Below are 57,282 nucleotides of genomic sequence, written 5' to 3'. Positions count from 1 at the left end.
CGATGTTGGTCTTGTTGTTCTCAATGGCAGGCGTGCCGCCAATGCTGGGCTTCTTTGGTAAGTTCTATGTGTTGCAAGCGGCTTATGACGCTGGCCTTGCTTGGTTGGCCGTTGCTGGTGTGATCGCTTCTGTGATTTCAGCGTTCTACTACCTGCGCATCGTGTTCTACATGTACTTCGGCTCCGATAAGGATGACGCATTGGACGCGAATAAATCGCCTGTTTTGTGGGGCTTCTTGATGGCCTCCGCTGCGATCATGGTCTTGGGTGTTATCAACCTCTTCGGGATTGAACCTTTGGCCGAAGCTGCGTCACTCGCTCTTGTCAACTGATCTACCATCGGGCTTTGGTCACATTCATTTCGATGAAGTGACGTCGACCTTGGATGTGGCCCGCGAGCAAGCGGGCCATTTCCCATCTCCCACATGGTTTACCGCCACAGAGCAAACTGCCAGCCGCGGTCGTCGTGGCCGTCCGTGGGTTGCGCCAGTCGGTAACTTTTACGGAACGCTGGCCCTGCCTTGCACTGATCCAAATGCGGCGTCTTTGCGCAGCTTTGTTGCGGCACTCGCATTGCATGATGCGTTGCGTGCCGTGATGGGCGAGGGGCCGACCCTTGCACTGAAATGGCCAAACGATGTCTTGCTTAATAGCGGCAAGGTTGCGGGGATCCTTCTTGAAAGCCTGCAAGTGAATGGCCAGATGTGGGGTGTCGCTGTTGGGATCGGCGTGAACCTGATCGCGTCACCCGAAATGGATCAGGTCGAAAAAGGCGCGGTCTATCCAGTGAACGTGAAGTCCGAAAGCGGTGCTGATGTGTCCCCGACCGTTTTTTTGCACCACCTTGCGACGGCGTTTGCCCACTATGATGAACAGCTCACCACTTATGGGTTTGCCCCGATCCGAACCGCGTGGCTTGCGAAAGCAGCGCGCTTGGGGGAAACGATCACAGCGCGGCTCCCCGCCGAAGCCGTGACAGGACGCTTTGAAACAATCGACGAAAACGGTTATCTGGTGTTGAACACCGCCAAAGGCCCACGAGCGATTGCGGCGGCGGACGTCTTCTTCTAAGGAACTTGCATGCTTCTTTGCATCGACACAGGCAACACGAACACTGTCTTCGCCCTTTGGGACGGGGATGAGTTCCTGTGCACATTCCGAACCGCGACAGAGTGGCAGCGCACAGCGGATCAGTATTTCGTTTGGTGGAGCACGCTTTTGGCCCATCACAAGATTGATGCGGATGTGACCGAGGTGATCATCTCATCAACCGTTCCGCGTGTTGTGTTTAACCTGCGGGTCATGGCGGATCGCTACTTTGACACGCGGCCCTATGTGGTCGCCAAACCGGATTGCTTGCTGCCTGTGCCACCACGTGTGGACGAAGGGACGGCCGTCGGTCCAGACCGACTGGTGAATACTGCTGGGGCGTTTGATCGCCATGGCGGTGATTTGATCGTTGTCGATTTTGGCACCGCGACAACATTTGATGTGGTCGCAGAAGATGGAGCCTATGTAGGTGGCGTCATCGCACCCGGTGTGAACCTCAGCCTTGAGGCCTTGCACCAAGCGGCGGCAGCCTTGCCGCATGTAGATATTACCAAACCACAGTCCGTTATCGGTACGAACACCGTGGACTGTATGCAATCGGGCGTTTTTTGGGGCTATGTCGGCCTTATCAATGGCGTCAGTGAGAGAATTAAGGGTGAGTACGACCGCCCCATGACTGTCGTAGGAACTGGAGGGCTCGCACCATTGTTTTCAAGTGGTTACGCCCTTTTTGATACAATTGAAGATGACCTGACGATGCACGGGCTGACCGTGATCCACAGGTTCAATAAGGACCAAAATAACTAAAATGACTAAAGCTAGATTGATGTATCTCCCCCTCGGCGGAGCGGGCGAGATCGGTATGAATTGTTACGTCTATGGCTACGGGCCAGAAGGCGCAGAGCGGCTGATCGTGGTCGACTTGGGCGTGGCGTTTCCAGACATGGACAGCACCCCTGGCGTGGATCTGATCTTTGCGGATATCGCATGGTTGGAAGAACGCAAAAACCAGATTGAAGCGATCTTTATCACGCACGCCCACGAAGACCACGTCGGCGCGGTCGGCCATCTTTATGAACGTCTCGGCGCGCCAATTTACGCCCGTGCGTTTACGGCCAACATCGCGCGGCGCAAAATGACCGAGCATGGCTATTCCGAAAAATCGGTCACCACGGTCGGCAAATGGCCTGAGACCGTAAAGAAGGGCCCGTTCGAAGTTGGCTTCGTGCCGATCAGCCACTCGATCCCAGAAAGCAGCGGCTTGGTGATTGATACCAAGGGCGGGCGCATCATCCACACGGGTGATTTCAAGATTGATGTCGAACCGGGCATTGGTGAACCGTTTGATCACGACCTCTGGGCCTCGCTTGGCAAGGACGGGGTGAAGGCGATGGTCATCGATTCGACCAACGTGTTCTCCACAGAAGAAGGCCGTAGCGAATCCACGGTCGGCCCAGAGATCGAAAACTTCCTCAAAGATGCCAAGGGCATGGTCGCAGCAACGACCTTTGCATCCAACGTCAGCCGCGTGCGCACGATTGCGCTGGCCGCACAGCGGGCAGGGCGGTCTGTCTGCCTGTTGGGCCGCTCCATGCGCCGCATGGTCGAAGCCGCGACAGACGTGGGCATCTTGGAAGACTTCCCACCTGTCATCAGCGCCGAAGACGTCTCCAGCATGCCACGCGAAAACGTACTGCTGCTGGTAACGGGGTCACAGGGCGAACGCCGTGCCGCATCTGCGCAATTGGCGCGGGGCAAGTATATGGGCATCACGATGAAAGAGGGCGATACGTTCTTGTTCTCATCCAAGACTATTCCCGGCAATGAAAAGGGAGTGATCTACATCATCAACCAATTCAGTGAGCTCGGTGTGGATGTCGTGGACGACCGAAGTGGCCTTTACCACGTGTCTGGGCACGCCAACCGTCCTGATTTGGACGTCATGCGTGATCTGGTTAAACCACAGACGGTTATCCCGATGCACGGCGAACACCGCCACCTCCGTGAACACGCGAAGATTGCGGAAGAAGCCGGTGTTCAAAGCGTTCTTGCGGTGAATGGCATGATGATTGATCTGTCTGGCAACCAGCCGAAGGTCGCGGAATACATCGAAACGGGCCGCACCTATTTGGACGGCACTGTGAAAGTAGGCCAGTTTGACGGAGTGGTGCGGGACCGTATCCGCATGGCCCTGAACGGCCATGTGATTGTGACGCTTATCATTGATGAGGATGGTGATCCGTTGGGCGATCCGTGGTGCGAAGTGATGGGGCTGCCAGAAACGGGCCGCAACAACGCGCCATTGGTTGATGTGCTGGAGGAAGACCTCAGCCAGTTCATGGGCCGCGCCAAACCTCAGACAATCGCCGATGACACGAAGCTCGAGAAAGAACTCCGCACACTCGCGCGCAAGACGTCTCAGGCTGAAATCGGCAAAAAGCCCGAAGTTTCTGTGATTATTTCACGGCTTGGCTAAATCAGTGGCGCGCCCTAAGCGGGGCGCGTCAACTTACCGACCAGGCGTCGCGCGATAGGGGCGACGACCAAGACCGTTGGAAACGCAACAAGCCAACTGGTCCCCCATGAGCCGATCCAGTTACCGAAGAACGTCATATCGGTGTCCAAAACGCGCCAAGTCGCGATCGCGGAAATGATGCCGGACATCAATCCAGACAAAATGAATCCAAAGAGGATCGGTGCAAATCTTGCGGGTATCATGTGCAAACTCCTAAACTGATCGGTTTCGGTATGAAGCGATTGCGTAGGAAAGTGTATAGGGGGCGCACCCGTAAAGGTGCGACAAAAACCACAATTTTTGGCTTAGTTACCCCTGGCGCTCGTCAAAGCTTTTCATAATGAAATCAGGGGCATCGTCGCCCATGCCGACGATCGCAGGACCGTGGTCTTGATTGTTGCGGCTACGTCCTCGGCCGCCACGGGTGCGTTTTGGTTTGTCAGACTTTGGCTGTTCTTGCTCAGGCTTTGGGGCCTCGGCATGTGCGACATCCTTGGGTGCTTCGACAGTTGAAGCGTCAGCTTTGGGCGCGTCTTCCTTCACCACTTCGGACGTTTCGACCTTGTCGGCGGCAGGTTTGCGTCCGCGTCCACCACGTGAACGGGTGCGCTTTGGCTTGTCTTCTGACTTAGCCTCTTCGGTTGCAGCAGCAGGAGCGTCCTTGGGCGCCTCCGCCTTTTTAGCGGTCTCCGCCTTTGCAGCACCTTTGAGGTCAATGCGAGGGATTTCCATCTCAACGAGGCGTTCGATGTCGTCGAAGTTCTTTTCGTCGCGGGCCACGCAGATCATGATCGCGGTGCCTTTTTTGCCAGCGCGACCAGTACGTCCAATACGGTGCACATAGTCTTCGGCATGGCTTGGAACGTCATAGTTAAAGACGTGCGATACGTTTGGAATGTCCAAACCGCGGGCCGCAACGTCAGACGCTACGAGGAATCGCAAAGATCCATCGCGGAACCCATCCAGCGTGCGCATGCGGTGTGATTGATCCAGATCGCCGTGAATAGGGGAGGCGTTATAGCCATTTTTCTTCAAGTACTTAGCGACGGCATCGACATCGATCTTGCGGTTACAGAAGATGATACCGTTGCGGCACTCCTCGCCTTCGGACTCGATCAGATCACGCAAAAGGCGCTGTTTATCAGCGGCCGATTTGGTGGACTTCGCCATCACCACACCTTGTGTGATGTTTTCAGACGTCGTTGCCGCGCGGGCGACTTCGATCTTGACCGGGTTGGACAAGAACGTGTTTGTAATCCGCTCAATCTCTGGCGCCATCGTCGCCGAGAAGAACAGCGTCTGGCGGGTGAATGGCGTCAGCCCGAAGATGCGTTCGATATCAGGGATGAACCCCATGTCGAGCATACGATCGGCCTCATCGACCACCATGATCTTAACGTCAGACAGGATCAGTTTACCGCGTTCGAAATGGTCGAGAAGACGGCCAGGAGTTGCGATCAAAACGTCTACACCGCGATCGATCAGGGCGTCTTGTTCTTTGAACGATACGCCACCAATCAACAGGGCCTTCGTCAGTTTCGTGTGTTTGGCATAGGCGTCGAAGTTTTCGGCAACCTGTGCGGCCAGCTCGCGGGTCGGGGCCAGCACCAAGGAACGCGGCATACGCGCCCGTGCGCGGCCGCGCTTGAGCATGGAGATCATCGGCAGCGTGAAGCTGGCGGTTTTACCTGTACCTGTTTGGGCGATGCCAAGAACGTCCTTGCCTTCGAGGGCAGGGGGAATCGCTCCGGCTTGAATAGGGGTCGGCGTTTCGTAGCCGGTTTCTTCGACGGCCTTGAGGACCTTCTTGTCGAGATTTAAGTCACTGAATTTGGTCAATTTCTTCCTTTCGCGGAGTTTGCAGCTAGATGCCGCAATCGTCACGCGGCTGGGTTGGCCGTATTGCCACCCTTTGGGTGCGGTTGGGATACGCCCGAAGTTGTTTAAGGTCAAGTAAACAAAGGGCTTTGCGCAGAGGGGTGGAGAACTGGCACATATCCGTTGCGCAAAACATCCACCATTGGCGGCGCCGTAAGCAGTGTGACCATTCCAGACGGACGCGGTTGGGGGGCGCCATATCCATCTGTCATGTAGGGTAGGGCGGCGTCACCGGTTAACAGGAGGACGCGGTCAGTTTTGATAAATGTTCCAGCAGGCAGGCTATCTGCATCGGCCGTATGGGTTTGAAGGCGGCGCGCGCCATGGACTGCGCGTGCGCGGTGCAAATCGTCGTCCATGTGTGGCGCACTTGGTGTGCCACCCCATGCATCTTTAAACGCGTTGTAGCTTTTCCGGCGGCAGTAGGCGCATGGGCGATGCCCCGCAGCCAGTGCGACCGCTTCGTCCAGAAAGAACAACTCGGTCCAGTTGCGGCCCGTCATAACGTCACGGCGGCGGCCTTGCCAATCAAGCGTGCAACAAATCCAAGCACGGTGTTTCCACAGTGCATCGCCCATGACCTTGTCAGAGGTGTGTAATATTCCGCGATTGCCTGTGAACAATCCCCGTGACGCGTGGTCCGTGATCTGTCCATCCGGTTGAACGCGATTGTGTAGGGGCATTAGCCGTCGATCAAACTCGCGTCGCGCATGATCGTTGTCTGGAAGGTTTCTGGGTCCGTCACGGCTTCGAGTGCGCCGCGCAAAGTGACCCGTGTGCCATCTTCATAGCCGATCGGGTCGGCCATAGAGACCTGCAATGATGTGCCGTGTTCGGGTGACCCACAGAACGGGCAAAACCCGATGTCTGAAATCAGAATAAAGTCCGTGATTTCGGCACCCTCGGCCAAGGGAACCAAATAGCCAGTGATATCAAATTGTTCGATGCCGTTTTCAACGGCTGTTGGGAACACTTTGCGCACTTCATAGCTTGTGCCTGTGATGACCTCATCGACTTCAATCGCGGCCAGCAAATCCCAAGCGTCGCTTGTTTGTTCTGCGGTTGCCCCCGTTGCGAGAGCGAATGGCGCGCTTAGTGCGATCAATGAAACAGTGCGAGTGGTCATGTTCGGGCTCCTTGGTCTGCCGATAAGCTAACCGCTCATTCCCACGTCTGCCAGTGTCCAATCAAACGATCGGCAACTTGTTGCGGATCAGACTCAACCAGCCATCATTTCCTTGGTCGAGGTGAGAGAAACATCTGGGTAATCGCGGGCGACGCGGTCGATATCCCACTGCAAGCGGGTCAGGTAAACGGTGTCGCCGTCGCTGTCGGTGCCGATGTGCTGCTTGTTGGCTGCGACGAACTTATCCACCGCGTCTTTGTCACCCGAAACCCAACGTGCGGACGTGAACTGGGATTGCTCAAACCGCACAGGCAACCCGTATTCCATCTCAATACGGCTCGCGAGGACTTCGAATTGCAGCGGGCCAACGACGCCAACAATAAAGCCGGAGCCAAAGCTCGGCTTAAAGATTTTGGCCGCGCCTTCTTCGGCGAACTGCGTCAGTGCCTTTTCCAGGTGCTTTGCCTTGAGAGGATCACCCGCGCGCACGCCTTGCAGCAATTCCGGTGCAAAGGACGGGATGCCTTTGACTTGCAACGCTTCGCCTTCGGTCAGCGTGTCGCCGATGCGCAATTGACCGTGGTTGGGGATGCCGATGATATCGCCAGCCCATGCTTCTTCTGCCAATTCGCGATCAGACGCGAGGAACAACACAGGGTTTGAGATCGCCATAGGCTTTTTGGTGCGCACATGGGTCAGCTTCATGCCGCGTTTGAAATGGCCCGACGCCATGCGCACGAACGCCACGCGGTCGCGGTGTTTTGGATCCATATTGGCCTGCACCTTGAAAACGAAACCCGTCACTTTGGTTTCGTCAGGGTGAATGACGCGCGGTTGGGCGGATTGCGGCTGTGGCTCGGGGCCGAATGCGCCGATCCCTTCCATTAATTCACGCACCCCGAACGAGTTGATCGCGGAGCCAAACCAGATGGGTGTCATGGTGCCTTCAAGGACGGCTTCGGGGTCGAGTGTGGGCAGCAATTCCTTGGCCATCTCGATCTCTTCGCGGAACTGTTCCAGCAGCGCCGCAGGAACATGTTCTTCCCACTTTGGGTCGTCTAGCCCGTTGATTTCGATGCTTTCGGCAACGGTGTTACGGTCGGCGCGGTCCATAATGTCCAGACGATCGCGCAGGATGTCATAGCAGCCGATAAAATCACGACCAACGCCAATAGGCCAAGACGCAGGTGTCACGTCAATCGCAAGGTTTTCTTGGATTTCGTCAATAATCTCAAACGTATCGCGGCTTTCGCGGTCCATCTTGTTACAGAACGTCAGGATCGGTAGGTCACGCAGGCGGCAGACTTCGAATAGCTTTTGCGTTTGGGATTCAACACCCTTGGCGCCATCAATCACCATCACGGCGGCATCAACGGCGGTCAGTGTTCTGTAGGTGTCCTCGGAAAAGTCCGAGTGGCCCGGCGTGTCGACAAGGTTGTAACGCAGCGACCCTTTGGCACTGGCGAAATCAAACGACATCGCGGAGGCCGAGACCGAAATCCCGCGATCCTTTTCCATCTGCATAAAGTCGGACCGCGTGCGGCGCGCCTCACCTTTGGCGCGCACTTGGCCGGCCATCTGAATAGCCCCACCAAACAACAGGAACTTTTCCGTCAGGGTCGTCTTACCGGCATCTGGGTGCGAAATGATCGCAAAGGTGCGGCGGCGGGCAATTTCAGCGGGAAGGGGGGCACGATCTGTCATGCCCCGCGCTATAGCGGTGTGGCCGCACAAGGGCAATCGCGACGACGTATTCGGGGCTAGTTCGTGGTGGCGACCACGATTCCACCCGGCACCTCCTCACCATTTAGGGTGAATGTGCTTTGGGATGTGGTCGTATCCCCCAATACGCCAACGATTGGCGTACCGATTAAGTGACCTTCCCAGAGTGCATCGACACCGATGACATAACCGCCGCCTGTCAACGTTCCCGTTAGCGCGGCATCAACGTCATTTGGGTTTTCCGAGCCGAGTGCACCATTGGAAAACACCAAGGAGCCATTGAAGTCACTGAAGTCTTCTTCGCGATCAACTCCGGTAAACCCGCCGATCCGCCCTGTGACCTCAGCGTTTTCAAAATCCACTGTGATTTCTGCATCCCCAACCAAGGCGACGCCGACACTGGTGTCGCCCACGCCCATTGACGCTTCGCCGCGATAGGTCGACGCGCCTGTATCAGGAACCGCAGCATAGGCGGTGTTGGAGCGGGACTGAAGGCTGCTCAGGCTTGCTTCGTAGGTGCTGCGTTCATCGGCAAAATCAAGCGCGTCTTGAATGCCACCACAGGCGGACAAGGAACCACAAGCGGCAACAAGGATGAGGGCGGGGGGGGTGCGATAAATATCCATGTCGCATCGCTAGTCAAACGAGGTTAACGTGCGATTGAACTTACAATTTGAACTAAAACAATTGTTTCTTAAGTGAGGACAATCACCCGTTTGGCAGGATCAACTTGACGAGGCGCGTTTCAGCAACGAGACGATATCTGGCCTGTTGGCAAGGCTTTCGGTGACCTCAAAGTCGTGATGGGGTGCTGCCGCGTGATCGGGGATGAATTCGCCGTCGGCGACGTCTTCGGGGAGGGCCTTGCGGGTTCTGGAATCTACCAATAGCGTTTCGGCAGCGATCCCTTCTGCGTAGATGATTTGGTGATCATCAAACAAAATCTGGAAGTAATCCACGAAACCGCCGTCGAGCTGATACACGCTATCCCCATTGATCAGGTGTCTGACTTTGACCAAAACTTCGGAGCGGCCCGCGCCAAGGCGGTCTTCGCGTTGGTAAATGAACAAGCGGTGGTCGGGTGACAGGATCAGATCGCGGGAGTTAAACAGCGCGCCTGCAGATATAACGACAGGGGCAAAATCACCGACGGCCCGAAGCGTTGTTTCGCCGATCCAGCGAATTGCTTGCGGTCCGGCGTCGCGCGTCAGAACGCGGTCACCGATTTTCAGCTCTTCGATCGGAACCTGGGCGCCGGACGCCAATGTGATGTGGGTGCCACGGGCAAATCGCACGCAGGCGACATCCCCAAATTTCGCGGCTGCTGAATCGCGGTCAGCCCCAACAAGGCGATAATTGCTTTCAGGTTCGAAGGTCGCCAGTGGCATCAAATACACCTCGGCGGCCTCGTCCCCTTCGACTTCGACCAAAACCAAAGCTTCATAGGTGGTGCTGTCACGCGCCATGAGCGTGATCGTACAATCCAGATAAAGCGGGTTCCCCGGCGTTCCGACTTCCGTCTCGGGGGCAATGATGAACGCGGACCCGTCGCCTTTTTCATAGATCAACGCTTTGCGCTGCGACCCTTCTACCAACTGATAAACGTCATCGAGAACAAGTTCGTCCATGAACGACATCACGTCGCCTTCGGCCACACCGTCCGTAACCACAAAAGCGTCAGACGGGTAGACAGCTATGGTGTTCTGGTTCGACTTGGACATAGATGGAAACTCAATTCAACAGGGGTGGTCAACTGCGTTAGACCTAACTTAGAAATTGGGCCAAACGACGACAAAGTTCCGTCGGGTCAGAGGCAATTGACGCCTAGGTAACCTATGTGACTTTGTAGGCCAAGAGCATGAAACGATAACGGAGGTAGTGACATGGATATGGGAATTAAGGGTAAACGGGCGTTGGTTTGTGCGTCGTCAAAAGGATTGGGCCGCGGTTGCGCCGAGGCTTTGGCGGCTGAAGGGGTCGATTTGGTCCTGAATGCACGCGGCGCGGATGCGTTGGAAACTACTGCGCAAGCGATCCGCGATGAACACGGTGTCGATGTGGTTACTGTCGCAGCCGATGTCACGACCCAAGATGGCCAAGTCGCTGTCATTAAGGCCGCGCAAGGCGTTGATATCTTGGTGACAAACGCGGGTGGTCCACCTCCGGGGTCTTGGGCTGACTGGGGTCGGGATGATTTCATCGCCGCACTCGACGCAAACATGCTGACGCCCATTGCTCTTATCCAAGCACTGGTGCCAACGATGATGGATCGCGGCTGGGGCCGTGTGGTCAACATCACATCTGGATCGGTTAAGGCACCAATTCCTGTGCTTGGGCTGTCCAACACCGCCCGCACAGGATTGACGGGCTTTGTTGCAGGAACATCGCGTCAGATTGCTGGATCTGGTGTCACGATAAACAACTTGTTACCGGGTATTCATGCCACGGATCGTGCGCAGTCCTTGGACAAAGGCGTCAGCGACGCACAAGGCATTTCCATGGAACAAGCCAAGACAAACCGCGAAGCAACGATTCCTGCAGGGCGTTATGGCACCCGAGAAGAATTCGGCGCGGCCTGTGCGTTCCTGTGTTCTGATAAGGCCGGCTTTATCGTCGGACAGAACCTGTTGTTGGATGGCGGGGCGGTGAACGCAACGATCTAGCGTGGTGGCGGGTCATCTCTTGCTCTGGGGCGTCTGCATTGCTATCTGCCTTAATTATCCGATATTTTCGGTAAGGATTAAGGCCGTATCCACGTGACAGACGCTCCTCGCTTAGAAATCAAGTCGTTATGCCGCTCTTTTGCGGGCCGTAAGGTCGTGGACGATGTCTCGCTGTCGGTGATGGCGGGGCAGGTGACCTGCCTGCTTGGCCCGTCCGGTTGCGGTAAATCAACGACGTTGCGGATGATTGCCGGTATCGAGATGCAGGATTCTGGTTCGATATTGTCGGACGGTGAATTGCTCTGCGACACGGTCTTTCGCGTCCCGCCAGAGGGGCGCGGCATTGGGCTGATGTTTCAGGACTTTGCTTTATTTCCGCACCTAAGCGTTGCGGGCAACGTGGCCTACGGGCTGTCAGGCAGCACGCGCAGCAACCGCGCACGTGTCGAAGAATTGCTCGAACGGGTCGGGATGTCTGCCCATATCGATAACTACCCGCATGAGCTTTCTGGTGGTGAACAGCAGCGGGTCGCGCTTGCGCGGGCCTTGGCACCACGTCCACGGATCATGTTGATGGATGAACCGTTTTCAGGCCTTGATGATCGCCTGCGCGATGAAATCCGTGATGAGACTTTGGACGTTCTGAAATCTGAGGGTGCGGCTGTTTTACTGGTCACCCATGAACCGGGCGAAGCAATGCGCATGGCCGACGAGATTGCGCTGATGAGGGATGGCAAGATCGTCCAAAGAGGCGCGCCCTATAACATCTATAATACGCCCGTTGATAAAGACGCGGCTGGTTTCTTTAGTGATATCAACGTTGTGCCGTCCGAAGTGAATGGCGCGTTGGCCCATACCGCGTTCGGACGTTTCCTTGTTCCGGGCGTGGGGGATGGCACTGCCGTCGATATTGTTGTGCGGCCTCAGCATATCAAGATCGACTTTGACCGATCCGGCAAAGGCCCCAATCCGACGATTGCGGATGGCACACCCGCACGCGGTGTTGTGAAACGCGCGCGTTTTATGGGTAATGAAAGTCTGGTTGAATTTGTGCTGGATGATCGGTCTTTGATGAAAGCCATTGTTCCGTCCGTCTTCCTGCCCAAAGTCGGCACGGTGTTATGGCTGATGATCCGGCGCGACAAATGCTTCATCTTCCCGCGCAGCTAAACGTTCATAATCGATCAACCGCTTGCCGTCTTCTTCGACAAACAGGGATGGCAGCACACGCATCCCCGTAATCTGGTCAATACGCAGGTCATCGAATTTTCGTGTTGTATCGCACCAGACAACGCAGGTCCAAAGCCGTCCCCAATAATCCAGCTGAAGAGGGCGGACCGTGCGATCGCGGCCCGCAATACTAAGCGATAGTTTCTGACGTGCCCGAATGGCGGCGCGAATTTTAGGTAAATGTTGGAACCCACGGGCGGCATCCGCAAAAGGGTAAACCGCCAAGGTGTTAGGCGCATTCATTTCGGGTAGAACCCCGTCCAACTTTGCTGCAAGGCTGGACGCAGCGGCGGCTAGATCAGGGTCCTGCGCCTGTCCCATAGCCGCAAGACTAACATGCAGCGCCTCAAGTTCGGCCATGCTCAGGTTCAGCGGCGGCAGCGTGATGGCGGCGGTGACGCGGTATCCCGTGCCGCGCTCCCCCTCAATCGGGACGCCGGACGCGGCCAGCGTATCCATATCGCGATAGATCGTGCGCAAAGAGACCTCCATCGCGCGGGCCAGATCGGCGGCGCGGTGCAAATCACCATCCCGCAGGTGGCGAATCAAATTCATCAGTCTGTCAGCGCGTCTCATGAGCCCTCTCTGGTGGTTAGTTTTGTCAAAAAACTGTCAGTTGTCAATTTAGTGACACAAGAAAGCTAAAACCCTTACAAATATGGGGGTATTTTTGCAGTTTCCCCCTTTCATATCCGCCCAAGCCCCCCTAAGTCTGTTTCCTGCAATGCCAACGCGGGCCAAATGCCCGCCCCTCGTGGAGAGAACACATGCTCAACAATATCGGCCTTCCTGGCCTTCTTCTGATCGCCGTCGTGGTGCTGGTCCTGTTTGGCCGCGGCAAAATTTCGTCCCTGATGGGTGAGGTCGGCAAAGGCATCACTGCGTTCAAAAAGGGCGTTGATGACAGCAAGACCGAAATCGAAGACGCAATGGCTGATGAAGCCAAAGACGTCACGCCGTCTGAAGACGAGACCAAGGTTTAATAACCTGCTCTTTTCTCACTTAATTACCGGAGGCGTGTCTTGCCCAATCTAAGCTGGATGGAAATGTTGGTCGTCGGGATCGTGGCACTGGTTGTCATTGGTCCTAAGGATTTGCCGGGTATGTTCCGGCAAGTTGGCCAATTCGTGGGTAAGGCCAAAGGCATGGCGCGGGAGTTTTCCAGCGCCATGAATGCCGCCGCTGATGAGGCGGGCGTCAAAGACATCAACAAGACGCTTAAAGCGGCTGCTAATCCGCAGAAGTTCGGTGTCGACAAAATCCGCGAAGCAACGAAGATGCAGGGCGGATCGATGCCTGAACCTGATGCTAAGCCGGAAAACGAGACTGACAAGCTGCGTGCAACCATGACGGACGAACGCAAGGCGACCGCCAAAAAGATGAGCGATGCCATGGCCAAAGCGGCCAACGATCGTGTGGCGGCTGAAAAGGCTGCCGAAGCGGCAACCAAAGCACCAGCGGGCGCCGCGAAAGCCGCACCAAAGGCTGCAAAGGCAGCGCCAAAGACTGCGAAAGCCGCAAAACCGGCCGCCAAGCCTAAAGCCCCGCCTAAAGCCGGCGCTAAGAAAGCACCTGCCAAGAAGGCCGCGCCAAAGGCGAAGGCCAAGCCAGCAACATCTGCAAAAACAGCTAAGCCCAAGGCCGCTAAGGCCTCGAAGGACGCGAAATGAGCCAGACTGATACGTCCGAAGACGGGCTGAATACCGATGAAATGGAAGACAGTTCAGCGCCGCTGATTGAACATCTGGCGGAACTGCGCACTCGCCTAATCCGCGCCGTTCTCGCGTTCATTGTTGGCATTGTAATCGCCTTTACGGTCGCAGAACCGATCCTTCAGTTCTTGCTTGAGCCGATTGAAGCCACGCTGCGCGAACTCGGCGATCCGTCCCCGACGATGCAATATACGTCGCCACAGGAATACCTGTTCACCCTGTTCCGCATTTCGATGGTGTTCGGCTTTGCCTTGGCGTTTCCTGTGATTGGTTACCAGCTTTGGCGGTTTGTCGCCCCTGGGCTTTACAGCAAAGAGAAGGGCGCGTTCCTGCCGTTCCTGATCGCGTCTCCGGTGATGTTCCTGCTGGGTGCCTCGTTTGCGCACTTCGTTGTGACACCTTTGGCGATGGCGTTCTTCTTGGGCTTTGCTGACGTGCCGTCCCTTATCGCGGATCTTATGTCATCTTTCGTGGGCGACGCGCCTGCTGCTGCGGCTTCGACTGCGAACGAAGGCATCCGTATTACCTTCTTTGGTAAGGTGAACGAGAGCCTCGATATAACATTGAAATTCATCATGGCCTTTGGGCTTTGTTTCCAGCTTCCAGTTCTCTTGACCCTTATGGGGAAGGCGGGGCTGGTCAGCGCCGAAGGTCTGCGCAATGTACGTAAATACGCGGTTGTCGGTATTTTGCTGCTGGCTGCATTGGTGACGCCACCGGATATCATCACGCAGGTTATCCTGTTTGTCGTTGTCTACGGTCTTTATGAGATTTCCATCCAGTTGGTAAAACGCGTCGAAAAGACCCGCGAAGCCAAGCTGCGCGCCGAAGGCCTGTGGTTTGAGGATGATGAAGAAGACGAAGACCCCGCCAATGACGAAGAGTCCACGTCGTGAATGATGAAACCTTAGGCCGGATCGCAGATGCGCTGGAACGATTGTCACCAGCACCTGCGACCGCGCCTGACTTCAGCGCGGCGGCCTACGTTTGGCACGCCAATCCGGATCGTCTGGAACCTGTGCAAACCGTTAACCGCGTTGATTTGTCTTTGCTGATCGGGATCAATCGGTCGCGCGATACGCTGCACGCAAATACGGTCCAGTTTGCCAAAGGCTTGCCCGCCAACAACGCACTGCTTTGGGGCGCGCGTGGGATGGGTAAATCCAGCCTTGTCAAAGCCATCCACGGCGATGTTCAAGCCAAACATAACAAACTGAAAATCGTTGAAGTACAGCGCGAAGACTTGCCCAGCATCGGGCGCTGTCTGGCGCTTCTGCGGGGACGTCCTGAGCGGTTTATCATGTTCTGTGACGACCTGAGCTTTGGTCACGACGATGCCCACTACAAGTCGCTTAAGGCGGTTTTGGATGGTGGTATCGAAGGGCGGCCGGAAAACGTCGTGCTTTATGCCACGTCAAATCGCCGTCACTTGATGCCGCGTGACATGATCGAAAACGAACGTTCAACCGCAATCTCCCCGTCCGAAGCGGTCGAGGAAAAGGTGTCGTTGTCGGATCGGTTCGGGCTGTGGCTTGGATTTCATCCGTGCGATCAAGACCAGTATTTGGACATGATCCGTGGGTATTGCGATGCGCATGGTGTGCAGATCGACGATGACACGATGCGCGCCGAAGCCATTGAATGGCAAGCAACGCGCGGATCCCGTTCGGGGCGCGTTGCTTGGCAATATTTCGTAGACCTTGCTGGCCGCAAGGGCGTTACGGTTTAGGGCAGGTAGTCTGCGGGATCGACACTTTCGAGCCCGTCACGCACTTCAAAATGCAAGAAGGCTGGTGATCCAGCGGCCACATCCGCAATTGATTGACCTTGGGATACGCTGTCGTCTTTCTCAACGCTCAGGTTCTCCACGTTCACATAGACCGTCAGGATATTGCCTGTGTGGCGTACGACGATGATCTGTGCACCATTGGTGTTCTGCGTGATCGCAGCGATTGTCCCGGCTGCCGCGGCCTTAACCGACGTGCCAGCGGATGCGTTGATGTCGATGCCTTCATTGCGGCCCGGGTTGTATTCACGAATGATGCTGCCTTGCACCGGATAGATAAACGGTGCGCTTGTGGCGGGCGCTGGCGTTGTGATTTCGCCAATATCAGGGGCAGGAGTCGTGACCTCTGGTGTTTGTGGTGTAACGTCCACTTCTGGCAGAGGCACAACAGCGCTTGGCGGTGTCGGGGTTTGTGTCCCTTCGCCGGGTGTCGATACCGCGGCGGCTGGTTGTGCGGGTGGGGTGGCACCTGCAACAGGGATCAGCAATTGCTGGCCTTCGCGCACGGTTAGATCGGACCCGAGGCCGTTCCATTCAGACAAGGCTGCAACAGGGACATCATAAAGACGCGCGATCTGGAACGCTGTCTCGCCACGGGCGACACGGTGCAGGCCTGGTTCGATGCCAGTTTGCGCGGCCGTTGCCGGTGTTGTGGCTGTAGGTGTTGTCGTCTGCTCGCCTGCGCGCTCAATCGCGTCAGAGGCAAGTGTTGTGACGTTCACGCTCGGCGCTTGGATCGGGCCTGTGGTCAGCGCACCCGTTGCGGGTGACGGTTCGGCGACACGTGCAGGCAGGGCGACGACTTCATCGCGACGAAGCGCGATATCGGCGTCCACGCCATTGTAGGCCGCCAAAGCATTGGCATCGATGTTCAAGCGGGTTGCGATCTGGCGAACAGTTTCGCCGCGTTCAGCGACCACCACTTGGTAATTTGGGTAAGAGATCACACCACGATCATCTGGGCGTGGCCTGTTTGCAAGGTTGCGCGCCGCATCGGTTGTGTCAAATCCACCACCTAAGTTACGGATATCCCAGTCAAAATCTTGTTTGATGATGTTGCCTTCGCCATCGCAGGCCGCCAGCGTCGCTAATGCGACAGACGCCAAAAGTGCGGTGCGGAATCGTGAATAAACGGGCGTGCCCATGCCTTGCTCCTCGTATGTGCGGGGTCTTTTGCCCTGCTTTTCCTGCGTTATAGCTGTGTTTTAGTCTTTTCCCAAGCCCTCAAGCAGGGGGACAAAGCGCACTGGGCGAATTTCCTCGTACTCGAAACCTGTCTCGTTTCGGGTGACCCGAATGAGCGTTTGCACAGAATCTGACTGCCCAACCGGCAAAACCATAATACCACCCACCTTAAGCTGCGCCAAAAGAGGCCCCGGAGGGTCTTCAGCGGCTGCGGTGACAAGGATGCGATCAAACGGGGCCTGATCGGGCAACCCGTGGGACCCATCTGCGGTGAATGCTGTCAAATTGGTGATGTCCAGCGATTGAAAAATCGCGCGGGCATCGTTCATCAGGGTTTTGTGGCGATCGACGGTGTAAACGCGTCGTGCAAGGTGGCTCAGGATTGCGGCCTGATAGCCTGATCCTGTGCCGACTTCCAAGACCTTGTCGCGCGGTTGAATTTGCAACGCCTGCGTCATCAAACCAACAACGGACGGCTGGCTGATTGTTTGCCCGCACGCGATTGGCAGGGGCATGTCTTCATAGGCGCGGTCCGAAAAGTGGCCTTTGACGAATAAGGCGCGGTCGGTTTTTTCCATCGCGGTCAGGACACGTGCATCCGTAACGCCCTTGGATCTAAGGGCGAACAGGAATTGCATCTGAAGTTCGGCGCGTGTGTTCATGACATTCATTTCAAACGCTCAGTTAGGTCATCAAGGACATCGTGGGCGGTTAGATCGGCGCGCATCGGTGTGATTGAAATATAGCCGTCTAGGTTGGCCGTTACGTCCGTGCCTGCGCCGGTCTTTTGATCTTGGCGGCCACCTGTAACCCACAAGAAACGGCGCCCGTTCGGGGCGGTCATCGGTTCCATTCCGAAATTCGTCTGATCGCGGAAGCCTTGGCGCGCGACTTGCAGGCCTTTGACATCTTTAGCGGCAACGGGCGGGAAGTTGATGTTGTAGAAGGTGCGGTAGCTGTCGCTGGTCCAAATGCCCTTGTTCAATAAAGCCCGAACGGTTTCAGCGCCATGCTGCGCGGCCGCCTCGAACGGATCGTCGAGGTCTCTGTTATCTGCACCGAAAAACTGGCTCATGGCGATGCCGGGGACACCTTGCAAGGCGGCTTCAATGATGGCGCCAATGGTGCCTGAATAAAGCGCGTTGTCGGCGGCATTGTTGCCGCGGTTGATGCCAGACAAAACCAGATCAGGTTTGGCGTCTTTCATCACGTCGTAAAGGGCGGCCAATACGCAATCAGCAGGGGAGCCTTCGGCGGCGTAGCGGCGGTCCTCCAGTTTGGCAATCATTGTGGGGCTGGAATAGCTGATGCAGTGACCAACGCCCGATTGCTCAAACGCTGGGGCCACGGTCCAGACTTCGCCGCTCGGCCCAGCCACATCATGGGCAATCGCGGTCAACGTCGCCAGTCCGGGCGCGTTGATGCCGTCATCATTGGTTATTAGAATTCGCATGATCGCCTGCTTGTTTTCTATGTTGTTAAGTCAGCAGCGGCAGTGCGGCAATGGAAGAGACAGGGAAAACGCAACGCCGACCCTCAGGCGTTGCATCAAAGACTCTAGCCTGTGATCAGTGGGAGCAGGCGGGCGGCTTCACTGTGGATGTCGGCCAGTGGATCGCGGTCTTCGCCCGGAAAGAAACGCGCCCGGGTGGCTGTTGGCATCGGGTTTGGCGTGACGATCTGAACGTTTGGTCCTGTTTTTGCCGTCTCGATAGCCCATGATTTGGCCAGTGCAATTTGCGCGGCCTTGCTGGCACCGTATGATCCAAAGAATGCAGCGCCTTCACGCGGATCATCAAAGAACACGGCTTTGCCGTCCGCACCCAGCAGGGGAGCAACGTAAGAGATCAGCCGCGACGTCGCTGTGATGTTGATATCCGTCGACTTGGTGAAATCTTTGGGATTGATGTGGTGGGCAGGGGTCAGCGGTGCTGCGTGGATGGCCGTATGAAGCCACATATCAACACCGCCCCAACGATCATGAATGGATCGGCACAACTGCTGCATGGCAGCATCGACGGTAATGTCCATCGGGGCCAATGTGGCATCTCCGCCAGCGGCTTTGATACGGTCATCAAGGTCTTCAAGCGCACCAGTCGTGCGGCCAACGGCGATGATGTGATGTGTCGGGGCGAGGGCTTCTGCCAGTGCGGCGCCAAGCCCGCGTGACGCGCCAGTGATAAGAGCTGTTTTCATAGGGCCTGATTAGGACGCCCGTCGCCAAATGGCAATGTGACTTATCCAATCACGAGACGGTGGATTGTCGCGCCCTCTTGCACCATCGCCCAGCCGTCACCGATCCCAATGAGGGTTAAGTCACCCAAGAGAGTGTCCGTCTCTAAGCGTACGATGGCACCTGATCGGTCACGTAAGAGGATGTGGTTGTTATCGGGGTCTTGAAAAACGCCAATAAGTGTCATTGGGCGTAGCGGGGCTCGGACCGTTTGCGTTGCGGCTTCTGCGGTGACGGCATTGGTCGTGGCGAAAGATTCGGTTGTCATTGTCTCGGCCTATGAGGGGATCAGGCGGGGCAGGTATGCCTTCATTGCCTATCCGTCGAGTCCCATAGGTAAGAAATGCTGCAGTGCGGCGTGAATCCGCCGAGAAAGCGGAAGATCGTTCGTTTAAGCCCTGATCTGGGCCTATTCGGCGGCCGCTTTCATCTCAAACCCTTGTTCGAGCATGTCCGAAGGTTTCACCGGATATTCACCGCTAAAGCACGCATCGCAGTATTTCGGCGCAGACGGATCGCGGCCCGATGCTTCGCCGACGGCGCGGTAAAGGCCATCCAGAGAGATGAATTTCAAACTATCAACGCCCAAATGGGTGCGCATTTCTTCCTCAGACATCGTCGCGGCCAGCAGCTTTTCACGTTGTGGCGTGTCAACGCCGTAGAAGCACGGCCAAGCGGTTGGCGGGGATGCGATCCGGAAGTGAACTTCAGCCGCGCCGGCCTCAAGGATCATTTCCTTGATCTTGCGAGAGGTGGTGCCGCGGACAACGGAATCATCAACCAGAATGATGCGTTTGCCTTTGACCAAGGCACGGTTGACGTTGAGTTTCAGTCGCACACCCATGTTACGGATGGATTCAGACGGTTCGATGAACGTCCTGCCCATGTATTGGTTACGGATGATGCCCATCGCATAAGGGATGCCGGATTCCAGCGAAAACCCGATCGCCGCTGGCGTGCCGGAATCAGGTACGGGGCAAACGAGATCTGCATCAACAGGGTTTTCCTTAGCCAGTTCACGGCCAATGTTTTCACGGGTTTCATACACGCTGCGCCCACCAAGGATACTGTCGGGGCGGCTGAAATAGACATGTTCGAAAATGCAGAAACGGGATGGCGCACGGCGGAACGGGAAGTGGCTTTCAACGCCTTTTGTTGTGGCAACAACCATTTCACCGGGTTCGATTTCACGAATGAAGGTGGCGTTGATGATATCGAGCGCACAGGTTTCAGACGCGAGAACCCAACCATCACCAAGCTGTCCCAGTACCAAGGGGCGCACGCCCAGTGGGTCGCGACAGCCAATCAGCTTTGTGCGGGTCATTGCGACGACGGAAAAAGCGCCCTCAACCTTACGAAGGGCTTCTTCCATGCGGTCGGGAATGCTTTTGCCCATAGAACGGGCCATCAAATGGACAATACATTCACTGTCGCTTGAGGATTGAAAGATGGAACCGCGTTCGACCAGTTCTTTGCGAAGGGCCAGTGCGTTTGTGATGTTCCCGTTGTGGGCAATTGCTGCCCCGCCCATGGAGAATTCCCCGAAGAACGGTTGAACGTCGCGGATCTGCGTGGCCCCTTTGGACCCCGACGTGGAATAGCGAACATGACCAATGCCGATAGGGCCGGGCAGGGTGGCCATCGTTTCGGCGTCGGTAAAGTTGTCGCGGACATACCCAAATCGGCGGGCAGAGCTAAATCCTTGGCCGAATTCGTGGGTGACAATGCCACCCGCTTCTTGGCCGCGGTGTTGCAGGGCATGAAGGCCGAGAGCTGTGACGGAGGCTGCGTTTTCAACGCCAACGACGCCAAAGACGCCGCATTCCTCTTTTAGTTTATCGTCATCAAAGGGATGCGCAGGTGGCATACGGTCGCGAAGGGTACGAGACGCTGAATTGGACAAGAGGAAGCTCCGAATCCGAGGGGTATGAGATGTGAAGGGGTGTAGCGGTTTGTCACAGAGGTGTCACGAACAGATAGATCACATCTTGCCTGCCTTTTCAGGCAGCCAAGTTCGGGGGCCGTTTCGGTAGATATTTAAAGCGGACGTGGGCGCCCCGAGGAGTTAGTTCTCGGGCGTTACGGGCTCTTCAGGGGCGCTACACTGACCAACCAGCTGTTCGTACTGGGTTGTGATCCAACCAAGCGCGGCCTCTGGGTCGCGTTCTTCGATGTTGCCAGTCATGTTGGAGAACACGGCAATCGCACGAGAGTTTTCAACCATTTCAATGTCTTGGGATTCGAGAACCGTTTGGTACACGAAGAAGGCAACAGCCACCAACAAGATGCCGCGCAGAGCGCCAAAGAGGAAACCCAGACCCTGATCAAGACCGCCCAAGGCGGATCGCTGGATCAATGAGGAAAAGAGCGGCGTGAAAATCGACACGATGACAAGCACGATCGCGAAGACGGCTGCAAAGGCTGCAATCACCGACAATTCGCAGCTGTCGCCAATAAAATCACCAACAACAGGGATCTGTTTGACCAGCGGCTGAACTTTGTCGGCAAAGATAAAGGCCATAATGGTCGCGATGACCCAGCCTGCGATGGCAAGTGCTTCGCGCACCAAACCGCGGCTATAGGCGAGCAACGCCGAGAGAACGATGACAACAGCGACTACGCCGTCAATAATTGTAAAGTCTGCCATGGTCCGCCTCGCTTGGGGTTATCGCGCCCCGAATACCTGTTCAACAAATGCGTGCAGATCCCGCATCTCGCGCAAATCCACCCCGCTGTCCCCACCACGTTTCGCACGCACCGGAGTAATTGCCGAGGTAAAACCAAGTTTTGACGCTTCTTTCAACCGATTTTCCGTCTGAGGGGCAGGACGAAGGGCCCCAGACAGGCTGATTTCGCCAAAAACAACACAGTCTTTGGGCAAAGCGGCGTCTTCACGGGCGGAAACCAGCGCAGCGGCAACGGCCAAATCTGCGGCGGGTTCGGTCACGCGCAGCCCGCCAGCGACGTTCAGGTACACATCCAACCCCGTAAACGGCACCCCCGCACGAGATTCGAGCACCGCTAGGATCATCGCCAAACGGCTGCCATCCCAACCCACAACTGTGCGGCGGGGTTGGCTATGGGGGGAGGGCGCAACGAGGGCCTGAAATTCGCACAACACGGGCCGCGACCCTTCGATGCCCGCAAACACCGCAGACCCGGGTGCGGGCTGTCGTTCAGAGAGGAACAACGCGGAGGGGTTTTTGACCTCGGCCAAGCCTTTGCCTGTCATTTCGAAGACGCCAATCTCATCGGCGGGACCAAAACGGTTCTTAACACTGCGCAAGATACGGAACTGGTGGCCGCGCTCGCCCTCAAAGTAGAGAACCGTATCAACCATATGTTCCACCACACGCGGCCCAGCGATGGCGCCTTCTTTGGTGACATGGCCGACCAATACGACAGCAATGCCGTTGAGTTTGGCGAAAGTCGTCAGCTCATGGGCAGCAGATCGCACTTGGCTGACAGAGCCGGGTGCGGCCTCAACGGTATCGAGCCACATCGTTTGGATGGAATCGATGATAACGAAGTCGGGTTTTTCGGCTTCCAGCGTCGTCAGTATGTCGCGCAGGTTGGTTTCGGACGCGAGTTTTACAGGGCTTTCAGTAAGCCCCAAACGCCGTGCGCGCATTTGCACTTGGCTGCGAGATTCCTCGCCCGAGATATAAAGAACCTTCAGCCCATTGCGCGCGAAACGTGCGGCGGCTTGCAACAGTAAGGTCGATTTGCCGATGCCAGGGTCGCCGCCCACAAGAATAGCCGAGGCTTTGACCAAGCCACCACCCAACGTGCGATCCAATTCGCCAACGCCAGACAGGGTGCGTGGTGGTTCGGCTTCTTCTGTCGCGAGGTCGGTAAGGGGGATGGTTTTGCCCCGTGCTGCGCCCATCGCTTTTTTGCTGCGGGGCCCCGCGGAGAGGGGCTTCACCTCTTCAATGGTGTTCCATGCGCCGCAGCCGTCACATTTGCCGGACCATTTGCTGGTTGCGGCGTTGCAGGCGGTGCAGGTGAAGGTAAGATCTTTAGCCATGTTCACGTTTTATTCTAATGCGTGCGCAATGCAAGAGTCCCGTAGATATAGACTTTGGAATCAGACGGGGAAATCAGGCCGCGTTCGATATGCGCATGAATTCGAGAACCGTGGGGGATGTCAGCGCGACAAGGTGGTTATCTCCTGCATCGTCGACCTCTGTGAGGTCGACCACGCGGAAACCTTGGTCTTCGTATTTTTCGATCTGGTCGACGTCGGTTCCGACCCGATTGCTGGTTTGGGCCAAACGGGCCGAAACAAACAGGGCCGGATCGCGACCGGATATGACTAAAAGGGAGCTTTTGGGGAGAGGAGAGATATCGGACACTTGCGAGTCAAAGACCTCGGGGGCGATATCGGGCTGTAAAAGGACCAAACTATCGAGAACGACAGCGCGGTTTTGGAGACGCATCCGAACCAGCGCCTCCATCGCTAACATGCACCCCAAAGAATGGGCAACGACGGTGATCTGCCCGTTCCAAACGCGGCCCAGCCTGATGAAGAGGTCTTCCAATGCTGACCTTGATTGCAGGGCGCTGTCGCGGTCGAACAGATACCCGCTGGCGGATGCCCGTGACGGCCACACGAACGACAATTGCGGCCCCTTAAGGTTTGTATCGGTTACCATTTGTGCGTGGCGATAGACGGCCTCGGCTGAGGTGTTGTTGAACCCGTGCACCCAAACGACCAAAGGATCGCCTTGCGATGAGCCCAAGGCGCGGCGCAATTCTGTGTCAGAGGAAATTTGGGTCTGCTCAGACAATGCAAAGGCATTTGGGCCTTCAACAGGCACTTCGCCGGGCGCGCGATTGCGTGGCACTGCGATGCCCAGATCAAAGAAATTCAGGCCATCAATGCGATCGGTCGAATCGAACGTCGCCCGATTGGTTGCCATCAGGATGTTTTGTGTATCAGTCACAGCCCCAATGATCGGCGCTGTAAACAGCCCTCGCGGTGCGCAGCCCGCCATCACGGCAGCCGTACTGCTGCCCAGAAAGGCCCGTCGACTAAGGGGGATAGCGCGGCTCACGCTTTGGCTTTTTTGATGTGGCGCATAGTCAGGACCGATACCAGAATTGACGCAAGGACGCAGCCTGTAAAGAGATACAACCCCCATCCGCCCTCAACCGTTACACGACCCGCCCCTTTGACGACAACAACATACAAGGCGATCAGGAAAATGTCGGCCATTGCCAGCTTACCAAGATAGCCAAGGACGGGCAGAACCTGCGGTTTAAGCAAATCAAAATGCACCAAAGCAAGCCCGATGGTTTTTAGGTAGGGTGCAAAGATTGCAAAGGCCGTGACAATCAACGCCAGAAAGACGTCGCTGCCCCAAAGGCTTTGCAGGCCCGAAATAACCGAAATTTCGTCCATACCAAAGATCGGCAAAAGGGCAGCCCGCAAGAGGGGGGCGAACCATGCAATCGGGAAAAGGATAAGAAGCGATAGGTTCGCAATGCGAAGTGCGTTGATCATCAAGAAGTCCTCGTTTTATGAGGACTATGTGGCGACCAAGGCGGGTCGCCACAAGGTGTTACTTTAGGGGAAAAAGGTCGGATTATTCGGCAGCCGGCTTTTGTGGCATTTTGACGATCTCGGCGCTTTCCTTGCCCAAGGTGTAACCAAGGGATGGTAACGTTGCCTCAAGCTGTTCTTCCAACTGGCTCAACTGGCTGGCAACAACGCTTTCTTCCAGTTCCACCTGTTGGGACCACTTGCGGATGTCGCGCAGCGCGTGGTGCGCTTCGACGATCAGGGTTTGCTGGCGCTCTGCCTCTTCTTGGCGTTGGGTCAGGAACGTCTTCGCCCGCATAACCTTTTCATCGCTGTAGATATCAGACAATTCACGGGACTGCTGGGACATCTGTGCGGCCAATTCCAGAACGGCCGGTTCAAGACGATCCAGATCAGGATGATCGCGCAGGTAGGACAGGCGTTCGCGCACAGCGTCAAATTCGCTGCTCATGGTGAACACACCAGAACGGTCAGCCGTGTGACACAGGTGATAGGCGCGTGCGACATCTTCCATGCTGAGTTTGAAGTTCCGGTGGGAGCGTTCAAGCGACATAATACGGCCTGCGCTGGGCATGAAAAAGAACAGCGATGCGAGGATGACTGTCAATACGATCTGAGTGACCAAACCAGCATTCGGAACGGTGTACTCACCAAAGACTGCCGTGAAGGTCAGCCAAGGGGCCAAACCAAACGCGCAGGCCAAAGTATACGCGACCGCAGCCAGACCGATCAGAGCGATCAAAGTCATTGAAACAAAATGAAGACCACGGTGGCTACGTGCCACCAAAGACAGATCGGACACATTCACCCCCAAGTTGTGATGCACTAATTAAACGTTAACCCATCTTAGGCGGTTTCCTGCCGAGGTCCCAAGGGGAAATTACCCAAAAAAGCAGCATGGTCAGGAAAACCGGAACAATAACAGGCGATTGGCCGGATTGTTGGAGGATTTGGCGGTAAACTGATGATGTGCTCTGGTTTTTCCACCTCCTTTATCTGGGGTAGAAGCTTCGTATCGGGCCGATATCAAGCCTGACCTTCAAAATGTAGTGTTTGTTCGGGAGCAGCACACAGTGTTGCGATTCGAATGGGCGCCTACAGGCTAAAATTGGTTTGCGATAAGGCCGAATACATAGAGGCGGCAGCGATCAGCAGAAGGACACCAATTATCATCAAAATGGCTGGCCAGATGCGCGGTTTCTTTGAGGGATTCCAGAACTGCCCCACAAGCCCAATGAGCAAAAGTAACCCGCCAAGAGGGGCACCACCGACGGCTAAAACGACTGCAATCACGAGATCCATAATTCCACCCTTTGATCAGCGAACCGCTTCGATCGGGCCTTCTGCGCGTCCATGGATAAATTGATCCACATAAGGGTCATTGGATGCATCCATGTCGCCCACTGGGCCGCTCCAACGGATTTTACCAGCGTGGAGCATGGCGACCTTATCTGCAATCGCACGAACGGATGTCATGTCGTGGGTAATGGTGATGGCCGTCGCGCCCATTTCGGTCACGATTTCACGGATCAGATCATTGATGACGCCAGACATGATTGGATCAAGCCCGGTCGTCGGTTCATCGAAAAAGATAATCTCGGGCTCGGCCGCGATTGCGCGGGCCAGACCGACACGTTTTTGCATACCGCCAGACAGTTCGGCTGGGAGGCGGTCGGCCACGTCTTCCGTCAGCCCGACGCGACGCAGTTTTTCAATGGCGATTGCGCGGGCTTCGTCTTTGGGTTTCTTTAGGGATCCACGCAAAAGGCGGAAGGCGACGTTTTGCCAGACAGGAAGACTGTCAAATAGCGCAGCACCTTGAAACAGCATTCCAAAGCGCGCCAAGAACGCATCACGATCGCCCTTGTTCACATCCTTACCGTCCACAGTAATAGAACCACTGTCCTGTTGAATAAGACCTAGTACGGATTTGATAAGAACAGATTTTCCCGTGCCGGAGCCGCCGATCACAACCATGCTTTCGCCCTTGGGGACGTGCAAATTGGCCCCGCGCAGAACGGCATTGCTGCCAAAAGACTTATGGAGGTTTTCAATCGTAATCATGCTGAGAAAAACGCCTCCGTGAGGAGGAAGTTTGCGGCCAAGATCAGGATCGCAGCCGCGACAACGGACGACTTTGTTGCGCGCCCAACACCCATGGCTCCGCGTTCAGAATTCATGCCGTAGTAGCAGCCCATGAGAGCAGCGATAAACCCAAACACAGCGCCTTTCGCCAAAGATGAGATGACATCTAAAGGCTCTAGGAAATCCGCGGTGTTTTGCAGGTAAGCGGCTGCGTTAAAGCCAAGTCGGCCCGTACCGACAAGATACCCGCCATAAATGCCCACGATATCGCCGACACCAACAAGCAGCGGCATCACCAGCGTCGCCGCCAGCACGCGGGGCAGGGTCAGGTATTTCATCGGGTGGGTCGAGAGCGTCACCAAAGCGTCAATCTGTTCGGTTACTTTCATCGTCGCAATCTCAGCGGCGATGGACGACGTCACGCGGGCCGCGATCATCAGTCCGACCAAGACAGGGCCAAGTTCGCGCACCATGCCGATGGCGACGATCTGCGGAACCACGGCTTCGGCACTAAAACGGGCGCTGCCAGCGTAGATTTGCAAAGCAAGCGCACCACCGGTGAACAGGGCGGTCAGTCCGACGACGGGCAAGGAGAAAAAACCGATCTGCAAGAGAGCATGGGCAAATTCGCGGCCGTAAAATGGTGGACGAACCAAGTGGCTGATGGTCTGGCCCGTAAAAACGCCCAACCGTCCGACGGATGCCAAGACCCCAAGAAATGCTGCTCCGAGAGATGCCAGAAATGAGGACACAGCAGCGATCATCCGCCAGCATACCGACGCGCATAACGCGCCCCGAGCGAGGTCAGGATTTCATAGCCAATTGTGCCCGCTTTGGCGGCCAAGGCATCGACTGTTTGATCGGGGCCCAAAACAGACAGCGAACCCGGCAATTCGGGTAGGTCCGTCACATCAACGGTGATCAAATCCATGGACACGCGCCCGACAACGGGCACCGATTGGCTGCCGTGCCACAGGTCAACACCTGCGGATAATGCGCGGTGCAATCCGTCAGCGTAACCCCCTGAAACGGTTGCAATTTTGGATGGGCGTTTTGCTGTCCATGCATTGCCGTAGCCAACGGTTTCACCCACTTCGAGCTCACGAATCTGGATGACGGGCAAGTCGAGGAAGGCCACGGGCTGCGCATCCGCAAAGGGCATGCCGCCATAAAGACCAACGCCCGGGCGGGTGAGATCGAAATGGTATTCAGGCCCAAGCAGGATACCTCCCGTCGCCGCCAAAGATCGCGGAACCGAAATTCCATCTGTCATCAAATGGAACTGTTCAAGTTGCTGGCGGTTCATCGGGTGGTCCGGCTCATCGGCGCAGGCCAGATGGGACATCACAAGGCGGCAGTTCTGCGCCAAAGCAATCTCTGCGACGCTCGCCCATTCGCCAATCTCAAGGCCAAGGCGGTTCATGCCCGTATCGAGCTGAACGCCAAAGGGGTGTTCGGGCAGGGCTTCTAGGTGGCGGGTCAACTGGCCGACGGTATTGCACATCGGTGTCAGGACCATATCAGCGATCATGTCGGTATCACCGCGCATGTGGCCGGAAAATACACAGATTTCCACATTCGGACCAAGGGCTTGGCGCAATTCTACGCCTTCTTCGGCGACGGCAACGAAGAACCGTTTCACGCCTGCCTTAGCCAGCGCACGGGCGACTTTACCCGCGCCGAGACCGTAGCCGTCGGCCTTTACGACGGCGCATGTTTCAGCGTCTGTCATTGCGTCCAGCGCGCGCCAATTTGTGGCGAGCGCATCTAAATCAACTGATAAGAAACCTGTACTCATTGCGGTGTTGTGCCAGCCTGTGCGTTGAGGGGCAAGCCGCCTTTAGAATTCTTGATCGCCGTTCTGCTGCCAAGGTTTCACAAGGTTGCCAAAGCGGGTGAATTCGGGCGTGAACGACAATTCCACGGTGCCAATCGGGCCGTGACGCTGCTTGCCGATGATGACTTCGGCTTTGCCGAACAGATCGGACATCTTTTGTTGCCACGTGGCCATCGCCTCGAGGTTGGAATCCTCAGGCTTTTCGCGCTCGGTGTAATATTCACCACGATATACGAACATAACAACGTCGGCATCTTGCTCGATCGAACCAGATTCACGAAGGTCAGACAATTGTGGGCGTTTATCTTCGCGGCTTTCAACCTGACGCGACAGCTGGGACAGGGCGATAACAGGGATATTGAGTTCCTTGGCAATCGCCTTGAGACCCATGGAAATTTCACCGATCTCCTGAACACGGTTGTCGGACGTCCCGCGCACAAGCTGCAGGTAGTCCACGATCAACAGATCAAGGCCATGGGTCCGTTTCAGGCGGCGCGCACGGGCGGACAGTTGGCTGATCGGGATCGCAGCCGTGTCATCAATATAAAGAGGGCAGGCCTCAAGGGATTTAGCGGCATCTACGAAACGGCGAAATTCGCCTTCGGTCATGTCACCTTGGCGAATCTTGTGGGACGAAATTTCGGATGCTTCCGCAAGAATACGACCAGCAAGCTGTTCTGCCGACATCTCGAGGGAAAAGAACCCGACGACACCGCCATCAACCGCGCCTTCGCTTCCGTCCGTCAGAAGACCCTTTTTATAGGCCTTGGCGACGTTATAGGCGATGTTGGTCGCAAGCGAGGTTTTCCCCATCGATGGGCGACCCGCAAGGATCAACAAGTCAGACTTGTGCAAACCACCAAGTTTGTTGTCCAGGTCGATAAGGTCCGTTGCGACACCTGCCAAACCGCCTTCGCGCTGGTAGGCGGAGTTGGCGACGTTAACGGCTTCCGTGACGGCCTTCAGGAAGGATTGAAACCCGCCCTCGGAACTGCCTTGTTCTGCCAGCTTATAAAGGGCTTGTTCGGCCTCGACGATTTGTTCTTTCGGCTCGCTTGCCACATCGACCTTTTTGGCCTTGGACGCGATGTCGTTGCCGACGGTGATCAATTCACGACGTACGGCAAGGTCATAGATCATCTGTGCGTAGTCGCGGGCGGCAAAGGCGGAAATCGCCGCACCGGCAAGGCGCGCAAGGTAGGCCGGACCGCCGAGTTCTTTTAGGCCTTCGTCGTCTTCAAGAAAGGCTTTCAACGTCACAGGGGACGCGAGGTTGTTTTTGGCGATACGTGCGGCAGCGGTCTCAAAGATACGGGCATGCACGGGATCATAAAAATGATCAGGGCCAACGATAGACGCAACGCGGTCAAAGATATCGTTGTTGGTCAGGATCGCGCCCAAAAGCTGCTGTTCGGCTTCGATAGAATGAGGGGCAGTATCAACGTTCGCTTCTGCGACGCCTGTTGCGTTGAATGTTGATACTTCGTTCATCTGAGTGCCCCTTGATCGCGCGTCCCACCGCTGCGCTGTCATACAAAACCAGCCTCAACGAGGCAAATTGTATAACCTGTGGATAGGTCGCTGTGCGAAACTGTGCCACAACATACTGCAATTTAATAGGGTATGACTGCTGTATGTTGTGGCGAATGGGCTGAAACCCATTCAAATTATTTTATATGTTTACGCGTGGGCCGCTGACCAACCTGCTGGATCGCGCAGGTAGGCTTCGACTTCGGTCAGTGTGTCCGCGTCAAAGGATTCGGATGCCTTGGCTTCTGCCAGAACGTCCCACCATGTGCACAAGCTGATGAGCTGAACGCCATGATCGCCCAAGGTTTGTTCGACGCCTTCAAAAATACCGTAGTAAAAGATCACAGCGGTCGCGTTGCAGGTCGCACCAGTTTCACGGATCGCGTCTACGAAGGACAGTTTGCTGCCGCCGTCGGTTGTAAGGTCTTCGACCAACAAAACACGCTGGCCTTCGGTCATCACGCCTTCGATACGCGCGTTGCGGCCGTAGCCCTTGGGCTTTTTGCGCACATAAGTCATTGGCAATGCAAGACGTTCCGCCATCAAAGCACTAAACGGAATACCCGCGGTTTCCCCGCCTGCGATATTGTCAAAGGCCTCAAAACCCACTTCGCGCATGGTGGTCACGGCCAGAAAATCCATCAAGGTGCTGCGGATGCGCGGGAAGGAAATCAGCTTACGGCAATCCACATAAGTCGGAGCCTTCTTGCCGGACGCATGTGTAAAGGGCTCGGCTGCGTTGAAATCGATCGCGCCGATTTCAATCAGCATACGTGCGGACAGGCGGGCGATTTCGGCTTTGTCAGGAAAAGACGTAGGGATCATGGTTCTCTTTCGGTTTAGGTTATTCAACGCGCCAATGAAGCGGGAAGCCTGGGTCAAACACTGTGACAGGGCCATCGCCGGTATCGACTGTAGCAGGGTAGTTGACGGGTTCGCCCTTGGTCAGGGTCATCGTGGCCTCATTGGGTGGCAGGTTGTAATAGCGCGGGCCCGCTAGCGAGGTGAAGTTTTCCAGCTTGTCGATGGCACCTGCGGCGTCAAACACTTCTGCGAGGCAAGACATGGTGTTGATGGCGGTGAAACACCCGGCACAGCCACAGGGCAGCAATTTATTGGCATCCGTGTGCGGCGCGGAATCCGTTCCAAGGAAGAACCGTTTGTCACCGGAAATCGCAGCCTGCACCAAAGCAATGCGGTGCTTTTCACGCTTGGCGACGGGCAAGCAGTAGTAATGGGGTTTGATCCCACCGGCGAGGATGTGGTTGCGATTGATGATCAAATGGTGGGTCGTAATGGTCGCGGCAAGGTTTGAGCGGCTATCACGGACGTAATCAACGGCGTTCTCTGTTGTGACGTGTTCCATGATGACCCGAAGGTCTGGCGTCTTTTTACGGATAGGTTTTAAGACCTTATCGATAAAGACGGCCTCGCGGTCAAAGATGTCGATCGACGGGTCAGTGACTTCGCCATGCACACACAGCGGCAGGCCGATTTCGGCCATTTTTTCCAGCACGGGTCGGACTTTGTCGAAATCCGAAACACCAGAGGCGGAGTTCGTTGTCGCGCCCGCTGGATACAGTTTGACTGCGGTGATGATGCCGTCAGCGTGGGCCTTTGCGATGTCTTCTGGGTCAGTATCTTCGGTCAGATAGCATGTCATCAACGGGCGAAAGTTGGACCCTTCGGGGACGTATGCCATGATGCGGTCGCGGTAGGCGGCGGCTTGCTCCCCTGTCACAACGGGTGGCACCAAGTTGGGCATTACAATCGCGCGTTCAAAATGAGCGGCTGTGTGAGGCGTCACGGCGGCCATCATTGCACCATCGCGGAGGTGAAGGTGCCAGTCATCTGGGCGGCGGATCGTCAGGCTATCTGGGCTTTGTTTGGGCATACCCGCCCTTTACACCGCCCGCCGCCGTCTGACCAGAGGGATCGGTTTGACAATTCCCCCCAAACCGCCCCTTGTCTAAAGCGTGCGAGTTTGCGAAATCCTGTTAAACACGCCATGAATTGTTCCCGAAAGGACATGTCTATGTTTGGATTTCTGATTGCACTAATTGCCGGTGGCGTCACGCCAATGCTCGAAGGCCCGATCGCGCGTCCCATCGCTGGAATGCTGAGCGACTCGATTGAGCTTGCCGAAGGTGAACTGCGCACGTTGGCCTTTATGGTCGCCATGATCATTGCGGGCGTCCTTTGTGCTGTGTTCAGCACGGGCACGCCGCTAAGCCTCGCGATTGGGGGCACGTTGGGTTATTTCGGTATGCGTCTTTTGCGCTGGGGGCAGCGCGCCCTTGAAAATCGCAAAGGCTAATTGCCAGCCGTAATGTTGACGCCGCTGGCTTGCAATTGAGCGAGCTTCTCGGCGAACAGCGGACGGTCGCCAGTGCCGCTGATTTGGCGGCAATACCGCGCCAACATGCGCTCGTGACCTTCCGCGGCTTCGGTGCGATGCATAAGCGTGCGCAGATAGGGCATATGGGTGCGACGCGCCCGCCAAAGCTGCGCAAAGCTGTCGCGCGTCAGGTTGTCGTCCATCGCTTGTTCAATCAATTCAGGTAGCACATCCATCCCGAGTAACCCGCGCTGGGCATTGGGGCCAAGATAGGTGCAACTGTAGTGGTTGGTGTTTTCGCCGTTAAACAAAGATGCGTGCATCGCATCCTCAATAACTGATGGATCATGAACCACTGAAACGGTTTGGGCGGTTTCGACCATTTGGGGCGCGTAGCCAAAACGGCTGGTGAAATCGAGGCGGCGTGCTTCGGGGTAGCGGTGATCCCAACGGGCAAGGCCTGGATCAAGTGTCGCCTGTGGTTGGATCACCAAGACCTTAGCCTCAGGTGCAGCAACAGAAAAAGCAGCCGCCGCATAGCCCGCAGCACCCGCCCCGTAAAACAAAACCTGATCGAAGTCGTCAAAGAACCCGTCGTCAATCAGACGATCAAAGTATCCAAACATCGCAGGATGACGGAACCAATCGGTATCTGATGACGCCATAAGGGTCAGGCTGGACCAGCCATGAGTCTGAACAAAGCCCCAGCCGATCGGGGCTGTTTCATCATTGGCCTTTCGGACCGATGCGATGCTTTCAAAGGTCACAAACAAAGTGCGGCCAGCATCAATGAGGTAGGCGAAATGGTCGGGACCCACGGGTTCTGCGTGACCGTGTTCGTCGGTGATGTCTTCGACCCGCTCGATCCAGTCAGCGCGACTCAGGCTGCCAAGATCGTAGGCAAAGGACGTCATAATATCTTTCATCGTACATACTCGGTCAAAATGTGATCCCACTCACAGGCGGCTTTGCTAGGGGCACAATAGGGCGCAATTGCGAGGCCGATGCGGCGATTGTGCGTTTGACTGGGGCGTTTTGTGGACATTAGAAAAACGCCTGTAGGCCGGTTTGTGCCCGCCCCAAAATCAAGGCGTGAACGTCATGGGTGCCTTCATAGGTGTTCACTGTTTCAAGGTTCACCATATGACGCATAATGTGGAATTCGTCCGAAATACCGTTACCGCCATGCATGTCCCGCGCCGCCCGCGCCACATCAAGTGCTTTGCCGCAGTTGTTGCGTTTCATCATGCTGATCATTTCCGGCGCGGCTTTGCCCGCATCCATCAATCGGCCAAGTTGCAGGGCAGATTGCAATCCAAGTGTGATCTCGGTCTGCATATCCGCGAGCTTTTTCTGGAACAGCTGTGTCTGGGCAAGCGGACGGTTGAATTGTTTGCGGTCCAACCCGTATTGCAAAGCAGCGTGCCAGCAGAATTCCGCAGCGCCCAAAACGCCCCAAGAAATGCCATAGCGCGCGCGGTTCAAGCAGCCGAACGGACCCTTGAGGCCCTGAACGTCGGGCAACAACGCGTCTTCGCCAACTTCGACACTGTCCATAACGATCTCACCTGTCACAGAGGCCCGCAATGACAGCTTGCCGCCAATCTTGGGGGCGGATAGGCCGTTCATGCCTTTCTCAAGGATGAAGCCACGGATCTTGCCATCATGGGCGTCGGATTTGGCCCAAACGACAAAGACGTCGGCAATGGGCGCGTTCGAAATCCACATCTTTGACCCGCTCAGGCTGTAGCCTTTTGCGGTTTTGGTGGCGCGGGTCTTCATGCCGGCGGGGTCGCTGCCGGCGTCAGGTTCGGTCAATCCGAAACAGCCAATCAGCGCACCGCTGGCCAATCCCGGGAGATATTTCTGTTTTTGGTCTTCGGACCCGTAGGCGTTGATCGGATACATCACCAAGGATGACTGCACCGACATCATGGAGCGATAGCCACTGTCCACGCGTTCGATTTCACGCGCCACAAGCCCGTAAGTGACATAGCCCGCACCCAGACCGCCGTATTCTTCGGGGATGGTCAGGCCAAGTAACCCAGCCGCACCCATTTCGCGAAAGATATCGCTGTCGACAGTTTCATCACGGTAGGCGTCGCGTACTTTGGGCTGAAGGGTGTCTTGCGCGAAAGTGCGCGCCGCATCCCGAAGCATACGTTCGTCCTCGGAAAGTTGATCTTCGAGCCGTAGGGCATCTGCCCAATCAAAGGCAGAGAGATCAGGCCCGTGGCCAGACTTTGACCCCGTTTGGCTAGGTTTCGACTCACTCATCATTGTCCCCCAATGTCGTGCGTTAACTTATCCTGACCAATGCAGTCGAACAATGCACGACTCAAATATCGTAGGGTTAGATGCGGGACTGGAAACAATATCCAAGGAGCAATTCGATCGATCCTCTCGGGCGGACAATAACGGGCAGGCGTGATACCGCAGAACAAATCTGATCGCATCTGGCAAAGGGGCCTCAGGCATATTAGGTAACTGCTCTGCCTAGATGAAAGAGCGACATGCGCCACCTTACCCAAACCAATGCCAACCTGAGCAACCAAAAAATTCAAGGTTGGAAAGTCGTCAAACGGGTCATCCCGTACCTTTGGCCGGATGGTCAACAATGGGTGAAAAACCGTGTTGTTGCCGCCATGAGCGTGCTGTTTATGGCAAAGCTGATCGCCGTTAGCACGCCTATTCTCTACAAAGGGGCGGTTGATGCCTTGGCGGGCGAAGGGTCTGCCTCGATGTTGGCGTTTGGTGCTGTTGGTCTGACGGTGGCCTACGGGTTTGCGCGGCTGATGACCGTCGGGTTCAACCAATTGCGCGACGTGATTTTCGCGCGAGTGGGGCAACGTGCTTTGCGCGCACTGGCGCTTGAAACATTCACCCACATTCATAACCTGTCCATGCGCTATCACATCACGCGCAAGACAGGCGGGCTCAGCCGGATTATTGAACGTGGCGTCAAAGGCGTCGAGTTCCTGTTGCGTTTCTTGCTGTTCTCTATCGGGCCGCTTGTTCTAGAACTCTTGATGATCGCGGTCATCCTATTTTTCTTGTTTGATGTCTGGTACTTGGCCGTCGTTGTCGGAACGATTTCTCTTTATATCTGGTTCACGTTCACAGTGACAGAATGGCGCGTGAAGATCCGCAAAGAGATGAACGATCAAGACACCGACGCCAATCAAAAGGCGATCGACAGTCTGTTGAATTTCGAGACCGTTAAGTACTTCAGCGCCGAGCAACGCGAAGCAGAACGTTATGATGGTGCAATGGAGCAATACGTCGCCGCTGCGTTGAAGACGTCGTATTCATTGGCATTCTTGAACTTTGGGCAATCCGTGTTGATCACAGGGGGGCTGGTCGCTGTTATGGTGATGGCCGCGGTCGGTGTTCAGAATGGCGCGTTGACTGTGGGCGATTTCGTCATGGTCAACGCCTACATGATCCAGATCACCATGCCGCTGAACTTTTTGGGCACCGTTTATCGTGAAATCCGGCAGGCTTTGGTCGATATGGGCGAAATGTTCACTTTGTTAGAGCAACCAGCCGAAGTGAACGACAAACCAGATGCAAATGTTCTAAATGTGCAGGGCGGCGAAGTGGTTTTCGACAATGTCTTCTTTGGTTACGACGCCGCGCGCCCAATCCTCAAAGGCGTGGATTTGCCTGTGCCTGCGGGTCAAACGGTAGCGATTGTCGGATCGTCAGGGTCTGGCAAGTCGACAATCGGGCGCTTGTTGTTCCGGTTTTACGATGTCGGTGAGGGCGCGATCCGCATTGACGGTCAAGACCTGCGCGACGTGACGCAATTGAGCCTGCACGAGCAGATCGGCGTCGTGCCGCAGGATACCGTGCTGTTTAACGACACAATCCGCTACAACATCGCCTATGGGCGTGATGGAGCCAGCTTTGAGGACATCAAGGCTGTGGCGAAGGCGGCTAAGATTCATGAGTTCATAGAAAGCCTGCCGGAGGGGTATGAAACCACCGTGGGTGAACGTGGCCTAAAGCTGTCAGGTGGCGAAAAGCAACGGGTCGGGATTGCGCGCACGTTGCTCAAGAATCCGCCGATCTTGATCTTGGACGAGGCGACAAGTGCGCTGGACACTGAGACAGAGATGGAAATTCAAAGCGAGCTGAAGGCCATGGGGCAGGGACGCACAGTGCTGACCATTGCCCACCGTCTGAGCACGATTGCGGATGCGGACCGGATTGTGGTGTTGGAAGACGGCGTAATTGTCGAACAGGGCACCCATGATGAACTATTGAGTGCTGAGGGGCGTTACGCACAACTGTGGAATCGCCAGCAGCAAGACGAAGCAGCTTAACGGTCAGAAACTGGGGCGCAGCGCTTGGGCGAGAATTTACTCTGCCGCCCGCAGCGCTGCGTCGTCGACTTTGATATCCTTGGCCTTAGCTTTTTCTGCTGATGGCGGGGCGATGGGCGCATCTGGGTCATCCCAGATGATCTCAGGCGCTTTGATGCGCTTCGCTTCGCGGGAGAGGGCCCAGTCTTGGGCGGCGCGGCTGGTTGTCCCCATCGAAAGTTTCGCAAAGAGCTGTCCTGCCCAGCGTGCGTAGGTCGTGACCCAAACGCGCAGGGCCAGCATGGACGGGGTGAACACCAGCGTCAGAACAGTCGCGATACCAAGACCGAAGACGACGGCAGTCGCCAGTTGTTTCCACCACAACGATGTAGGGCTATCGACCGAGAATCCGCCACCGATGAAATCTAGGCTAAGACCAAACATCATCGGGGCAAGGCCCGCCATTGTCGTGATGGTCGTTAGCAACACAGGGCGAATACGGTCTTCGGCGGTGCGTGTGATCGCCTCTGTGCGGGGCATGTAGCGTTCGTATTCTTGATAGGTATCAATCAGAACGATGTTGTTGTTCACAACAATCCCCGCCAAGGCGACGATCCCTGTGCCTGTCATAATAATTGAGAAGGCTTGATCCATAACGAGCATCCCGATCAGCACTCCAGTGGTGGAAAGAACCACGGCAAGAAGGACGAGGATGGAGTTATAGACCGAGTTGAACTGCGCCAGCAAGATGATGAACATCAGCCCCAACGCCCCTAAGAAAGCCTGCGCAAGGAAGGCGCCTGACTCGGCCTGATCTTCTTGATCGCCCGTCCATTCATAGTTGATAGACGCGGGAAGGGGATCCGTTTCGAGCCAAGCTGTCAGGGCTTCGATGCGTTCGTTCCCATTCACCGCGACCTGAACTGTGTCACCGTCATCGATTGCGGCTTGGACGTCTGCGACACTTGCCGCATCGCCCAGTTCGACAAGATCAAACAGGGTGCCGTCCGGTGTTTCCACGGTTCGGGTCGCATCCGTTGATGTCTCCGCTTCGATTTCACGGAAGAGGCCGAGCATGGTTTGTTCGTCGTTTTCACCGACCATGAATTTGATCAGGTCGGGTTCAACCGCCGCTTTGATGTCAAAATAACGAGATTGATCGATGCGGTCGATCTGGCTGAGTTCAGGAACCGGTGTCCGCGTAATAAAGTTGGACAGGGGCACAAGGCCCGCATTGGTGCGCACGCGCAGGCTGTCCAAGGTGGACAAAACGCGGTCTTGTTCGGGCAAGCGCACGCGGATTTCGATTTCCTCATCCGAGCTATCAACGCGCATCGTATCCAAGAGGATGCCGCGTGTGACCAGTTGCACCATGCCGCCAACGGCGGCGACATTGGCGCCATAACGGCCCGCTTGTTCCACATCGACGGTGATTTCCCAATCAATGCCGGGCAAGGGCAGGCTGTCTTCAATCTGGATCAGGCCTGTTGTGTCCTCGAATTGGGCGCGGGCGGTTGTCGTGGCGGCACGCAGATCAGCCCAGTTGTCACCCGTCAGACGCAAGTGAACGGGTTTGGCGGAGGCTGGCCCACGGCTGAGGTTCAGGATTTCTGTCCGGATACCAGGAAGGGTTTCAAGTTCAATCTGGAGGCGTTCCATCACGAGGTCGCCGTCCAACGTTGCCAGATCAATGTCATTTGCGCGGGCAAAGGCGGGGCGGTCTTCCCACGGAACCAATTCAATTTGCAGCTGGCCGATTGTGTCACGGGGGCCTTCGCCGCCGCCCGTGTTCTGGTTCAGACCACCAGCACCAGCAAATGCGAATATGGATTGCACACCGGGTTCGCGCAGCGCGATGGCTTCTGCTTGTGCAACAATGTCGTCCTTTTCCGAAACGGAGAGGTTGCCACGGGCTTGGACGTAGACGATGGCCTGTTCGGGTTCGGATTCTACGAAGAATTCAACGCCATTATTGTTGGCGCCAAAGTACGTGAATGTAGACATCACAACAAAGAAGATGCCGCCAATTGCGACGATCGGCATGATCGGGTTGCCTGCAATGAAGTGGATCACGCGGCCAAAGATGGACCGTCTGTAACCCGCTTTGATGTTGCGGGGTTTGCGTTCGATCTTGGCTGCTCCAACGGTGATCGACAGCGCGAATGTCCCGAGCAAAAACAAGATCATGCCGGGAAGGGACGCGAAAAAGCTTCCGTCAACCTGTTGGCCTGTCAGATACCCCGGATTCAGGGTCAGCATTGCGCCCGTGAAGACGATCATAATCGACGGCAGGACAAGGGCTGCGTTCACGAACCATGGTAAGCGGGCCTTGAGGGCATCTGAGGTCGTGCCAAATGCGCGGCTCATGCGGCCTGTGACGCCGCCCAAAACAGGCAGGTAAATCAAAGCGACCACAAGGGATGCTGAGAGAACAAAGATAATAGTTACAGGCAACATGCCCATAAATTGGCCGGGCACACCGGGCCAGAACAGCATCGGCAGGAATGCACAAAGCGTTGTCGCGGTTGATGACACGATGGGCCAGAACATCCGCTTGGCAGCATCCGTATAGGCCGCCATTGGGCCCGCCCCTTCGCGGATGCGTCGGTCGGCGAATTCGACCACAACAATGGCCCCGTCTACTAACATCCCGACAGCTAGGATCAGGCCAAACATAACGATGTTGGAGATCGTGATTTCCATCACTGCAAGGAAGGCAAAACATAGCAGGAACGACGTTGGAATGGCAAAGCCAACCAGAAGCGCTGGGCGGGTCCCGAGGGCTGCCAAAACCACGATCATCACCAAAGCGATGGCCGTCAAAACAGAACCTTCCAGTTGGCGCACCATGGAATCGACGTTACGGGATTGGTCGTTGCTGACGCCGACTTGAACAGCGTCTTGTAGATCTTGTGGCCAACTTGCGACCTCGGCGTCGACCAGATCACGGACTTCTTGGGCGGTGTCGATCAGGTTGAAACCACGACGTTTGACAATTTGCAACGCGACGGTCGTGGTGCCGTTGAACCGCGCGGTGCTTGTGCGATCTTCAAAGGTCAGGCGAATTTCCGCGAGATCGCCAAGGGTAATGACACGGTCGCCGTTTGTCTTAACGGGCAGGTCATAGATATCGCGGGGTTCATCAAAACTGGATGGAATTTTGACGGCAAAAGACCCTTGATCCGTTTCGACTTCGCCTGCGGCGATCAACAGGTTATTCTGGGTAACGACGTCGATCAATTCACCTGCGGTGACGTTGTAGGCCTCAAGGCGAAGGGGATCGATGATCACTTCGATCATCTCTTCGCGTTGACCGGTGAGGGAGGCCTCAAGCACGCCGTCAATGCCTTCAACCGCGTCTTGCAGGTCTTTGGCTACTGCGATCAGTGTGCGTTCAGGAACGTTGCCTGTCAGGTTCACAATCGCGATCGGGAACTCTGAGAAGTTGATCTCGTTGATGGAATAATTGTCGGCCCCATCAGGGAACAGGCCCTCAACACGTGTCATCGCATCACGGATATCGGCCATTGTTTCGGTCTTGTTCCAACCGAAATCAAACTCCAACGCCACGCCTGCATAGTTTTCCGACGCTGTGGCGGTCATGGTTTGAAGGCCATCGATGTCTTGCAACTCGGCTTCCATAGGCCGCACGAGCAGGGTCTCTGAGTCTTCAGCCGAAATACCGGGGAACGGGACCGAAACAAAGATGATCGGAATTTCGATGTCCGGCTCACCTTCTTTGGGTAAGCCGAAATAGGCCATGCCGCCCGCCAAAATTGACAGGGCGATAAAGGCCAATACCATCCTCGCGCGCGAGGCTGCGACGTCGACGATATTCATCATCCGTCGGACTCCTCACGGTAGGTTGGTGTGACGGGCACACCGTCAGTGACGTATTCCTGCCCGACCACAATCACATCGACGGTTTCCGGCAAGCCCGAGACCCAAATGCCGTTCACAGTATCGCGAATAATGCCGACCGGTAAGAACTGGGCGACGTCGCCATCGACCACGGCCCGAATCCCGATGGTGCCTGCGTCGTCTAACGTCATCGAAGACCCGGGCAAAAGATGTGCAGTCTGGCCACTGGAGGCCACTAGGATTTCAACCGTCTGGCCATCGCCAATCGCCAGATCCGTATTTGGCACCTGAATTTCCACGCGGAAGGTGCGGGTTGTTTCGTCAGCAGAGCGGGACACGAAGGACACTTGGCCGCTGAATTCTTCGCCTGTTGATAGGCGTGCACCGGCCATCGCACCCAGACTTACTTTGCCGATGTCGGCCTCAGGGACGAACCCGACCAGTTTGATGGGGTCGAGTTGAATGATTGTGGCGCAGGGGGAGCCTGCTTGCATCAATGTGCCGAGTTCTGCGGTGTCGCTTTCGAGCAGGCCCGCAAAGGGGGCTGTGATGTTGAGCCGTTCGATGTCGCGCTCGATGGCAGCGACGCCCGCTTGCGCGGCTTCGATGCCGGCTTGTGCCGAAATTACTTGGCTGGATGCGCGTTGCACGCCTGCTTTTGCGGCCTCTAGAGAGGCTTGCGCGCTGATCAGCCGTGTTTCTGATGCGAATCCTCCCTGACTTAGTTGGCTTGCGACGTTCACTTCGATTTCGGCTTCTCGGACGCGGGCGTTCGCCTCGGCGACGGTGGCTTGGGCTTCGGGGACCATGCCTTGCGCCTCGCTCAGGCGGGCGCGGCTTTCGGCCAATTGGGCGGCCCGTGTGCCAGGGTCGAGGTGGCAGAGCAGAGTACCTGTTTCAACGAATGCACCCTTTCGGATCGGCTCGGAAATCACTTGGCCGCCTGTTTCGGATGCGACTGTTACCTGACGGGCGGCTTCTGTGCGGCCACGTAAAACCACTGCGCTTTCAACAGTTTGTGACTGAGACCTCAGGGCAACCACGCTCACGGGGGGCGGGGCCTCGGCTTCTCCATCGGTCATTTCTGTTTCGGCTTCGACTTGTGCAAAGGCCATTAACTGGTCGCGCTCGAAAACGAGGGCGTAGAGTGTCAAGGAAACGACAATCGCAGCAAGGATGGGCAGGAGGCGCATTTTCAGTCTTTCATCAACAAGGCGCCGGAGGCGCTGAAAAGGTCTTGGCCACTTAGGGCAAGTAGGTCTGGCTAATATTGGTATTTATACTGAACTAATCGGTTCATTTTCAAGCTGTATTGCAGAGTCGCTCTCGCTTTATGTTAAAGCCGTTCACTTTAAAAGCGCAAGCCTGATCTCGCCCGTCTTTGGTCGGACATGTCGGCGGGACTTGTCCCTCGACTATGCTTCGCGATAAGAGGGGCCAACAAACCTATGAGGACCCGATGAGCAATCCAGAATCCTTTATTGAAGAGGTCAGCGAAGAAGTCCGAAAGGATCAACTCTTCGGGTATATGCGCAAATATGGCTGGATCGCCGTTCTTGCGGTCTTGCTGGTTGTTGGCGGCACCGCCTATTCCGAATACCGCAAAGCGCAAACCACAGCAGCCGCGCAGGCTGCGGGTGATGAAATCCTTGCAGCACTTGAGATGGATGATGATGCGGAACGTGCCGCCGCCCTTGGCGCGATCGAATTGTCGGGTGGGGCAGGCGCGATTACGGGCCTGCTGACTGCGTCCAACCTTGTCGAAACAGGTGATATCAACGGTGCTGTCACAGCGCTTGAGGCTGTCGCGTTGGACGATACAGCGCCTGCAGTGTACCGCGATCTGGCGGCCCTAAAGGCCGCAATGGTGCAGGGCGAAGAGTTGTCCTTGGACGACCGACGCGCGATGCTGACTGGATTGGCCACACCAGGGTCGACGTTCCGACTGATCGCACAAGAACAGCTTGCCTTGCTCAACGTTGAAGCAGGTGACATCGACACTGCGATCGATCAGTTCGCGGCCATCGGGCAAGACGCCGAAGTGACACAGGGCTTGCGCGAACGCGCGTTCAGCATGATTGTGGCTTTGGGCGGTGACATTGATGCTCTCATTGGCAATACTGGCCAAACATCTGAGCAGGGCGACCAATAATCCGCCTTTAGGGGCATCTTAAGAGCCCGGGCATGGAAGGGAATGACGTGACAGGACTTATCTCTGGCACCACGACGACAAAACAAAAGCGCGTGGCGATGCCCGCATTTGCGGCCCTTGCCGTTGTTGGTTTGCTTTCAGCCTGCGGTGAAAAAGACATCATTCTACCGGGAGAACGATTGGATATTCGCGGAGATTTGGTCGATGCAGACGCCTTCGTGAACCAAGCGCTGCCTGTTTCTTTGGGCGCTGCGACGGCAAATGCCGATTGGACACACCGCAATGGTGGCCCAACGCACCTGATAGCCCATCCAGCCCTCGGCACGGCGCTGGCCCCAGTATTCTCAACCAACATCGGACAGGGAAACACCCGCCGCTTACGGATTACCGCTGACCCTATCGTCGCCTCGGGCCGTGTTTTTACGCTTGATGCAGAAAGTCAGGTTGTGGCGACATCCACAGCAGGCGAAACCCTGTGGTCGCGCAATCTAAAGCCAGACACCGACAACGCTCGTGACGCATCCGGTGGCGGGCTTGCTGCGGCTGGGTCTGTTATCTTGGCAACGACAGGATTTGGTGAAGTGGTTGCTCTTGATGGGGCAACGGGTGGCGAAATCTGGCGTCAGGATCTTGATGCTCCCGGGACGTCCGCGCCAACGATTGTTGGCGATCTCGCCTATGTTGTCGCTCGCGATGGCCGTGCTTGGGCGATTGAACTCGGCTCTGGACGTGTACGTTGGACCGTAAGCACAACAGCCCCGACGGCAAACTATTCTGGCGGTGCTGGCGCCGCGGTGAATGCTGACGTTGCAATCTTTCCTTTCCCGACTGGCGAAGTACTGGCAGCGTTCCCTGAGGGTGGTTTGCGTCGTTGGTCCACAGTCGTTTCGGGTCAACGCCCTGGTTCGGCGGCGTCCAATATCTCTGATATCGCGGGCGATCCGGTGATTGATGGCAACCGCGTCTATGTGGGCAATGTGTCGGGCCGTGTCGTCGCGCTTGAACTTGCCAATGGCGACCGTCTTTGGACAGCAACAGAAGGGGCGGTTGGCCCTGTTTGGCCTGCCGGTGGTTCTTTGTTCTTGGTCAATGACATTGGTGAACTTGTGCGTCTGGATGCGGATACAGGGACTGCGATCTGGCGCGTAGAATTGCCGGGCTTTGCAGAAAGCCGTGAACGCCGTCAAAAGACACGCTTTGCGCATTACGGTCCAATCATTGCGGGCAACCGTCTGATAGTCGCCTCTGGTGATGGGCTGATCCGTCAGTTTGATCCGGCCTCTGGTGCGCTGGTTGGCACGGTTGAAATCGCGGGTGGAGCGGCCTCAAATCCCATCGTGGCGAATGGCACGCTGTACGTTGTATCGGCGCGCGGGCAATTGGTCGCTTTCCGTTAAGCGAAAAAGGGTGTAGTGGGCTGCACTTGATCACTTAGAGAAACGCAAATGTCCTTCACACTCGCCATCGTGGGCCGCCCGAACGTGGGCAAGTCCACCCTCTTTAACCGCCTTGTAGGCAAGAAGCTGGCTTTGGTCGATGACCAGCCCGGTGTCACGCGCGATTTGCGCGAAGGCCCTGCGCGGCTTGGCGATTTGCGCTTTACGGTGATCGATACCGCCGGTCTGGAAGAGGCCACAGACGAGTCCCTACAGGGCCGTATGCGCCGCCTGACAGAACGCGCCGTGGAAATGGCTGACGTCTGTTTGTTCATGTACGACGCGCGGACAGGAATCATGCCTGCCGACGAAGTTTTTGCAGATATTTTGCGCAAAAAGAACGCGCATGTGATCCTTGCGGCCAATAAATCCGAAGGCAAAGCCGCGGATGCGGGCGTGATCGAAGGGTTTTCTTTGGGCCTTGGCGAACCGATCCGCCTCTCCGCTGAACACGGCGAAGGCTTGGGCGAGATGTATGATGTGCTGATGCCGCTGTCGGATCAGTTCGAAGAACGCGCCGCGGCAGATGCGCCAGACGTTGACGTTGATGTTAGCGAAGACGACGAAGATGATGACGCTCCACGCATTCCGACACGCGAAAAGCCGTTGCAGATTGCAGTCGTTGGTCGCCCGAATGCGGGTAAGTCCACGCTGATTAACCAAATTCTTGGTGAAGACCGTCTGTTGACGGGGCCAGAGGCAGGGATCACGCGTGATGCGATTTCTGTGCAGATGGATTGGGTCACTGATGATGCGACCGTGCCTGTACGTATCTTTGACACGGCCGGCATGCGTAAGCGTGCTAAGGTACAGGAAAAGCTAGAGAAACTCTCGGTCTCTGATGGGCTTCGCGCGGTTAAGTTTGCCGAAGTTGTTGTTGTCTTGCTCGACGTGGAAATCCCGTTCGAACAGCAGGATTTGCGGATCGCTGATTTGGCGGAACGCGAAGGCCGTGCCGTGGTTTTGGCCGTCAACAAATGGGACGTTGAAGGCGAAAAGCAGGCCAAGTTGAAAGAGCTGAAAGAACAGTTCACACGCTTGTTGCCTCAGCTCAAGGGCGCGCCGCTGATTACTGTGTCCGCGAAAACGGGCCGTGGGATTGATCGTCTGCAAGAGGCCATCTTGCGGGCGCATGAAGTCTGGAATCGTCGTGTCACCACGGCCCAGCTGAACCGCTGGCTGCTTGGTATGTCCGAAGCGCACCCGCCCCCCGCACCAGGTGGGCGCCGCATCAAGATGCGTTATGCCACACAGGTCAAAACACGCCCGCCAGGGTTTGTTGTAATGTGTAGCCACCCAGACAAATTGCCCGAAAGCTATTCGCGTTATTTGGTGAATGGTCTGCGGCTTGATTTCGATATGCCGGGGACACCGATCCGCCTGCATTTCCGCAGCCAAGCGGACAAGAACCCTTACAAAAACAAGACGAAATCAACACCGTCTCGCTTGCGTAAACACTTGGGCAAAGCGCCAGCGGATCAAAAGAAACCGTATCGCGGCGGCTAAGCGGGTCAGGTTTTGCCGACTTGACCTAAGGGCACCTCAACCTCAACCTACGGGTGAGATTGGGGACACCGCTTATGAAACGCATTGCCATATTTATCGACGGAACGTGGAACACACCGGATGCCGAGAACGGGACCAACGTTCTGAGGCTGTCGCGCTGCGTTCGACATCATGATGATGACGGCACATTGCAAGTTGTCCTGTATGCACCCGGGGTTGGGTCAGGACGCGGCAACACGCGGTTTGGCCGTTTCCTAGATCGAAGTCTTGGTGGCGCGTTGGGGTGGGGCCTTTTAGAGATTATCGCCGATCTATATCGCCAACTTGTCATGATCTACGAACCGGGAGACGAAATTCAGCTGTTCGGCTTTTCGCGAGGGGCGTTTGCGGCACGATCGTTTGCCGGTGTTCTGCGATCTTGTGGCATTCCTCCACGGCGGAATTTACACGAGGTCCGCGGTGCAATCGAACGCTACGCAAGCCGAGATCCCGCGACCCATCCTGAAGATCCGTCATCGTATGAGTTCAGGGAACGGATTTCACCTGACACTGCAACGAGCGCGAAGGAACTGAATTGGCGTAATCGGCACGGACAGTCCGGTGCGATCAGGCTTCATATCAACTACATTGGTGTCTGGGACACGGTTAAGGCGCTGGGGTTGCCTGAGAAACTTCACATTTCTGATATCGCCAACGCCCGGCACCATTTCCATGACGCTGCCTTGTCATCGTCGGTTATTTCGGCACGGCACGCGATTGCGATCGATGAGTACCGCTGGACGTTTCCTTCGCTGCCATGGAATAACATGGAAGAGCTGAATAGGGACCGCAACGGCGCATACCTGCAACAATTTTTTCCGGGCAACCACGGATCAGTCGGGGGTGGGGGGAAACGGATCGGATTGTCATCCATTGCCCTGAACTGGATCGCCATGGGGGCCGCGCAAGCGGGGTTGGCGTTGGATTGGGATTCTCTCGATCTAGCGGCGTCGGACTTTGATCACATGGCCGATCTGACCAACAAGTTCGGCGTTCGATCGCCAACTGGGCGGGATTTGAAAGACGGTGGCGTCGGGCGGGCTGGTCCGAAAGCAGAACGCGATCTAAGCCTTTGTGCGTTGGATCGCTACGTCGACGATGGGGCGTACCGCCCATATCCTTTGGAAGCGCTCAAGGATGAGCTCCATAAAATGAGCGCAGATGAAATAAATCACCTGCGCACTTTGATGATTGAGCGCGATGGCGGGGAAACGCACGTCAAAGGTCAACGAAGGCGTCCCCGCCAAAAGATCGAACGACGATGGTTCTAGGGGCGCAATTTACGACAATGTTCCGTCAGCGTTGATGGTGGTTTTTCCGCCCATGTAGCCGTGGAGGGCTGCAGGGATCGCAACCGATCCATCCGACTGTTGACCGTTTTCCAGAACCGCAATCAGGCAGCGCCCAACAGCAAGGCCGGAGCCGTTCAACGTGTGAACGAACTGTGGCTTGCCGCCGTCAGCTGGCTTGAAGCGTGCATTCATACGGCGCGCCTGAAAGTCGCCGGTTGTCGAGACCGAGCTGATTTCGCGGTAGGTATTCTGACCCGGCAACCATGCTTCGATGTCATAGGTGCGGCGTGCGCCAAAGCCCATGTCGCCTGTGCAAAGAACGACGGTTCTGTAAGGAATTTCAAGACGTTCAAGGATGTCTTCGGCGCAACGCAACATGCGCTTTTGTTCATTGTCGGATTCATCTGGATGCGTGATCGATACCATTTCGACTTTTTCGAACTGGTGCTGGCGCAGCATGCCTGACGTGTCACGACCCGCGCTGCCTGCCTCAGAGCGGAAGCACAGCGAATGCGCCGCATAGCGACGCGGCAGGTAACTTTCGTCCATCACATGTCCGGCTGCGATGTAAGTCAGCGGAATCTCGGACGTGGAAATCAGCCACATGCCTTCAGTCGTCTGGTAGCTGTCTTCGGCGAACTTTGGCAATTTGTCCGTGCCATACATCGCATCATCGCGCACCAAAACGGGCGGGTTTACTTCGGTAAGCCCGTTTTCGTTGACATGGAGGTCCAGCATGAACTGGGCGAGGGCGCGGTGCAGACGGGCGGTTACCCCAGAGAGCAAAACAAAACGACTGCCCGAGATTTTCGCGGCGGTTTCGAAATCCATGCTGTCTTTGACGGCAGGAATTTCGAAATGCTCGACTGGGTCGAAATCGAAATTGCGCGGGTTGCCCCATTTAGAGACTTCGACGTTGTCGTCTTCGTTAGCCCCATCAGGAACATCAGCCGCAGGCAGGTTCGGGATTTCAGCAAGACGGGCGGTCAGTGCGGCATCTTGCGCCTTGGCTTCTTCGTTCAGGGCTGCAATTTCAGCTTTCTTTTCAGACACTAGCGCACGAAGGCGTTCGAACTCGGCCTCGTCACCGCGACCCTTCGCAGCGCCAACTTCTTTGGCGGCTTTGTTGGCCTCGGCCTGTGCTGTCTCGGCGGCACCGATCTTAGTGCGGCGTGCTTCGTCCATCGCCAACAGTTCAGACGACAAAGGCGCATCACCACGACGGGAAAGAGCCGCATCAAAGGCGGCGGGATTGTCACGGATGGCGCGAATGTCGTGCATGGGTCTTGTCCTTGTTTGCGGTTTTATGCCGCTCATATGGCGCAATTTTCGCCATATGGAAAGCGTATGGATTGCGTATGGAAATCATATGGGGCCGGACCCATATGTTTAACGGCGCGTAGCGTTGCGAATCCCGTGTCGCGACCGTAGTGTGCGCCAGATCGCGAGGGGGGTGCCTTCGCCAATAAATTAAGGAACGACCACAATGGACGCTATTGGCCAGTTTATTCCACTAATCCTGATTTTCGGGATCATGTATTTCCTGTTGATCCGCCCTCAACAGCAGAAGATGAAACAACACCAAGCTATGATCGAGGCTGTGCGCCGTGGTGATCAGGTTGTCACCCAAGGCGGCGTGATCGGTAAGATTTCAAAAGTCAAAGACGACGGCGAAGTCGAAGTGGAAATTGCGGACGGCGTAAAAGTTCGCGTTGTGAAATCCACACTCGCACAGGTTCTTAACAAGACCGAGCCTGCAGACGCATGATCAAGAATGCGCTTATCGCATTGGGCCTAATGGCCAGTGGGGTTGGCGCAACTGCGACCAGCGCGTTAGGCCGTGAGGCCGCATCGACAATTGTTGACACCTGCGGCGGTACGCGGCTGGTGTTGCAAGCCTCTGACGACGCGCGAACAACAGATCGTGCCAACGATCTGGATGCCGCCGCGGCGGAAGTCCTGAACGAGCGCGTGGGTGCGTTCTTCGGGCAGCGCGACCAATATGCCAAAGTTCAGGACCATTCCGTGGCGATACCAGATCGTTTGATCGAGGTATCGCTGCCGCATTGGGACGACGCGACATTGGCTGCCATCGCGCCGCTTTTTGAACGGGTTGAATTCGGGTTCTTTGATGTCGAAAGTATCAACGACGGCGGGACAGTTCAGAATCTGGCGGCGGGGCAGATACATTTGCCCGACGCTTATGACCCCGTCCGAACCTATGTCTTGAACGATGTCGCCGTTCTGGATGGGGCGTCGATTGAAGACGCGCAAGTGTCATTCGATCAGCAAGGCCGCCCTGCGATTGCGTTTTCGTTTGATCGCACAGGGGCCAAGGTGTTTGGCCAGTACACGAGCGAAAACATCGGTAACCCCTTTGCAATTGTGATGCGCGGCGAAGTGTTTAGTGCCCCTGTGATTCAATCCGCGATCTTTGGCGGAAGTGGCATGCTCACGGGTGATTTCACTGTCGAAGAAACACATGAATTGGCCGCGGTTTTACAGGGCGGTGTGATGCCGTTTGACCTTAATGTTGTGTCAGAGACGCCTGTCGACGGGTCCGACCCCAGCGCCGATTTCTGCCCCTAGGCAGCCCCTGATTCCGTGCCGATCTTTCTGAGGCACTCCCCAGATATTTACATACATTCCGGCGCTTACGCCGTTGATACCAAGACAGGACCACCCCGATGTTGAAGATTGACCCTATTAAACGCATAGCGATTTGGCTTGTTGTCGCGTTTGGTATTTTTGTTGCAATGCCCAACGGCTTTTACGGCACAGTTGAGCGATCCAATGACGCAGAAACCGCCATCGCCGAGGAATTTACCGCAGCCGAGTTGGAGGCCAAGGGCCTGACCCGCGAAGGGCTTGAGGCTGACGCTGCATCTTGGCCCACGTTCATGCCGGATAATCTAGTGAACCTTGGTCTTGATCTGCGCGGTGGTGCGCAGCTTCTGGCGGAAGTGAAAGTTGAACAAGTCTATGAGGCCCGCATGCGCGCCATGTGGTCTGAAGTCCGCGATACTTTGGCCGCCGAGCGTGATGTTGTTGGGTTCGTTACAGACGAAAGCGATACCGAAGGTGAACTTCGTGTTCGTATTTCTGAGCCTGCGGGCATGGACCGCGCGCTGGAATTGGTGCGCGGTTTGGCGCAGCCTGTCGTAAGTGTCACGACCGTGGGGCAGGTCGACATCCAAGTGGCGTCGATTTCAAGCACTGATCTGGTCATTCAACTGACAGAGGCCGAAAAGGTCGCCACGGATGACCGAACAGTTCGTCAGGCGCTGGAGATTGTGCGTCGTAGGATCGATGAAACAGGCACACGTGAACCATCCATCCAGCGTCAAGGCGAAGCACGGATTTTGATTCAGGTTCCAGGTGTTGGTTCGGCACAGGAAGTTAAGGACATCATCGGGACAACGGCCCAACTTGGGTTCCACCCTGTCGTTGGGAGTACAAGTGATCCAGATGCACGGGCAGGTGCCGGTAACATGGTTATCCCGTCCTTGGATCAGGTTGGCCAGTATTACATTGTAGAACGTTCTCCTGTGGTGACAGGCGAAGACCTTGTCGACAGTCAGCCGACGTTTGACCAAAACAACCGCCCTGCGGTGACGTTCCGGTTCAATGCATCTGGTGCCCGTCGGTTTGGCGATTATACGGCTGACAACATCGGGTCCCCATTTGCCATTGTCCTAGACAACGAAGTCGTAAGTGCACCCACCATTCAATCACATATCTCGGGCGGGTCCGGTATTATCACGGGGCAGTTCACCGTTCAGGAAAGCACCCAGTTGGCGGTTCTGTTGCGGGCAGGTGCGCTTCCGGCTGAGCTGGACTTTTTACAAGAACAGACAGTCGGTCCTGATTTGGGACAAGACAGCATTAACGCAGGCGCGATTGCTTGTGTGGTCGCCTTTGCCTTGGTCCTTGTTTACATGGTCCTGAGTTATGGTCTGCTGGGCGTCTTTGCCAATATCGCGTTGCTTGTAAACGTCGCGCTGATCTTTGCGATGTTGTCGCTGATCGGCGGTACGCTGACATTGCCCGGTATCGCGGGGATCGTGTTGACGATTGGTATGGCTGTGGATGCCAACGTGCTGGTCTTCGAGCGTATCCGAGAAGAAAGTAAGACGGCCAAAGGCCCCGCGCGGGCCATTGAACTAGGCTATGAAAAAGCGTTGTCGGCAATCATCGATGCCAACATCACGACCTTTATTACGGCAGTAATCCTGTTTGCCATGGGCGCAGGACCTGTGCGTGGGTTCGCGATTACGCTTGGGCTTGGCATTATCACTTCGGTCTTTACGGCGATCTTCCTGACCCGTTTGTTGGTGGTGATCTGGTTCGAACGCAAACGTCCAAAGGCGTTGTTCACAGGCCGCTACCTGAAGCTGGTTAAGGCCGACACAGCCTATGATTTCTTTAGCCGCGCCAAGGTGTGGTTGGGTGTCTCAGCGGTTCTTGTCGCCGTCGCGTTGGGGTCGTTCTTCTATCAGGGCCTGAATTTCGGGATCGACTTTAAGGGTGGCACCACGTTGCGCACGCAAAGTGAGATCAGCGTAGACGTCGCTGAATACCGCGCTGCATTGGCTCCGCTTGAGCTGGGCGAAATCACAATCACCGAGGTGTTCGACCCGACCTTTGCCGACGATGAAAACGTCGCCACGGTTGCCATTCAGGCGCAAGACGACGAAGAAGCGGTGACGAATGAAACCATCCAAGCGGTGCAGGCGGCCTTGCAGACCATTGATCCTGCCATGACCTTCCCAGCCGTTGAATCCGTTGGACCGACGGTTTCGGGTGAACTGATCCAAGCCGCTATTTTGGCGGTGGTTTTGGCCATTGGGGCGGTGCTGGTTTACATCTGGCTCCGGTTTGAATGGCAATTTGCCTTGGGCGCGGTTGCGGCCTTGGTACACGATGTTGTTTTGACCATCGGTATCTTCTCGGAACTTCAAATCCGGTTTGATTTGGCGATCATTGCGGCCTTGCTGACCATTGTGGGCTACTCGTTGAACGATACGGTTGTTGTCTTTGACCGTGTGCGCGAAAACCTGCGTAAGTTTAAGACCAAGACGTTGAAAGACGTTTTGAACATGTCCATCAACGAAACGCTTAGCCGGACGTTCATGACATCCTTCACCACATTGCTGGCGTTGATTGCGCTGTATGTGTTGGGCGGTGACGTGATCCGCGGGTTCGTCTTTGCGATGATCTGGGGCGTTATCGTCGGGACCTATTCCTCGATCTTCGTGGCTTCCAGCACTTTGCTGGTGTTGGGCGTAAAGCGCGATTGGTCCAAAGAGGCTAAAAAGGTTGGCGGTCAGTTCGCTGACATTGACGCATAGGAGGCCGATATGCGGTTGAACGAAGTCGTCTATACCGATGCGAAACCCGTTGATGGCTATGGGCCCGGGTTCTTTCGCATCGGCGGAGAAGTCTATGAAGGGGCGTTGGTTGTCTTGCCGACAGGCATTGCCCCTTGGGGCGGCTTTGATGACGCGAAAACCTTGCTTGATGCGATATCGGATGTGGATGTGATGTTCATCGGCACTGGGTCCGAGATCGCGCATATCCCGTCCGATTTCCGCGACACGCTAGAAGAGGCAGGGCTGGGTGTTGATGTCATGGCGTCGCCGTCTGCCTGCCGCACCTATAATGTATTGCTAAGCGAAGGCCGCCGCGTCGGTTTGGCGCTTTTGCCAGTCTAAGGCTTGGGGTAGCATACGTTCATGACTTTGAATGTTTCAGATTTGACGGTTGTTCGGGGCGGCGTGCCGGTTCTGGCGGACCTGTCTTTTTCGGTGGCCGAGGGGCAGGCCCTTGTGCTGCGCGGACCCAATGGCATTGGCAAAACGACCTTGCTTCGCACTTTGGCGGGTCTGCAGCCGGCACTTAAAGGGTCCGTTGATTACGCCGAGGATACGGGCGCTTACGCGAGCCACGCCGACGGGATCAAAGGCCAGTTGAGCGTGAAAGAGAACCTCGCGTTCTGGGCAGAGATTTACGGCAATTCCGCGGACGAATCCGTCTATGAGGCATTCGATCTGGTTGACCTCAAGGATCGGATCGCAGGCACATTGTCGTCAGGGCAAAAGCGCCGTCTCGGGCTGGCACGCCTTGGTGTTGTTGGCCGTAAGGTGTTGTTTCTGGATGAACCCACGGTCAGCCTCGACGGGTTTTCGGTCAAGCTTTTTGCGCGTTGGCTGTCTGAAGATCACCTTGCCAAGGGTGGCATCGCAGTCATCGCGACCCATATCGATCTTGGCATTGAAGCGCCCGAACTTGAACTGGCCCCGTTCAAAGCAGCGCCGGACGCCGCCAGTTCTGACGAGGCGTTTTTATGATGGGCGCTAAACGGTGATCGCACTCCTGAAACGGGACCTTGTGCTTGCTGTGCGGGCAGGGGGCGGGTTTGGCCTTGGCCTGTCATTCTTTCTTATCGTGATCGTTCTGGTCCCATTCGGTGTCGGGCCAGAGGCCGAAATCCTGACACGCATCGCACCGGGGATCGTTTGGGTCGCGGCCTTGTTGGCAGCGCTTTTGTCGCTGGACCGGATTTTCGCGTTGGACTTTGAGGATGGCTCGCTGCCGCTTTTAGCAACATCGCCTTTGCCGATGGAAGGTGTCACTTTGATCAAAGGCATCGCACATTGGATCACCACGGGGCTGCCGTTGACGCTTGTTGCGCCCGTTCTTGGGTTCTTGTTGCATTTGGAACCCTCGGCGTTCGGATGGTTGTTGGCGTCCTTGGCGCTTGGCACGCCGGCCTTGTCGATGATCGGCACTTTTGGCGCTGCCCTGACGGTTGGCGTTCGGCGCGGCGGCTTGTTGATGTCGCTCCTGGTGCTCCCACTTTATGTGCCGACGCTCATTTTTGGCGCAGAGGCCGTTGCGCGCGGCGCTGCGGGCCTTGATGGGTTAACACCGCTGCTGATGGTTGCCGTCATCACATTGGCCAGCTTTGCACTGCTGCCGTTTGCCGCATCCGCGGCCTTGAAAATCAATCTAAGGTGAGCTCCATTGCCGCCATCAAAAGAGCAGGATAGCTAAGACAAATGTCGATTTGGGAATACGCCAATCCGAAGAAGTTCATTGCGACCACGACGCCATTGGTGCCGTGGGTGATGGGCATTTCAATCTCCTGTCTTGTGGTCGGGCTGGTCTGGGGCTTCTTTTTTACGCCCGATGATTTCCGCCAAGGATCGACGGTTAAAATCATCTATCTGCATGTGCCCGCCGCCCTGATGGCGATCAACGCGTGGTTCATGATGCTGATTGCCTCTCTCATTTGGTTGGTGCGGCGTCACCATGTCAGCGCTTTGGCGGCGCGTGCTGCGGCGCCCATTGGGATGGTTATGACTGTTATCGCGTTAATTACAGGTGCTATTTGGGGCCAGCCTATGTGGGGAACATGGTGGGCTTGGGACCCGCGCCTGACGTCATTCCTGATCCTGTTCCTGTTTTATCTTGGCTACATGGCCCTCTGGGAAGCGATTGAGGATTCTGACACCGCAGCTGACCTCACGTCGGTGCTGTGCCTTGTCGGATCAGTGTTTGCCGTGCTGTCACGCTATGCGGTGCAGTTCTGGAACCAAGGGCTTCACCAAGGGACGAGCGTTCCAGTCGCCACAGGCGAGCGATCCGTGTCGGATGTGTTCTTCGTCCCGCTTTTGGTGTGTATGGTCGGGTTCGGCCTGCTGTTTTTGGCATTGGTCTTGATGCGCACGGCGACGGAAGTCCGTGCCCGCCGGATCAAAGCACTCGAAGCGAGGATGAGATAATGTTTCCTGATCTGGGTGATTACGCGACCGAAGTACTGGCCGCTTACGGGGCGTCCATTGGTTTGCTGGTGGTGATCGTCTTGCTGTCCATGCGGCGGTCCCGCAAGATGCGCGCACAGCTTGATGCGGTTGAGGCCCGAAAGGACGCTGCTAGTGGCAAATAAATTGATGTTGGTGCCTGTGGTCGTTTTCGCGGGCCTTGCGGGCGTTTTCGCAGGCGGGATGTATTTCGGGCAGGGTGATGAATTGCCCTCCGCGCTGATCGGCAAACCCGCCCCGGAAGGTACTGTTGAACCCCTTGGCGACCTTGCGGTTCTAAGCGATGACATCTTGCGCGATGGCGAGGTCAAGATTGTGAACTTCTGGGCCAGCTGGTGCGCGCCGTGCCGCGTTGAACACCCCAACCTCGTTCTTCTGGCCGAAGAGGGCGTGCCGATTTACGGCATCAATTACAAAGACCTAGACCGCAACGCACTTGGGTTTCTAAACGATCTTGGTAACCCTTACCGTGCGGTTGGAACCGATGAAGACGGGTTTTACGCATTGGACTGGGGCGTCTACGGCGTCCCTGAAACGTTCCTGTTGGACGGCGACGGTACGATCCTTTTACGCATGGCAAGCCCGCTTACCACGCGCGAATTGGAAGCCCGAATGCGCCCCGCGTTGAACGAGGCGCTGGCCGCGAATTAACGGCTGTAGCGCAGTGACATGCAGCTTAGGCCGCCGTCTACCAACTCCGCCTGTGACGTGTTCAGTATCTTGAGCATGTATCCCGCAGCCTGCAGCTTTTCCGCTGTTTTCGGATGGCCCGCTGACAAGAAAACATAGTCGTTCACGCGGATCGCATTTGCGGCCGCTTCTTCACCTTCAACCGTTTCAATCACGTTCAATCCCTTGAACGCACCGGACGCCGCAAGGGCAGGCGTGGCCAAAACCGTTTCATGATCCAACAATGAGGATTCCGTTTTGAAATGCAGGATTTCTGGCGGTGTTTGAAGCACTTCAAGGCTGTACCCCAAACTTTCTACGATTGGGCGTAGGTCTTCGGCGCCCTGAACGTTCGTGCGTGCGGAGAGACCCAAAAGCACGCGGTCATCTGTGCACAAAATATCGCCGCCATCGACGTAGCCGTCGGTTTCCAAGTCTATGACAGCAGTCATGTTTTCAAGCAAGGATGGACGCAGCGCCGCCGCTTCACCAAGGCGCGTGTCAGCGCCCGGGCGCAGTACAATCGCGGTTCCGTTCAAAACCAAGGCGGGATCTTCGATGAAAACGCTGTCAGGAAAGGTTTCGTCTTTTGGCAAAAGCGTCACGTCACATCCAACATCGCGCAACGCGCTGACGTAGGCCGCATGCTCGGCCGCAAAGGTAAACGGATCCGGATCGCCTTGATCCTGTGCGCGCAATCCATCTGTAACGGATGATGCGGGCAGGCGGCACAATGCGTGGCTGAATTCAAATGACGGATGAGACATGGTGACCCTCTTGTTTATCTTTTGCCTTTGTTTCGGAAATACCTCGGGGAGTCGAGCTTGCTCGACGGGGCAGAGCCCCCAAACGAAAAAAGCCGCGCCCGTTAGGGCGCGACCTTAAGATTACTGAGCTGCCTGAAGTCTTAGGCAGATTTGGCGAGGTTCCGTAGAACGTAGTGCAAGACGCCACCGTGTTCGATGTATTCGATCTCGATCGCTGTATCGATGCGGCACTTCAGTGTGATGTTTTTCACTGTGCCGTCGGCCATTGTGATTTCACATGGAACTTCTTGAAGCGGTGTCACGCTGTCCAGACCAGAGATAGACACAGTTTCTTCGCCTGTCAGGCCAAGGGACTTGCGGCTGTCACCACCAGTGAATTCAAACGGGATAACGCCCATGCCAACAAGGTTGGAACGGTGAATACGCTCAAAGCTTTCAGCGATAACCGCTTTGACGCCTAGAAGGTTCGTACCCTTTGCAGCCCAGTCACGAGAAGACCCCGCACCGTACTGTTCACCACCAAAGATCACGGTTGGTGTGCCCGCAGCTTGGTAGGCCATCGCCGCGTCAAAGATAGACGTTTGTGCGCCATCCGGACCCTTTGTGTAGCCGCCTTCAACGCCGTCAAGCATCTCGTTCTTGATGCGGATGTTGGCGAATGTGCCGCGCATCATGACTTCGTGGTTACCACGGCGCGACCCGTAGGAGTTGAATTCACGAACAGGAACTTGGCGTTCTTTCAGGTACTGACCCGCAGGAGTCGTTTCAGCGAAAGAACCGGCAGGGGAGATGTGGTCGGTTGTGATCATGTCACCCAGCACGGCCAGAACTTTTGCGCCTTCAACATTGGTGATAACACCAGGTTCTTTAGACATACCTTGGAAGTACGGCGGGTTCTGGATGTATGTGGACTGAGCAGGCCAGTCGTATGTTTCCGCATCCGTCGTTTCAACGCCTTGCCATTTTTCGTCGCCTTTGAAGACGTCAGC

General features: G+C 56.1%; 58 protein-coding genes (2 of these 58 only partly in view). 25 read left to right on the top strand and 33 right to left on the bottom strand.

The window, feature by feature from the left end:
* The 4 genes in view from nuoN to KO486_RS11285 are tightly spaced (at most 9 nt apart) and all read left to right on the top strand, a layout consistent with a single transcriptional unit that may run on beyond the window.
* Positions 1-332 carry the 3' end of an NADH-quinone oxidoreductase subunit NuoN gene (nuoN, locus tag KO486_RS11300; RefSeq protein ID WP_216037326.1) on the top strand. It extends 1,108 nt beyond the left edge of the window, so the window shows 332 of its 1,440 coding nt (coding positions 1,109-1,440); its start codon lies beyond the left edge, outside the window; its stop codon occupies positions 330-332.
* Positions 322-1,071 (top strand): biotin--[acetyl-CoA-carboxylase] ligase, encoded by a 750-nt coding sequence (locus KO486_RS11295; protein WP_216037325.1) that lies wholly within the window; start codon positions 322-324, stop codon positions 1,069-1,071. The genes nuoN and KO486_RS11295 overlap by 11 nt, the downstream gene beginning before the upstream one ends.
* Positions 1,072-1,080: 9 nt before the next feature.
* Complete coding sequence (locus KO486_RS11290) at positions 1,081-1,857, top strand: type III pantothenate kinase (RefSeq protein WP_216037324.1); 777 nt, start codon at positions 1,081-1,083, stop codon at positions 1,855-1,857.
* A 1-nt stretch (position 1,858) separates the two neighbouring features.
* A complete protein-coding gene (locus KO486_RS11285) occupies positions 1,859-3,526 on the top strand; it encodes a ribonuclease J (RefSeq protein ID WP_216037323.1) in 1,668 nt (555 codons plus the stop codon).
* Positions 3,527-3,540: 14 nt separating this feature from the next.
* Here the strand turns inward: KO486_RS11285 and KO486_RS11280 are convergent, their stop codons facing one another.
* The 7 genes from KO486_RS11280 to KO486_RS11250 form a co-directional block, all read right to left on the bottom strand.
* Entirely contained in the window at positions 3,541-3,768 is a 228-nt protein-coding gene (locus tag KO486_RS11280; RefSeq protein WP_216037322.1) for a DUF2798 domain-containing protein, read from the bottom strand.
* A 106-nt stretch (positions 3,769-3,874) separates the two neighbouring features.
* Positions 3,875-5,404 carry a DEAD/DEAH box helicase gene (locus KO486_RS11275; RefSeq protein WP_216037321.1) on the bottom strand — a complete coding sequence of 510 codons (1,530 nt, stop codon included), beginning with the start codon at positions 5,402-5,404 and terminating at the stop codon, positions 3,875-3,877.
* Positions 5,405-5,514: 110 nt separating this feature from the next.
* Positions 5,515-6,126, bottom strand: coding sequence for a hypothetical protein (locus tag KO486_RS11270; protein WP_216037320.1), 612 nt, complete (start codon positions 6,124-6,126; stop codon positions 5,515-5,517).
* On the bottom strand, positions 6,126-6,569 hold the full coding sequence (locus KO486_RS11265; RefSeq protein ID WP_216037319.1) for a hypothetical protein: 444 nt from the start codon (positions 6,567-6,569) through the stop codon (positions 6,126-6,128). Before KO486_RS11265 ends, KO486_RS11270 begins: the two co-directional genes overlap by 1 nt.
* Before the next feature lie 93 nt (positions 6,570-6,662).
* On the bottom strand, positions 6,663-8,273 hold the full coding sequence (locus tag KO486_RS11260; protein ID WP_216037318.1) for a peptide chain release factor 3: 1,611 nt from the start codon (positions 8,271-8,273) through the stop codon (positions 6,663-6,665).
* Positions 8,274-8,329: 56 nt separating this feature from the next.
* Positions 8,330-8,917: a hypothetical protein gene (locus KO486_RS11255; RefSeq protein ID WP_216037317.1), complete on the bottom strand. Its 588-nt coding sequence runs from the start codon at positions 8,915-8,917 to the stop codon at positions 8,330-8,332.
* Positions 8,918-9,016: 99 nt separating this feature from the next.
* On the bottom strand, positions 9,017-10,012 hold the full coding sequence (locus tag KO486_RS11250) for a Hint domain-containing protein (RefSeq protein ID WP_216037316.1): 996 nt from the start codon (positions 10,010-10,012) through the stop codon (positions 9,017-9,019).
* Between the two features lie 162 nt (positions 10,013-10,174).
* Between KO486_RS11250 and KO486_RS11245 the strand changes: the two genes are divergently transcribed.
* Entirely contained in the window at positions 10,175-10,954 is a 780-nt protein-coding gene (locus KO486_RS11245) for an SDR family oxidoreductase (RefSeq protein WP_216037315.1), read from the top strand.
* A gap of 93 nt (positions 10,955-11,047) precedes the next feature.
* Entirely contained in the window at positions 11,048-12,124 is a 1,077-nt protein-coding gene (locus tag KO486_RS11240) for an ABC transporter ATP-binding protein (protein ID WP_303435528.1), read from the top strand.
* On the opposite strand, the gene KO486_RS11235 is transcribed toward KO486_RS11240, so the two are convergent.
* Entirely contained in the window at positions 12,074-12,760 is a 687-nt protein-coding gene (locus KO486_RS11235) for an HTH domain-containing protein (protein ID WP_216037314.1), read from the bottom strand. The two genes, KO486_RS11240 and KO486_RS11235, sit on opposite strands and share 51 nt — an antisense overlap.
* 191 nt (positions 12,761-12,951) lie before the next feature.
* On the opposite strand from KO486_RS11235, the gene KO486_RS11230 reads away from it, so the two are divergent.
* Genes KO486_RS11230 through KO486_RS11215 form a run of 4 tightly spaced genes read left to right on the top strand, consistent with a single transcriptional unit; the run spans position 12,952 to position 15,625 of the window.
* On the top strand, positions 12,952-13,167 hold the full coding sequence (locus KO486_RS11230) for a twin-arginine translocase TatA/TatE family subunit (RefSeq protein ID WP_216037313.1): 216 nt from the start codon (positions 12,952-12,954) through the stop codon (positions 13,165-13,167).
* 39 nt (positions 13,168-13,206) lie between these two features.
* Positions 13,207-13,854 carry a Sec-independent protein translocase protein TatB gene (gene tatB, locus KO486_RS11225; RefSeq protein WP_216037312.1) on the top strand — a complete coding sequence of 216 codons (648 nt, stop codon included), beginning with the start codon at positions 13,207-13,209 and terminating at the stop codon, positions 13,852-13,854.
* On the top strand, positions 13,851-14,792 hold the full coding sequence (locus tag KO486_RS11220) for a twin-arginine translocase subunit TatC (protein WP_216037311.1): 942 nt from the start codon (positions 13,851-13,853) through the stop codon (positions 14,790-14,792). Before tatB ends, KO486_RS11220 begins: the two co-directional genes overlap by 4 nt.
* Positions 14,789-15,625 (top strand): ATP-binding protein, encoded by an 837-nt coding sequence (locus KO486_RS11215; protein WP_216037310.1) that lies wholly within the window; start codon positions 14,789-14,791, stop codon positions 15,623-15,625. The genes KO486_RS11220 and KO486_RS11215 overlap by 4 nt, the downstream gene beginning before the upstream one ends.
* Here the strand turns inward: KO486_RS11215 and KO486_RS11210 are convergent.
* From KO486_RS11210 to pyrC, 18 genes are all read right to left on the bottom strand, one after another.
* Positions 15,622-16,827, bottom strand: coding sequence for a peptidoglycan DD-metalloendopeptidase family protein (locus KO486_RS11210; RefSeq protein ID WP_216037309.1), 1,206 nt, complete (start codon positions 16,825-16,827; stop codon positions 15,622-15,624). The genes KO486_RS11215 and KO486_RS11210 overlap by 4 nt on opposite strands.
* A gap of 60 nt (positions 16,828-16,887) precedes the next feature.
* Positions 16,888-17,529, bottom strand: a complete 642-nt coding sequence (locus tag KO486_RS11205; RefSeq protein ID WP_216037308.1) for a protein-L-isoaspartate(D-aspartate) O-methyltransferase — start codon at positions 17,527-17,529, stop codon at positions 16,888-16,890.
* A 5-nt stretch (positions 17,530-17,534) separates the two neighbouring features.
* Complete coding sequence (gene surE / locus KO486_RS11200; protein ID WP_216037307.1) at positions 17,535-18,320, bottom strand: 5'/3'-nucleotidase SurE; 786 nt, start codon at positions 18,318-18,320, stop codon at positions 17,535-17,537.
* Between the two features lie 104 nt (positions 18,321-18,424).
* The gene (locus KO486_RS11195; protein ID WP_216037306.1) at positions 18,425-19,063 is read right to left on the bottom strand and encodes an SDR family NAD(P)-dependent oxidoreductase; all 639 of its coding nucleotides are present in this window, start codon (positions 19,061-19,063) and stop codon (positions 18,425-18,427) included.
* A 41-nt stretch (positions 19,064-19,104) separates the two neighbouring features.
* The gene (locus KO486_RS11190) at positions 19,105-19,368 is read right to left on the bottom strand and encodes a hypothetical protein (RefSeq protein WP_216037305.1); all 264 of its coding nucleotides are present in this window, start codon (positions 19,366-19,368) and stop codon (positions 19,105-19,107) included.
* A 141-nt stretch (positions 19,369-19,509) separates the two neighbouring features.
* Positions 19,510-20,967 (bottom strand): amidophosphoribosyltransferase, encoded by a 1,458-nt coding sequence (gene purF, locus KO486_RS11185; protein WP_216037304.1) that lies wholly within the window; start codon positions 20,965-20,967, stop codon positions 19,510-19,512.
* Positions 20,968-21,165: 198 nt separating this feature from the next.
* Positions 21,166-21,747, bottom strand: coding sequence for a CvpA family protein (locus KO486_RS11180; RefSeq protein ID WP_216037303.1), 582 nt, complete (start codon positions 21,745-21,747; stop codon positions 21,166-21,168).
* An 18-nt stretch (positions 21,748-21,765) separates the two neighbouring features.
* Positions 21,766-23,130: a DNA repair protein RadA gene (gene radA, locus KO486_RS11175; RefSeq protein ID WP_216037302.1), complete on the bottom strand. Its 1,365-nt coding sequence runs from the start codon at positions 23,128-23,130 to the stop codon at positions 21,766-21,768.
* Positions 23,131-23,203: 73 nt separating this feature from the next.
* Entirely contained in the window at positions 23,204-24,160 is a 957-nt protein-coding gene (locus KO486_RS11170; protein ID WP_216037301.1) for an alpha/beta hydrolase, read from the bottom strand.
* Positions 24,157-24,609 carry a paraquat-inducible protein A gene (locus KO486_RS11165; protein ID WP_216037300.1) on the bottom strand — a complete coding sequence of 151 codons (453 nt, stop codon included), beginning with the start codon at positions 24,607-24,609 and terminating at the stop codon, positions 24,157-24,159. The genes KO486_RS11170 and KO486_RS11165 overlap by 4 nt, the downstream gene beginning before the upstream one ends.
* 82 nt (positions 24,610-24,691) lie before the next feature.
* Positions 24,692-25,396, bottom strand: a complete 705-nt coding sequence (locus KO486_RS11160; protein ID WP_252734649.1) for a DNA repair protein — start codon at positions 25,394-25,396, stop codon at positions 24,692-24,694.
* A gap of 347 nt (positions 25,397-25,743) precedes the next feature.
* Entirely contained in the window at positions 25,744-25,950 is a 207-nt protein-coding gene (locus KO486_RS11155; protein WP_216037298.1) for a hypothetical protein, read from the bottom strand.
* A gap of 15 nt (positions 25,951-25,965) precedes the next feature.
* Complete coding sequence (locus tag KO486_RS11150; protein ID WP_216037297.1) at positions 25,966-26,712, bottom strand: ATP-binding cassette domain-containing protein; 747 nt, start codon at positions 26,710-26,712, stop codon at positions 25,966-25,968.
* Complete coding sequence (locus KO486_RS11145) at positions 26,709-27,497, bottom strand: ABC transporter permease (RefSeq protein WP_216037296.1); 789 nt, start codon at positions 27,495-27,497, stop codon at positions 26,709-26,711. Before KO486_RS11145 ends, KO486_RS11150 begins: the two co-directional genes overlap by 4 nt.
* Positions 27,494-28,531: an alanine racemase gene (gene alr / locus KO486_RS11140; RefSeq protein ID WP_216037295.1), complete on the bottom strand. Its 1,038-nt coding sequence runs from the start codon at positions 28,529-28,531 to the stop codon at positions 27,494-27,496. The genes KO486_RS11145 and alr overlap by 4 nt, the downstream gene beginning before the upstream one ends.
* A 42-nt stretch (positions 28,532-28,573) precedes the next feature.
* Positions 28,574-30,061 (bottom strand): replicative DNA helicase, encoded by a 1,488-nt coding sequence (locus KO486_RS11135; protein ID WP_216037294.1) that lies wholly within the window; start codon positions 30,059-30,061, stop codon positions 28,574-28,576.
* 189 nt (positions 30,062-30,250) lie between these two features.
* Positions 30,251-30,925: an orotate phosphoribosyltransferase gene (locus tag KO486_RS11130; RefSeq protein ID WP_216037293.1), complete on the bottom strand. Its 675-nt coding sequence runs from the start codon at positions 30,923-30,925 to the stop codon at positions 30,251-30,253.
* A 19-nt stretch (positions 30,926-30,944) separates the two neighbouring features.
* Positions 30,945-31,994, bottom strand: coding sequence for a dihydroorotase (gene pyrC / locus KO486_RS11125; RefSeq protein WP_216037292.1), 1,050 nt, complete (start codon positions 31,992-31,994; stop codon positions 30,945-30,947).
* A 141-nt stretch (positions 31,995-32,135) separates the two neighbouring features.
* On the opposite strand from pyrC, the gene KO486_RS11120 reads away from it, so the two are divergent.
* Positions 32,136-32,417 (top strand): hypothetical protein, encoded by a 282-nt coding sequence (locus tag KO486_RS11120; RefSeq protein WP_216037291.1) that lies wholly within the window; start codon positions 32,136-32,138, stop codon positions 32,415-32,417.
* Here KO486_RS11120 and KO486_RS11115 read toward each other — a convergent pair.
* Positions 32,414-33,364 carry a hypothetical protein gene (locus KO486_RS11115; protein WP_216037290.1) on the bottom strand — a complete coding sequence of 317 codons (951 nt, stop codon included), beginning with the start codon at positions 33,362-33,364 and terminating at the stop codon, positions 32,414-32,416. The genes KO486_RS11120 and KO486_RS11115 overlap by 4 nt on opposite strands.
* A 118-nt stretch (positions 33,365-33,482) precedes the next feature.
* Positions 33,483-34,715 (bottom strand): acyl-CoA dehydrogenase, encoded by a 1,233-nt coding sequence (locus KO486_RS11110; protein WP_216037289.1) that lies wholly within the window; start codon positions 34,713-34,715, stop codon positions 33,483-33,485.
* A gap of 236 nt (positions 34,716-34,951) precedes the next feature.
* Between KO486_RS11110 and KO486_RS11105 the strand changes: the two genes are divergently transcribed.
* Positions 34,952-36,766: an ABC transporter ATP-binding protein/permease gene (locus KO486_RS11105; RefSeq protein ID WP_216037288.1), complete on the top strand. Its 1,815-nt coding sequence runs from the start codon at positions 34,952-34,954 to the stop codon at positions 36,764-36,766.
* Between the two features lie 36 nt (positions 36,767-36,802).
* Here KO486_RS11105 and KO486_RS11100 read toward each other — a convergent pair whose 3' ends face one another.
* Both KO486_RS11100 and KO486_RS11095 read right to left on the bottom strand, forming a co-directional pair.
* Entirely contained in the window at positions 36,803-40,588 is a 3,786-nt protein-coding gene (locus tag KO486_RS11100) for an efflux RND transporter permease subunit (RefSeq protein WP_216037287.1), read from the bottom strand.
* Complete coding sequence (locus KO486_RS11095) at positions 40,585-41,799, bottom strand: efflux RND transporter periplasmic adaptor subunit (protein WP_216037286.1); 1,215 nt, start codon at positions 41,797-41,799, stop codon at positions 40,585-40,587. Before KO486_RS11095 ends, KO486_RS11100 begins: the two co-directional genes overlap by 4 nt.
* Positions 41,800-42,065: 266 nt before the next feature.
* On the opposite strand from KO486_RS11095, the gene KO486_RS11090 reads away from it, so the two are divergent.
* From KO486_RS11090 to KO486_RS11075, 4 genes are all read left to right on the top strand, one after another.
* Positions 42,066-42,758, top strand: a complete 693-nt coding sequence (locus tag KO486_RS11090; RefSeq protein WP_216037285.1) for a tetratricopeptide repeat protein — start codon at positions 42,066-42,068, stop codon at positions 42,756-42,758.
* Positions 42,759-42,856: 98 nt separating this feature from the next.
* Positions 42,857-44,155, top strand: coding sequence for a PQQ-binding-like beta-propeller repeat protein (locus tag KO486_RS11085; protein ID WP_216037571.1), 1,299 nt, complete (start codon positions 42,857-42,859; stop codon positions 44,153-44,155).
* A gap of 48 nt (positions 44,156-44,203) precedes the next feature.
* Entirely contained in the window at positions 44,204-45,700 is a 1,497-nt protein-coding gene (gene der, locus KO486_RS11080) for a ribosome biogenesis GTPase Der (protein WP_216037284.1), read from the top strand.
* 74 nt (positions 45,701-45,774) lie between these two features.
* Positions 45,775-47,010, top strand: coding sequence for a DUF2235 domain-containing protein (locus KO486_RS11075; RefSeq protein WP_216037283.1), 1,236 nt, complete (start codon positions 45,775-45,777; stop codon positions 47,008-47,010).
* Between the two features lie 9 nt (positions 47,011-47,019).
* Here KO486_RS11075 and serS read toward each other — a convergent pair whose 3' ends face one another.
* Positions 47,020-48,312, bottom strand: a complete 1,293-nt coding sequence (gene serS, locus KO486_RS11070) for a serine--tRNA ligase (protein ID WP_216037282.1) — start codon at positions 48,310-48,312, stop codon at positions 47,020-47,022.
* A gap of 205 nt (positions 48,313-48,517) precedes the next feature.
* On the opposite strand from serS, the gene yajC reads away from it, so the two are divergent.
* From yajC to KO486_RS11025, 9 genes are all read left to right on the top strand, one after another.
* Complete coding sequence (gene yajC, locus KO486_RS11065) at positions 48,518-48,799, top strand: preprotein translocase subunit YajC (RefSeq protein WP_216037281.1); 282 nt, start codon at positions 48,518-48,520, stop codon at positions 48,797-48,799.
* Complete coding sequence (locus tag KO486_RS11060) at positions 48,796-49,620, top strand: hypothetical protein (RefSeq protein WP_216037280.1); 825 nt, start codon at positions 48,796-48,798, stop codon at positions 49,618-49,620. The genes yajC and KO486_RS11060 overlap by 4 nt, the downstream gene beginning before the upstream one ends.
* Positions 49,621-49,718: 98 nt before the next feature.
* Complete coding sequence (gene secD, locus KO486_RS11055; RefSeq protein ID WP_216037279.1) at positions 49,719-52,382, top strand: protein translocase subunit SecD; 2,664 nt, start codon at positions 49,719-49,721, stop codon at positions 52,380-52,382.
* 9 nt (positions 52,383-52,391) lie between these two features.
* Entirely contained in the window at positions 52,392-52,745 is a 354-nt protein-coding gene (locus KO486_RS11050; RefSeq protein WP_216037278.1) for an Mth938-like domain-containing protein, read from the top strand.
* A gap of 21 nt (positions 52,746-52,766) precedes the next feature.
* On the top strand, positions 52,767-53,381 hold the full coding sequence (ccmA, locus tag KO486_RS11045) for a heme ABC exporter ATP-binding protein CcmA (RefSeq protein WP_216037277.1): 615 nt from the start codon (positions 52,767-52,769) through the stop codon (positions 53,379-53,381).
* 13 nt (positions 53,382-53,394) lie between these two features.
* Positions 53,395-54,051, top strand: coding sequence for a heme exporter protein CcmB (gene ccmB, locus KO486_RS11040; RefSeq protein WP_216037276.1), 657 nt, complete (start codon positions 53,395-53,397; stop codon positions 54,049-54,051).
* Between the two features lie 41 nt (positions 54,052-54,092).
* Positions 54,093-54,818 (top strand): heme ABC transporter permease, encoded by a 726-nt coding sequence (locus tag KO486_RS11035; RefSeq protein WP_216037275.1) that lies wholly within the window; start codon positions 54,093-54,095, stop codon positions 54,816-54,818.
* Entirely contained in the window at positions 54,818-54,982 is a 165-nt protein-coding gene (gene ccmD / locus KO486_RS11030; protein WP_216037274.1) for a heme exporter protein CcmD, read from the top strand. The genes KO486_RS11035 and ccmD overlap by 1 nt, the downstream gene beginning before the upstream one ends.
* Positions 54,972-55,508 carry a DsbE family thiol:disulfide interchange protein gene (locus KO486_RS11025; protein WP_303435535.1) on the top strand — a complete coding sequence of 179 codons (537 nt, stop codon included), beginning with the start codon at positions 54,972-54,974 and terminating at the stop codon, positions 55,506-55,508. The genes ccmD and KO486_RS11025 overlap by 11 nt, the downstream gene beginning before the upstream one ends.
* Here the strand turns inward: KO486_RS11025 and KO486_RS11020 are convergent.
* On the bottom strand, positions 55,505-56,293 hold the full coding sequence (locus KO486_RS11020) for an arginine deiminase-related protein (protein WP_216037273.1): 789 nt from the start codon (positions 56,291-56,293) through the stop codon (positions 55,505-55,507). The two genes, KO486_RS11025 and KO486_RS11020, sit on opposite strands and share 4 nt — an antisense overlap.
* Positions 56,294-56,433: 140 nt before the next feature.
* Positions 56,434-57,282 carry the 3' portion of an aconitate hydratase AcnA gene (acnA, locus tag KO486_RS11015; RefSeq protein WP_216037272.1) on the bottom strand. Its footprint extends 1,839 nt past the window's final position, so the window shows 849 of its 2,688 coding nt (coding positions 1,840-2,688); its start codon lies beyond the right edge, outside the window — the gene reads right to left on this strand; it ends in the stop codon at positions 56,434-56,436.

The organism is Octadecabacter sp. B2R22, from assembly GCF_018861045.1.
Taxonomy (GTDB): domain Bacteria; phylum Pseudomonadota; class Alphaproteobacteria; order Rhodobacterales; family Rhodobacteraceae; genus Octadecabacter.
Note: the sequence above shows the minus strand (reverse complement) of the source record. Positions and strands in the feature narration are given on the sequence as shown.

Coding starts and splice junctions, on each gene's coding strand:
- KO486_RS11290 (WP_216037324.1), top strand. CDS start 1,081: ATGCTTCTTTGCATCGACACAGGCAACACGAACACTGTCTTCGCCCTT.
- KO486_RS11285 (WP_216037323.1), top strand. CDS start 1,859: ATGACTAAAGCTAGATTGATGTATCTCCCCCTCGGCGGAGCGGGCGAG.
- KO486_RS11280 (WP_216037322.1), bottom strand. CDS start 3,768: ATGATACCCGCAAGATTTGCACCGATCCTCTTTGGATTCATTTTGTCT.
- KO486_RS11270 (WP_216037320.1), bottom strand. CDS start 6,126: ATGCCCCTACACAATCGCGTTCAACCGGATGGACAGATCACGGACCAC.
- KO486_RS11265 (WP_216037319.1), bottom strand. CDS start 6,569: ATGACCACTCGCACTGTTTCATTGATCGCACTAAGCGCGCCATTCGCT.
- KO486_RS11260 (WP_216037318.1), bottom strand. CDS start 8,273: ATGACAGATCGTGCCCCCCTTCCCGCTGAAATTGCCCGCCGCCGCACC.
- KO486_RS11255 (WP_216037317.1), bottom strand. CDS start 8,917: ATGGATATTTATCGCACCCCCCCCGCCCTCATCCTTGTTGCCGCTTGT.
- KO486_RS11250 (WP_216037316.1), bottom strand. CDS start 10,012: ATGTCCAAGTCGAACCAGAACACCATAGCTGTCTACCCGTCTGACGCT.
- KO486_RS11245 (WP_216037315.1), top strand. CDS start 10,175: ATGGATATGGGAATTAAGGGTAAACGGGCGTTGGTTTGTGCGTCGTCA.
- KO486_RS11235 (WP_216037314.1), bottom strand. CDS start 12,760: ATGAGACGCGCTGACAGACTGATGAATTTGATTCGCCACCTGCGGGAT.
- KO486_RS11230 (WP_216037313.1), top strand. CDS start 12,952: ATGCTCAACAATATCGGCCTTCCTGGCCTTCTTCTGATCGCCGTCGTG.
- KO486_RS11220 (WP_216037311.1), top strand. CDS start 13,851: ATGAGCCAGACTGATACGTCCGAAGACGGGCTGAATACCGATGAAATG.
- KO486_RS11210 (WP_216037309.1), bottom strand. CDS start 16,827: ATGGGCACGCCCGTTTATTCACGATTCCGCACCGCACTTTTGGCGTCT.
- KO486_RS11205 (WP_216037308.1), bottom strand. CDS start 17,529: ATGAACACACGCGCCGAACTTCAGATGCAATTCCTGTTCGCCCTTAGA.
- surE (WP_216037307.1), bottom strand. CDS start 18,320: ATGCGAATTCTAATAACCAATGATGACGGCATCAACGCGCCCGGACTG.
- KO486_RS11195 (WP_216037306.1), bottom strand. CDS start 19,063: ATGAAAACAGCTCTTATCACTGGCGCGTCACGCGGGCTTGGCGCCGCA.
- KO486_RS11190 (WP_216037305.1), bottom strand. CDS start 19,368: ATGACAACCGAATCTTTCGCCACGACCAATGCCGTCACCGCAGAAGCC.
- purF (WP_216037304.1), bottom strand. CDS start 20,967: ATGCCACCTGCGCATCCCTTTGATGACGATAAACTAAAAGAGGAATGC.
- KO486_RS11180 (WP_216037303.1), bottom strand. CDS start 21,747: ATGGCAGACTTTACAATTATTGACGGCGTAGTCGCTGTTGTCATCGTT.
- radA (WP_216037302.1), bottom strand. CDS start 23,130: ATGGCTAAAGATCTTACCTTCACCTGCACCGCCTGCAACGCCGCAACC.
- KO486_RS11165 (WP_216037300.1), bottom strand. CDS start 24,609: ATGATCAACGCACTTCGCATTGCGAACCTATCGCTTCTTATCCTTTTC.
- KO486_RS11160 (WP_252734649.1), bottom strand. CDS start 25,396: ATGACTTTGATCGCTCTGATCGGTCTGGCTGCGGTCGCGTATACTTTG.
- KO486_RS11155 (WP_216037298.1), bottom strand. CDS start 25,950: ATGGATCTCGTGATTGCAGTCGTTTTAGCCGTCGGTGGTGCCCCTCTT.
- KO486_RS11150 (WP_216037297.1), bottom strand. CDS start 26,712: ATGATTACGATTGAAAACCTCCATAAGTCTTTTGGCAGCAATGCCGTT.
- KO486_RS11145 (WP_216037296.1), bottom strand. CDS start 27,497: ATGATCGCTGCTGTGTCCTCATTTCTGGCATCTCTCGGAGCAGCATTT.
- alr (WP_216037295.1), bottom strand. CDS start 28,531: ATGAGTACAGGTTTCTTATCAGTTGATTTAGATGCGCTCGCCACAAAT.
- KO486_RS11135 (WP_216037294.1), bottom strand. CDS start 30,061: ATGAACGAAGTATCAACATTCAACGCAACAGGCGTCGCAGAAGCGAAC.
- KO486_RS11130 (WP_216037293.1), bottom strand. CDS start 30,925: ATGATCCCTACGTCTTTTCCTGACAAAGCCGAAATCGCCCGCCTGTCC.
- pyrC (WP_216037292.1), bottom strand. CDS start 31,994: ATGCCCAAACAAAGCCCAGATAGCCTGACGATCCGCCGCCCAGATGAC.
- KO486_RS11120 (WP_216037291.1), top strand. CDS start 32,136: ATGTTTGGATTTCTGATTGCACTAATTGCCGGTGGCGTCACGCCAATG.
- KO486_RS11115 (WP_216037290.1), bottom strand. CDS start 33,364: ATGAAAGATATTATGACGTCCTTTGCCTACGATCTTGGCAGCCTGAGT.
- KO486_RS11110 (WP_216037289.1), bottom strand. CDS start 34,715: ATGAGTGAGTCGAAACCTAGCCAAACGGGGTCAAAGTCTGGCCACGGG.
- KO486_RS11105 (WP_216037288.1), top strand. CDS start 34,952: ATGCGCCACCTTACCCAAACCAATGCCAACCTGAGCAACCAAAAAATT.
- KO486_RS11100 (WP_216037287.1), bottom strand. CDS start 40,588: ATGATGAATATCGTCGACGTCGCAGCCTCGCGCGCGAGGATGGTATTG.
- KO486_RS11095 (WP_216037286.1), bottom strand. CDS start 41,799: ATGCGCCTCCTGCCCATCCTTGCTGCGATTGTCGTTTCCTTGACACTC.
- KO486_RS11090 (WP_216037285.1), top strand. CDS start 42,066: ATGAGCAATCCAGAATCCTTTATTGAAGAGGTCAGCGAAGAAGTCCGA.
- KO486_RS11085 (WP_216037571.1), top strand. CDS start 42,857: ATGCCCGCATTTGCGGCCCTTGCCGTTGTTGGTTTGCTTTCAGCCTGC.
- der (WP_216037284.1), top strand. CDS start 44,204: ATGTCCTTCACACTCGCCATCGTGGGCCGCCCGAACGTGGGCAAGTCC.
- KO486_RS11075 (WP_216037283.1), top strand. CDS start 45,775: ATGAAACGCATTGCCATATTTATCGACGGAACGTGGAACACACCGGAT.
- serS (WP_216037282.1), bottom strand. CDS start 48,312: ATGCACGACATTCGCGCCATCCGTGACAATCCCGCCGCCTTTGATGCG.
- yajC (WP_216037281.1), top strand. CDS start 48,518: ATGGACGCTATTGGCCAGTTTATTCCACTAATCCTGATTTTCGGGATC.
- KO486_RS11060 (WP_216037280.1), top strand. CDS start 48,796: ATGATCAAGAATGCGCTTATCGCATTGGGCCTAATGGCCAGTGGGGTT.
- secD (WP_216037279.1), top strand. CDS start 49,719: ATGTTGAAGATTGACCCTATTAAACGCATAGCGATTTGGCTTGTTGTC.
- KO486_RS11050 (WP_216037278.1), top strand. CDS start 52,392: ATGCGGTTGAACGAAGTCGTCTATACCGATGCGAAACCCGTTGATGGC.
- ccmA (WP_216037277.1), top strand. CDS start 52,767: ATGACTTTGAATGTTTCAGATTTGACGGTTGTTCGGGGCGGCGTGCCG.
- KO486_RS11035 (WP_216037275.1), top strand. CDS start 54,093: ATGTCGATTTGGGAATACGCCAATCCGAAGAAGTTCATTGCGACCACG.
- ccmD (WP_216037274.1), top strand. CDS start 54,818: ATGTTTCCTGATCTGGGTGATTACGCGACCGAAGTACTGGCCGCTTAC.
- KO486_RS11020 (WP_216037273.1), bottom strand. CDS start 56,293: ATGTCTCATCCGTCATTTGAATTCAGCCACGCATTGTGCCGCCTGCCC.